Annotated in this window: 46 protein-coding genes and 3 pseudogenes; 15 read left to right on the top strand and 34 right to left on the bottom strand. The window is 26.2% G+C overall.

Translation table 11 applies throughout. The features are described from left to right. The 4 genes from KJR01_RS07240 to KJR01_RS07225 all read right to left on the bottom strand — a co-directional run. Positions 1-465: hypothetical protein (locus tag KJR01_RS07240; protein WP_214118052.1), on the bottom strand; the 465-nt coding region annotated here is incomplete at its 3' end. Between the two features lie 9 nt (positions 466-474). Then, entirely contained in the window at positions 475-1488 is a 1014-nt protein-coding gene (locus tag KJR01_RS07235; RefSeq protein WP_214118050.1) for a Cj0814 family flagellar-dependent secreted protein, read from the bottom strand. Positions 1489-1503: 15 nt separating this feature from the next. Further along, complete coding sequence (locus KJR01_RS07230; protein WP_214118048.1) at positions 1504-2439, bottom strand: hypothetical protein; 936 nt, start codon at positions 2437-2439, stop codon at positions 1504-1506. Between the two features lie 160 nt (positions 2440-2599). Then, entirely contained in the window at positions 2600-3316 is a 717-nt protein-coding gene (locus KJR01_RS07225; RefSeq protein ID WP_214118046.1) for a hypothetical protein, read from the bottom strand. 157 nt (positions 3317-3473) lie between these two features. Here KJR01_RS07225 and tatB point away from each other — a divergent pair, with 157 nt between their 5' ends. From tatB to KJR01_RS07205, 4 genes are read left to right on the top strand one after another with little or no spacing between them, the layout of a single operon-like run. Continuing rightward, entirely contained in the window at positions 3474-3917 is a 444-nt protein-coding gene (tatB, locus tag KJR01_RS07220; RefSeq protein ID WP_214118044.1) for a Sec-independent protein translocase protein TatB, read from the top strand. Continuing rightward, a complete protein-coding gene (gene tatC / locus KJR01_RS07215; RefSeq protein ID WP_214118042.1) occupies positions 3910-4674 on the top strand; it encodes a twin-arginine translocase subunit TatC in 765 nt (254 codons plus the stop codon). Before tatB ends, tatC begins: the two co-directional genes overlap by 8 nt. Continuing rightward, positions 4667-5680 carry a tRNA preQ1(34) S-adenosylmethionine ribosyltransferase-isomerase QueA gene (gene queA, locus KJR01_RS07210; protein WP_214118039.1) on the top strand — a complete coding sequence of 338 codons (1014 nt, stop codon included), beginning with the start codon at positions 4667-4669 and terminating at the stop codon, positions 5678-5680. Before tatC ends, queA begins: the two co-directional genes overlap by 8 nt. A 9-nt stretch (positions 5681-5689) precedes the next feature. Beyond that, a complete protein-coding gene (locus KJR01_RS07205; RefSeq protein WP_214118037.1) occupies positions 5690-6832 on the top strand; it encodes a hypothetical protein in 1143 nt (380 codons plus the stop codon). A gap of 8 nt (positions 6833-6840) precedes the next feature. On the opposite strand, the gene KJR01_RS07200 is transcribed toward KJR01_RS07205, so the two are convergent. The 3 genes from KJR01_RS07200 to KJR01_RS07190 are packed head-to-tail and all read right to left on the bottom strand — an operon-like array spanning position 6841 to position 8958. Further along, the gene (locus tag KJR01_RS07200) at positions 6841-7380 is read right to left on the bottom strand and encodes a DapH/DapD/GlmU-related protein (protein WP_214118035.1); all 540 of its coding nucleotides are present in this window, start codon (positions 7378-7380) and stop codon (positions 6841-6843) included. A 2-nt stretch (positions 7381-7382) separates the two neighbouring features. After that, entirely contained in the window at positions 7383-7829 is a 447-nt protein-coding gene (locus KJR01_RS07195) for a cyclophilin-like fold protein (protein WP_214118032.1), read from the bottom strand. Then, positions 7795-8958 (bottom strand): iron-containing alcohol dehydrogenase, encoded by a 1164-nt coding sequence (locus KJR01_RS07190; protein ID WP_214118030.1) that lies wholly within the window; start codon positions 8956-8958, stop codon positions 7795-7797. The genes KJR01_RS07195 and KJR01_RS07190 overlap by 35 nt, the downstream gene beginning before the upstream one ends. 111 nt (positions 8959-9069) lie before the next feature. On the opposite strand from KJR01_RS07190, the gene KJR01_RS07185 reads away from it, so the two are divergent. After that, positions 9070-9933 carry a LysR family transcriptional regulator gene (locus tag KJR01_RS07185; protein ID WP_214118028.1) on the top strand — a complete coding sequence of 288 codons (864 nt, stop codon included), beginning with the start codon at positions 9070-9072 and terminating at the stop codon, positions 9931-9933. Positions 9934-9963: 30 nt separating this feature from the next. On the opposite strand, the pseudogene cetZ reads toward KJR01_RS07185, so the two are convergent. From cetZ to KJR01_RS07080, 23 genes and pseudogenes are all read right to left on the bottom strand, one after another. Further along, positions 9964-10392: pseudogene (gene cetZ / locus KJR01_RS10575) on the bottom strand (energy taxis response protein CetZ); the annotation flags it as partial. Between the two features lie 105 nt (positions 10393-10497). Continuing rightward, a pseudogene (locus KJR01_RS10570) lies at positions 10498-11256 on the bottom strand (PAS domain-containing protein); the annotation flags it as partial. Positions 11257-11398: 142 nt separating this feature from the next. Beyond that, positions 11399-13345 (bottom strand): HD domain-containing phosphohydrolase, encoded by a 1947-nt coding sequence (locus tag KJR01_RS07175; RefSeq protein ID WP_214118019.1) that lies wholly within the window; start codon positions 13343-13345, stop codon positions 11399-11401. 1 nt (position 13346) lies between these two features. Further along, positions 13347-14078 (bottom strand): 3'(2'),5'-bisphosphate nucleotidase CysQ, encoded by a 732-nt coding sequence (locus tag KJR01_RS07170; protein ID WP_214118017.1) that lies wholly within the window; start codon positions 14076-14078, stop codon positions 13347-13349. Beyond that, on the bottom strand, positions 14078-14512 hold the full coding sequence (locus KJR01_RS07165; RefSeq protein WP_214118015.1) for a DUF2147 domain-containing protein: 435 nt from the start codon (positions 14510-14512) through the stop codon (positions 14078-14080). The genes KJR01_RS07170 and KJR01_RS07165 overlap by 1 nt, the downstream gene beginning before the upstream one ends. A 4-nt stretch (positions 14513-14516) precedes the next feature. Next, positions 14517-15527, bottom strand: a complete 1011-nt coding sequence (gene tsaD / locus KJR01_RS07160; protein WP_214118007.1) for a tRNA (adenosine(37)-N6)-threonylcarbamoyltransferase complex transferase subunit TsaD — start codon at positions 15525-15527, stop codon at positions 14517-14519. Beyond that, a complete protein-coding gene (fumC, locus tag KJR01_RS07155; protein WP_214118005.1) occupies positions 15524-16912 on the bottom strand; it encodes a class II fumarate hydratase in 1389 nt (462 codons plus the stop codon). Before fumC ends, tsaD begins: the two co-directional genes overlap by 4 nt. Positions 16913-16923: 11 nt before the next feature. Beyond that, a complete protein-coding gene (locus KJR01_RS07150) occupies positions 16924-18183 on the bottom strand; it encodes a zinc-binding metallopeptidase family protein (protein ID WP_214118002.1) in 1260 nt (419 codons plus the stop codon). A gap of 152 nt (positions 18184-18335) precedes the next feature. Beyond that, positions 18336-19448, bottom strand: a complete 1113-nt coding sequence (locus KJR01_RS07145) for an NAD(P)/FAD-dependent oxidoreductase (protein WP_214118000.1) — start codon at positions 19446-19448, stop codon at positions 18336-18338. Positions 19449-19459: 11 nt separating this feature from the next. Next, complete coding sequence (locus KJR01_RS10250) at positions 19460-20218, bottom strand: AMIN domain-containing protein (RefSeq protein WP_250325162.1); 759 nt, start codon at positions 20216-20218, stop codon at positions 19460-19462. Beyond that, positions 20218-21468 (bottom strand): coproporphyrinogen III oxidase family protein, encoded by a 1251-nt coding sequence (locus KJR01_RS07140; protein WP_239802643.1) that lies wholly within the window; start codon positions 21466-21468, stop codon positions 20218-20220. Before KJR01_RS07140 ends, KJR01_RS10250 begins: the two co-directional genes overlap by 1 nt. A 71-nt stretch (positions 21469-21539) precedes the next feature. Continuing rightward, complete coding sequence (locus tag KJR01_RS07135; protein WP_214117998.1) at positions 21540-22514, bottom strand: putative transporter; 975 nt, start codon at positions 22512-22514, stop codon at positions 21540-21542. A 67-nt stretch (positions 22515-22581) separates the two neighbouring features. Then, on the bottom strand, positions 22582-24393 hold the full coding sequence (mrdA, locus tag KJR01_RS07130) for a penicillin-binding protein 2 (protein ID WP_214117996.1): 1812 nt from the start codon (positions 24391-24393) through the stop codon (positions 22582-22584). Positions 24394-24844: 451 nt separating this feature from the next. Further along, positions 24845-25423: a ribosome biogenesis GTP-binding protein YihA/YsxC gene (gene yihA, locus KJR01_RS07125; RefSeq protein WP_214117994.1), complete on the bottom strand. Its 579-nt coding sequence runs from the start codon at positions 25421-25423 to the stop codon at positions 24845-24847. Beyond that, complete coding sequence (gene lptA, locus KJR01_RS07120; protein ID WP_214117992.1) at positions 25420-25872, bottom strand: lipopolysaccharide transport periplasmic protein LptA; 453 nt, start codon at positions 25870-25872, stop codon at positions 25420-25422. The genes yihA and lptA overlap by 4 nt, the downstream gene beginning before the upstream one ends. Next, positions 25857-26354, bottom strand: coding sequence for an LPS export ABC transporter periplasmic protein LptC (lptC, locus tag KJR01_RS07115; RefSeq protein WP_214117990.1), 498 nt, complete (start codon positions 26352-26354; stop codon positions 25857-25859). Before lptC ends, lptA begins: the two co-directional genes overlap by 16 nt. Further along, positions 26348-26824 carry a KdsC family phosphatase gene (locus tag KJR01_RS07110; RefSeq protein WP_214117989.1) on the bottom strand — a complete coding sequence of 159 codons (477 nt, stop codon included), beginning with the start codon at positions 26822-26824 and terminating at the stop codon, positions 26348-26350. The genes lptC and KJR01_RS07110 overlap by 7 nt, the downstream gene beginning before the upstream one ends. Before the next feature lie 2 nt (positions 26825-26826). Next, complete coding sequence (locus KJR01_RS10390) at positions 26827-27582, bottom strand: septal ring lytic transglycosylase RlpA family protein (protein ID WP_284444073.1); 756 nt, start codon at positions 27580-27582, stop codon at positions 26827-26829. After that, complete coding sequence (locus KJR01_RS07100) at positions 27579-28661, bottom strand: lytic transglycosylase domain-containing protein (protein ID WP_214117987.1); 1083 nt, start codon at positions 28659-28661, stop codon at positions 27579-27581. Before KJR01_RS07100 ends, KJR01_RS10390 begins: the two co-directional genes overlap by 4 nt. After that, a complete protein-coding gene (locus KJR01_RS07095) occupies positions 28658-29413 on the bottom strand; it encodes a TatD family hydrolase (RefSeq protein ID WP_214117984.1) in 756 nt (251 codons plus the stop codon). The genes KJR01_RS07100 and KJR01_RS07095 overlap by 4 nt, the downstream gene beginning before the upstream one ends. A gap of 2 nt (positions 29414-29415) precedes the next feature. Next, entirely contained in the window at positions 29416-30663 is a 1248-nt protein-coding gene (locus tag KJR01_RS07090; RefSeq protein ID WP_214117982.1) for a GGDEF domain-containing response regulator, read from the bottom strand. Beyond that, the gene (locus KJR01_RS07085; RefSeq protein ID WP_214117981.1) at positions 30660-32180 is read right to left on the bottom strand and encodes an AAA family ATPase; all 1521 of its coding nucleotides are present in this window, start codon (positions 32178-32180) and stop codon (positions 30660-30662) included. Before KJR01_RS07085 ends, KJR01_RS07090 begins: the two co-directional genes overlap by 4 nt. Beyond that, complete coding sequence (locus KJR01_RS07080; protein ID WP_214117979.1) at positions 32177-33013, bottom strand: NAD(+)/NADH kinase; 837 nt, start codon at positions 33011-33013, stop codon at positions 32177-32179. Before KJR01_RS07080 ends, KJR01_RS07085 begins: the two co-directional genes overlap by 4 nt. Positions 33014-33100: 87 nt before the next feature. On the opposite strand from KJR01_RS07080, the gene aspS reads away from it, so the two are divergent. After that, positions 33101-34858, top strand: a complete 1758-nt coding sequence (gene aspS, locus KJR01_RS07075) for an aspartate--tRNA ligase (RefSeq protein ID WP_214117977.1) — start codon at positions 33101-33103, stop codon at positions 34856-34858. A 13-nt stretch (positions 34859-34871) separates the two neighbouring features. Here the strand turns inward: aspS and KJR01_RS07070 are convergent, their stop codons facing one another. Next, positions 34872-35606 carry a hypothetical protein gene (locus tag KJR01_RS07070; protein WP_214117975.1) on the bottom strand — a complete coding sequence of 245 codons (735 nt, stop codon included), beginning with the start codon at positions 35604-35606 and terminating at the stop codon, positions 34872-34874. Between the two features lie 111 nt (positions 35607-35717). Between KJR01_RS07070 and KJR01_RS07065 the strand changes: the two are divergent. After that, a pseudogene (locus KJR01_RS07065) lies at positions 35718-37595 on the top strand (capsule polysaccharide biogenesis protein); the annotation flags it as partial. A gap of 42 nt (positions 37596-37637) precedes the next feature. Here the strand turns inward: KJR01_RS07065 and KJR01_RS07060 are convergent. From KJR01_RS07060 to KJR01_RS07050, 3 genes are read right to left on the bottom strand one after another with little or no spacing between them, the layout of a single operon-like run. Further along, the gene (locus tag KJR01_RS07060) at positions 37638-38843 is read right to left on the bottom strand and encodes a hypothetical protein (protein ID WP_214117971.1); all 1206 of its coding nucleotides are present in this window, start codon (positions 38841-38843) and stop codon (positions 37638-37640) included. Continuing rightward, positions 38840-41620, bottom strand: coding sequence for a glycosyltransferase family 2 protein (locus KJR01_RS07055; protein WP_214117970.1), 2781 nt, complete (start codon positions 41618-41620; stop codon positions 38840-38842). Before KJR01_RS07055 ends, KJR01_RS07060 begins: the two co-directional genes overlap by 4 nt. Then, on the bottom strand, positions 41617-42912 hold the full coding sequence (locus KJR01_RS07050; protein WP_214117969.1) for a UDP-glucose dehydrogenase family protein: 1296 nt from the start codon (positions 42910-42912) through the stop codon (positions 41617-41619). The genes KJR01_RS07055 and KJR01_RS07050 overlap by 4 nt, the downstream gene beginning before the upstream one ends. A gap of 244 nt (positions 42913-43156) precedes the next feature. Here KJR01_RS07050 and KJR01_RS07045 point away from each other — a divergent pair, with 244 nt between their 5' ends. From KJR01_RS07045 to KJR01_RS07010, 8 genes are all read left to right on the top strand, one after another. Further along, positions 43157-44509 carry a hypothetical protein gene (locus KJR01_RS07045; RefSeq protein ID WP_214117968.1) on the top strand — a complete coding sequence of 451 codons (1353 nt, stop codon included), beginning with the start codon at positions 43157-43159 and terminating at the stop codon, positions 44507-44509. Continuing rightward, on the top strand, positions 44506-45360 hold the full coding sequence (locus tag KJR01_RS07040; RefSeq protein WP_214117967.1) for a beta-1,4-N-acetylgalactosamyltransferase: 855 nt from the start codon (positions 44506-44508) through the stop codon (positions 45358-45360). The genes KJR01_RS07045 and KJR01_RS07040 overlap by 4 nt, the downstream gene beginning before the upstream one ends. Next, positions 45353-47839, top strand: a complete 2487-nt coding sequence (locus tag KJR01_RS07035) for a glycosyltransferase (RefSeq protein ID WP_214117966.1) — start codon at positions 45353-45355, stop codon at positions 47837-47839. The genes KJR01_RS07040 and KJR01_RS07035 overlap by 8 nt, the downstream gene beginning before the upstream one ends. A gap of 14 nt (positions 47840-47853) precedes the next feature. Further along, a complete protein-coding gene (gene cysD, locus KJR01_RS07030) occupies positions 47854-48753 on the top strand; it encodes a sulfate adenylyltransferase subunit CysD (protein ID WP_214117965.1) in 900 nt (299 codons plus the stop codon). Further along, on the top strand, positions 48753-50126 hold the full coding sequence (gene cysN / locus KJR01_RS07025) for a sulfate adenylyltransferase subunit CysN (protein ID WP_214117964.1): 1374 nt from the start codon (positions 48753-48755) through the stop codon (positions 50124-50126). The genes cysD and cysN overlap by 1 nt, the downstream gene beginning before the upstream one ends. Then, on the top strand, positions 50123-51838 hold the full coding sequence (locus KJR01_RS07020) for an SLC13 family permease (protein WP_214117963.1): 1716 nt from the start codon (positions 50123-50125) through the stop codon (positions 51836-51838). The genes cysN and KJR01_RS07020 overlap by 4 nt, the downstream gene beginning before the upstream one ends. A gap of 8 nt (positions 51839-51846) precedes the next feature. Then, on the top strand, positions 51847-52440 hold the full coding sequence (gene cysC / locus KJR01_RS07015) for an adenylyl-sulfate kinase (protein ID WP_214117962.1): 594 nt from the start codon (positions 51847-51849) through the stop codon (positions 52438-52440). Positions 52441-52442: 2 nt separating this feature from the next. Continuing rightward, positions 52443-53494: sulfotransferase family 2 domain-containing protein (locus KJR01_RS07010; protein ID WP_214117961.1), on the top strand; the 1052-nt coding region annotated here is incomplete at its 3' end.

The raw sequence follows: 53494 nt of genomic DNA, 5'->3' as shown, positions 1-53494 counted from the left end.
TTCTTTTTCTTCTTGTTTAATTTCTTCTTTTGTATTTATTGCATTATTTCTTAAATTTTCTTTTTCTTTAACTCTAGCTTGTAATTCTTCAACGCTTGGCATTTTCTTACTATCTATATAACCTAAAAGTAAATCTTTAGGCAAACCTAAAGATGGCATATTTAGTGAGTTTAGTGTTCTATCAAGCTCTTTTTTATCAATTTCTACCCAATTTTGTTTATATTCTTTGCAAATTTCTTCTACTAAATCAGGGTCTAATGCTCCAAACACACAATAACTTGCCTTTTCTCCAAGATTTAAATGTTTATCATTTAAAGGATTGTAAGTCGGATCATTTTCTAGCTTTTGCTGAGCAAGTTTTAGATATTCTAAACTAGCCTTTCCATCTTCATAATAAGGTTTATTAACTTTGCTTTGATTATTCATATAAGTATTTGAAAAATTATTTACTCCATTAACCATCATAACAAATCCTTATACTTTCATATCAAATAAACTTATATTTTTTTGGCTGTATTGTAAAGCCACTTGCAAAAACTCTTCAAATGTTTCGTAATTATCTATATCTTTAGGAGCTTTTAGATTTTTACCACTTAGCATTTCATATAATAATTTTTGATATCGCTTCATAATACTTTCAAATTCTTTACCATCAAACCCATCTACATTTTGTAATTTTAATGAACTAAGTTCTTTTGGCAAAGCTTCATAATTTAACCTATCCATAGGAGTAAATCTATCCTCTCCTATTTGCTTAGCATAATCAGTTCGCTCACCTTCTACCAAAAAATAATTACTACTAAGAGCTGCAATTAGTAAGCCACCTTTTGTATATTCGCTGTTTTCAGTTTTATAATGTTCTTCATGTGGATTCCAGCAAACTGAAGCAGAGTTTCTAAGCCATTTAGCGTAAATATTATCATCTCGTGTTTCATAATAATTAAAAACATTACCATCTGCACCAAAAATGGTTGATAATGAGTATGTGTCTTTGTGCTTTGAAAAAACATTAGAAAACTCTTTAGATTTAAAATAATTATTAAATTTGTCATCATTATCAAATATTTGAGTAACTTCTAAGGTGCTTTTTCTCATTTCATATAAATGTGGGGTGTTTGACAAAGTATCTTTAGAAAAACTATCGTTTAAGTTTAAAAATTCATCTCCTACAACTTGTCTTACAACATTATAAGCATTACCAACGCTTTTTGCTATATCAATTGATTTACAAATTTTATAAAGTGATATTGCATTTTCATTATGTTCTACTAAAGATTTTAAACTATCGCTATGTATTTTAAAATCTTCCGGAATACCTGCGGCTTTGTTAAAATCACTTGTAAAAAAGCCATCTTTATCAACTCCGTATCCTAATACAACTCCTACCTTTTTATCATCTGCTTTATTATCTACTTTTTTAATCTCGTTATTTGTTTCTTTTTTGCTTATATTAGTTATTTGATATGTTGAATAAGAATTTATTTTCATAATTATTCCTTTATTTTAAACTCTTTTATCATATAAATTCTCGCTATCTTTATATGCCATTAAAATAGCTAATAAATCTCTTTCATTTTTGATATTTTGAATATTAATTTTGCTAAGTATTTCTTCCATACTTTCACGAGTGCTTGTGCCTTTTACTTCTATGGGTTTTCTTTTTATATTCTCATCTTTTTCGGAATTTTCTTGTGAATATTTCTCTCCAAAATGTTTTTCATAACCATTTTGCTCTTTGTATAAATCAACTTCTAATTTTAAAGCCAAATAACCGATTTTAAACTCATCTAAATCATCAAGAGCAAATAAATCCATAAGCCTATCCATAAAGCCACCACTCCCACAAAAAACATCTCCTAGCTTTATATTGCCTTGAGAAAATCTGCTTAGATAAAACTCAGGCACGCTAGTATCTCCAAAATTTGTATCATTAGTAGCAAATCTAACGCCCACAATCTCGTTTTGCTTTAAAAACTCTAAAAGTTTTAAATCGTTTTTAATAAATGCTTGATTATAAATATTATTAGCTTTTGTATTTATTTGTAAAGCGTCTAGCTTAGAAAGAGCCTTTTTGTCATCGTTTTCGTTGAAAAATGCAGGGTGTAAAGAATTAATCACTTTTACCATTTCTTCAGCTCCGACACTCTTGCCCGTTTCTATCCAGTATTCTCGCTCTTTTTTACTCATTCCATAAAAAAGCATACCTTCCATAAACTCGCTTTCAAGCATAGCGTGAAGCTCTGGATGCTTAGATTTATTTACACCCAAAAGTATTCTTTGCGTATTATTTGGCTCATAAGTTCCACATTCATCTTGTGGAACATCTTTTAATAAATTCATAACTTGCTCTTTTATATTATCTTTAGGAGTTTGAGTGGTTGAAATTTGATTTTTAATATTTGTTTGATAATTTATATAATTGTTATTTGTTATTTGCATTTTAAACCCCCGTTATTTTTCTATATCGGTAGGTTTAAAAAAATATTAATAGATATTTAATTTATATCTGAACTCTTTTATAAAATTTTTAGCTTTAATTCTTATTTATATAAAATATTAATCTATATTCATTTTAACAATTTTATAACTTTCCTTTATTTTAAACTCTTTTATCATATAAATTCTTGCTATCTTTATATGCCATTAAAATAGCTAATAAATCTCTTTCATCTTTGATATTTTGAATATTAATTTTGCTAAGTATTTCTTCCATACTTTCACGAGTGCTTGTGCCTTTTACTTCTATAGCTTCGAATGGTTTTTTATCTTCAGATTTTTCATCATTTTTATTTATTGTTAATATTTCATCACTTGGTTTTGTATTTTCACTATTTTGGATACTTTCATGCTCTTTGCCTTGCTTTATCTCATCAATTCTTGCTAGATACCTTTGTTTGAACTCATCTTCGCTAATATTTCTTGCATTAAATAGCTTTGCTATTATTACATCTTGATCCCATTTATAATCTCCTAAGCTATCAGAATGCTCCTTTAAAAAATCTTTTAAATCTTTTTGCACATCTTGATTTGCTTCAGAACTAAAGGCTCTTTCATAAATTGTATTCGTATACATATCGCCATATAAAGCATCTTGATGTTCAAGTAACATATAAATAACCATACTTTGAATTTTTGCTTCATTGCTATTAGTTGGGTAATTAAAATCCAAGCTATCGTGAGTATCGGGGTAAAACATTTTAACAAAATCATCATATCTTTTTGCATTTTCTTTATTTTCAAGTCTTCCTTGAACTAATGCTTGATTATTATTTGGCTTTTGTAATGGTAAGTTATAATTATTTGAACTAATTTTCATATTTTACCCCTTTAAAATAATTTAATAATTAGTAAATATATTAATTAAATATAACTAAATATAACTTTAAAAAGATTAAGTAGCAAAACTTAATTTAAACTAACGATTAAAAAAAATTAGATAAATTCAGCAAAAAATTATCTAAAAGAGTTTTATTATGAGTTTTATGGAAATTGTTATTATTTTAATAGTTGCTGTTTTGGTTTTAGGACCTGAAAAACTACCTGGCACTATAGTTGAAATCGCAAAATTATTAAAGGCTGTTAAAAAACAAATTAACGAAGCTAAATCAAGTATAGAAAACGAAATCAATATTAGCGAATTAAAAGATGAAGCTAGAAAATATAAAGAAGAAATCACAAAAGCAAATGATAGTATCAGAAAAAAACTAAGCTTTGAAGAATTTGATGAGATTAAAAATACTTTAAGTGATTTTGAAAAAGACGCACAAAATGCTTTAAATAGCACTATTGATAGTGTAAAAAATACAGAAAACTCAAATCAAAATTCAAATTCTACAGAAGAAAAAAATATAAATACAGAAGAAAAGCAACTTAGCAAAAGAGAACAATTTTTAAAAGAAAAGAGCGAAAATGTTTGAAGAATTAAAACCACATTTAGTTGAACTTAGAAAAAGATTATTTATTAGTGTAGTTGCTTTGATTTTAGCTTTTTTTGTATGTTTTGTATTTTGGAAACCAATACTACATTTTATTTGTGTTCCACTTATGAATGTATTGCCTGAAGGCTCTGAAATTATATTTTATAAACCACAAGAGAATTTCTTCACTGCTATGCAAGTTTCTTTATTTGCAGCATTTCTTGTAGCATTGCCTATAATTTTGTGGCAAGCTTGGAAATTTGTTGAACCAGGTTTATATGAAAATGAAAAAAGATTTGTAGTGCCTTTTGTATTTAGTGCTACTATTATGTTTTTGATTGGTGCGGCGTTTTGCTATTATTTAGTAGTTCCTATTGCTTTTGATTTTTTAATCAATTTTAGCGGTGGAGAGTATAAGGCTATGCCTTCAATTTCTGAATATGTGAGCTTTTTTACAAAATTAGTAATTGCATTTGGACTAGGATATGAATTACCTGTTGCTATATTTTTCTTAGCAAAAATTGGTCTTGTAACTGAAAAAACTCTTATTAGAAATTTCAGAGTTGCTATATTAGTTATTTTTATATTCGCAGCAATTATGACCCCGCCTGATGTATTTTCACAATTTTTAATGGCAATTCCTTTAATTGGGCTTTATGCTATTTCAATTTATATTGCTAAAGTAGTAAATCCAGCTGACCCTGATATAGATAGCGAAGATGATGAAAAAGAATTATTAGAAGATAAAAATGCTTGATAATTTACTAAGTTCTTATGATTATGATTTGCCAGAAGAATTAATAGCAAAATACCCTGCAAATCCTGCTGATAGTGCAAAACTATTAGTGTATGAAAAAAATAGTGGAAAAATTACTCATAGTGTATTTTATGAATTAGCTAATTTTTTGCCTGAATGTGCTTTGATTTTTAATGATACTAAAGTATTTAAAGCTAGATTTTATGGCAATAAAATTAGTGGTGCAAAATGTGAATTATTTATAAATAAAATTCTAGCAAATGATGAGTTTTTAGTGCAAATTAGGGGTAAAGTTAAAGAAGATGATATTTTAATTTTTCAAGATAATTTAAACGCAAAAATATTAAAGCTAAACGCAGATGGCACCAGAATTGTGAAATTTTGCAAAAACAATGAAGTTTTAAAAACCGATGAAGTTTTAACAATTAGCGAAAAAATCGGACATATTCCACTACCACCATATCTTAAAAGAATGGATAATTTAGATGATGAGATAAATTATCAAAGTGTGTTTGCTAAAAATATTGGAGCTGTTGCAGCACCTACTGCGTCATTGCATTTTACGAATAGAGTTTTAGATAGTCTAAAAGATAAAAAAAGCGCTTATATTACTTTACATGTTGGTGCAGGAACTTTTGCTAGTGTAGAATGTGAAAACATACAAGAACATAAAATGCATAGCGAATACTTCAATCTAAGCGATGAAGCAATAAAATTAATTAATAGTGATATACCTATTTTAGGGGTTGGCACAACTGCTACAAGAACAATAGAGTATTATGCAAGGACAAAAAAAAGTAGTGGTGAATGTGATTTGTTTTTAAACCCATCTAATAGGCCAATTAGACAAAATTATTTATTAACAAATTTTCATTTGCCAAAATCAACTTTAATTATGTTAGTAGCTAGTTTTATAGGTAGGCAAAATACTTTAAAACTTTATGAAGAAGCTATTAAAAATAAATATAAATTTTACTCATACGGCGATGCAATGCTTATTATTTGAAAGGAAAATATGAAAAAATTATTACTAATTTTAATCTCAACCTATCTATTTGCAGATTCTAAAATAGATTTTTCTGATAAAGATACAATACTTTTATTTGTAGTTTTAGGTGGCTTAATAGTTTTATTATTAGCTTATATTTACAAGCTAAAAATGAAATTAAAAACTAAAAAAGTAAAAATGTTTAGTGTTAGCGATGAAGCAGAATTTGAAAGTGAAAGTTTTGAAAAATCATCTTTATATTTTGATTTACAAGAAGTGTTTTTATATTTTTTCAAAACGCTAAATTACGAAGCTAGTGTTAAAAATAATATATTTTTAGTTAGACAAGATATGTTATATCTAAACGATAACAATGAAAAATGTATGCCAAATAGGTATTTTTATGGAGATTATACAAATATTATCAATGCTATTTGGGCTGCTGCTGATTTGATTAATCAAAATGTAGAAAATGAAACCATATTTATTGATATTGGAATTATGAATAATATGCAAAATAGAACTCTTTTATGCGTTGATATTGGAGTTTGTGGGGTTGTTGATGATAAAAAAACTGAACTATTTAAAAGCTTTACTAATCCTAAAAAATTATCTATATCAGAACAATTACATAAATTTAGTGGATATATGAAAAAAATTGATGGTTCTAGCTATGCCTTTAAGGATACAAATGAAAGAATTAATCACGCAATCTGTCTTAGTATCCCAATACTAATCAATGATAAAGAAAATAATTTACCAGATGTAACTCCAAAAGATAGATTAAGTGTTTTAATAGTTCATAACAATATTGACATATCAAAAACAATCACTGCAAATCTTGAAAGCTATGAAATAAACTGCATTCAAAACCAATCAAGTAATGGTCTTTTAGAAAAAATTGAAGATGGGGTAAATTGCGCTTATAGAGCTGTTTTATTAGACGCAAATCTAATTAATACTTTTAATGAATATGATTTAAATCGTTTAGTAAAAGCACAAGATGAATATTGCTTTAAATTAATTCTTATACTAAATAATCATAAAATAACACCTAATATTGAAAAGATTATTCAAGAAGTAGATTTCCTACCATTACCATATACAATTGATAATATTCGCTCAATTGTAAATATCATAAAAACTCAACAAGAAAAATTATTAAGCTAATTTATTAATTAGCTTAATTTTATAGTTTTAATTAATTTAGCTGGAACCCCTGCTACTATTTGAAATTCCTCAACATCTTTAGTGACCACCGCACCAGCTGCTATTATTGAGCCTTTTTTAATTTTTACTCCGCTAAGTATTGTGGCATTTGAACCAATCCAAACATTATCTTCTATTGTTATTGGTTTTAATACCATATCAGAGCGTTTAAATGGATTTATATCATGATTTATGGTAGCTAATACTACATTATGCCCTATTAAAACATTATTTCCTATATAAATTCCTCCTTGGTCTTGAAATTTACAACCGCTATTTATAAATACATTTTTGCCTACTGAAATATTTTTACCGCAATCCGTATTAAAAGGCGGAAATAAAGTAAAACTTTCATCTACTTCTTTACCAATTAATTGAGAAAATAATTTATTTAATTCTTCTGGTTCATTATAAGTATTGTTAATTTTAAAAGTTATTTTCATAGCTTCTTTAGCTTGTTTAAGCATAAGTTTATGCTCAATAGAATTTGCTTTTACATACTTAATCATAATTAATCCTTATTTTTAACATAAAACCTAGCATTAATTTTGCCATTACCTAAAAGCTTTTTTAACTCATCTTTACTAATGCCATAAATTGTTCCTAATTTAGTAAAACTCCAAGAATTATTATCATAATAAATTACTATATTATTAGCATTATATAAAATCAAATCAAGTGCTTTAGCTTGAAAATATTTATCATTAGTAGGAAGATTTTTATCAATTCTTCCTACCTTTTCAAACCCACCATAATCATTCATTAAAACATTCAAATCAGACTTTTGTAATACTTCATAAAGAGCAGTTGATGATGAATTGCTTTCTAATTTTATTCTTAATTCTTGATTATTTATTTCAACATATATTTCATCATTGCTAAATCCATTTAACATACAAAAAGCTCCTAAACCAATAAAAATACTAAAAACTTTTCTTAAGTATATAAATAACTTCATCTTTACTAAGCTCCTTATAACCACCATTTAAGATGAATACATTATTAGCAATATCTTCAATCAAGCTTTCATCTACTAATAAATCTTTTATATTCATACAAAGACCTAGCTCACTCATCCAATCTTTCATAGCAAGTAGCCCTAATTTAGCTATTTCTTCATCGCTTTTATTGTCTTTTATACCCCAGACATTAATAGCAAACCTTTTAAATTTATCAATATTATAAGGCATTATATATTCATAATACGCCAAGCTAATAGCACTTAAAGTAGCTCCGTGCGTTGCATTAGTAAAGCCACCAATTGCCTGACCTATCATATGAACCATCCAATCTCCATTTTTACCACAATGAAGCATAGTATTTAATGCTAGAGTACTCGCCCACATAATATCACTTCTAGCCTTATAATCATTAGGATTTTTGTTTGCAATTTTGCTTGATGAGATTATTGAACGCATAAGCCCTTCTGCTAAATAATCGCTCACATTATCATCTTCTTTTGAAAAATATTGCTCTAAAATATGATTAAACGCATCATAAATTCCATTTATCATTTGATATTTGCTAAGACTTAAAGTGTATTTAGGATTTAATATAGAAAACTTAGGAAATACTCTTTTATCATTAAAAACTTTTCCTATTTTTTGATGAGTTTTTTCATTTGTAATTACGCTACCACCATTCATTTCAGAGCCTGTCCCACACATTGTCAAAATACAACCTAACGAAACTACATCACAAGTTGGCTCAAGTTGATTTATAAAATACCTATCCCAATAATCATCGCTTGAGTTTATACTAACTGCTAAAGCTTTTGTGTAATCACAAACAGAACCACCACCTAAAGCTAATAAAAAATCAGCTTTATGCTCTCTTGCTATCTTTACACCTGAGTTTAATTTTTCTAAAGTAGGATTTGGCATAACACCATCAATATATGCTACATTTTTGCCTAATTTATCTAGTATTTTTACAATTTGGTTAAAAATACCATTTTTATGCACCGAGCCGCAACCATAAACCAAAACAATGTTTTTACCATATTTACTTAATTCAAATTCTAAAGATTGCTCTACTTCATCAGTAAAATAAATCTTAGTTGGATTGTGAAAAATAAAATTATTCATAAAAAATCTCCTTGTTTTAAAAGTAAAATAATTTTATTTATTTTTAAAAGAAATATCAAATACTTATAATATATAATTAATTATAAAAATTAATTATTTCTAAGGAATATTATGGAAATTAGAGTTTTAAAATATTTTATAGAATCTGCAAAATTACAAAATATAACTAAAGCAGCTAATAAATTAAATCTTACTCAACCAAATCTATCAAGACAATTAAAAGATTTAGAAACAAAATTAGGGCAAAAACTTTTCATTAGAACAAATTATAAAATCATTCTCACAAAAGAAGGAGAAATGCTTTATAAAAGAGCTTGTGATATTTTAGATTTAGTTGATAAAACCGAGCAAGAATTTAAAAATTTAAAAGATTTTAATGGTGGAGATGTTTATATAGGCTGTGCTGAATCAATTGGAATAGCCAAAATAGCAAAAACTGCTAAAAAACTACAAAATAAAAATTTTAAGTTTCATATATTCAGTGGTAATTATGAAAATGTGGTAAATAAATTACAAAATTCTTTAATAGACTTTGCCGTTGTAGTTCAAGAATTTGATATTAGCAATTTTAGTTATTTAGATTTAAATCATAGTGATACTTGGGGGATTATTATGAAAAACACTTCAAAATACGCTAAGCAAAAAGATATAAGCATAAATGATTTATTTCAAATGCCACTTATAGTATCAAGACAAGGTTTTACGCAAGAAATGCCAAATGTTTTAAGGCAAAATCAAGATAAGCTAAATATAGTAGCTACTTATGATTTATTATACAATGCTGCAATTTTTGTTAAAGAAGATATTGGATACGCTTTATCTCTTGATAAATTAATTAACACTAATGATGATTTATGTTTTAAGCCTATAAACCCATTAATTACTTCTAATTTAAGGTTAATTTGGATTGATGATAAATTAAGTGATGTTGCGAGAATTTTTTTAAAAGAATTACAAAAAGACTTAAAAAACTAATTTGAAATTCCTAAGAATTTCAAATTATATTTATTTATTTTCTTCCATAGCTCTTGCTACTTCTTCTGAACTTTGTTTGATTTTATTCATACATTCATTTGCAGTATTTGCTAACACAACACTATCATTTACTTGAGCTATGCTTTTATTTATACTCTCAACAACATTAGCACTAACATTTCTAATAGAATTAATTGTTAAAGTAATTTCATTAATTGATGTTGCAGTCCTTTCAGCAAGTTTTCTAACCTCATCAGCAACCACAGCAAAACCACGACCATGCTCGCCAGCACGAGCAGCTTCAATAGCAGCATTTAATGCTAATAAATTAGTTTGCTCTGCAATATCTTTAATAGTTTGAATAACAGATACAATCTCATCTGATTGAGTATTTAACGAATTAACCAATTCACTACTTTCATTCATAATTTCTGCTATTTCTTGGACATTTTGCACGGTTTTAGCAATAACTTTACTACCTTCATTTGTGCTTTCATCATTTTTTTGTGCTAACTCGCTTACGATTTTATTTTTATTCAAATCTCTTATTACTTGCTCGCTAACATCACTTGCGAATTTAATTACCTTATAAACCTTACCTTCAACATTATAAACAGGATTGTAACTTGCTTCTAAATATACAGGATTATTATCTTTTGTATATCTTATAAATTGACCTGATTGAAAATGTCCGCTTCTTAAATCTTCCCAAAATTTTCTATAATCACTGCTTTTTACATATTCACTATCACAAAACATAGAATGATGTTTGCCTATAATTTCGCTTTTTCTGTAATTTAATGTATTTAAAAAATTATCATTTGCATCAAGTATTTCCCCGTTTGGAGTGAATTCAATTAAAGCCATAGACTTACTTGCCGCATTAATTGTATTTTTTAAATCCAACAATTCATTTTCGTGTTCTGTAACATCAGCAGCAAACTTAATTACTTTATAAACTTGATTTTGCTCATCTACTATTGGTAAATAATTTGCTTCTAAATAAACTACTTGACCATCTTTTGCAAATCTTTTAAACTGACCACTTTGTGGAATATTTCTTGATAATTCTTGCCAAAAGATTGAATAATCACTTGAATTAACATAATGTTTATCACAAAATATTCTATGATGCTTACCTTTTATCTCTGCTAGTGTATATTTTGTAGCTTTTAAAAAATGCTCATTTGCATCAACAATATTTCCTTTAGTATCAAATTCTATAATCGCCATTTCTTTATAAATAGCTTTTAAAATAGCTTCTTTATCTTTTAACTCGTTAATAATCTTGTCTTGTATTTCTTTATTATTTTTAAAAAACATTAAACTACTCCTAATTTTAAAAAAGGAGCGATTATAGATAATTTTATTTAAAAAAGTATTAATAGTTTAAATTAAAGCAAATAATTAATCCAAATCAATGAAAAATTAATTTGGATTAATCTAAAAAATCAACAAATTACAATCACATTAAATTATCATCAATATATTTATCAACATATTTTTCTTTTATTGCAAATATTTCTTCTTTACAAGCAAAAAATGCTTCAACCACTTTAGGGTCAAATTGAAAACCTGAATTATCACTAATATATTTGCAAACTTCATCAAGTGGCCAAGCTTTTTTATAACATCTATCACTTGCAAGCGCATCAAAAACATCAGCTAAAGAAACAATTCTTGCATAAATATGAATATCATCACCTTTTTTACCCATTGGATAGCCACCACCTGCATATTTTTCGTGGTGTTCGTGAGCGATGATTGCTGCTGCTTCCATAATTTTGCCTTTAAACCTATGCAACATTTCATATCCTATTTGTGCGTGTTTTTGCATAGTTTTAAATTCTTTTTCATCAAGTCTTCCAGGTTTATTTAAAATAGCATCGGGAATTCCAATCTTACCAATATCGTGAGTTGGAGCACCATAACTAATTAGCGTTACTTCTTCTTCGCTTAATCCCATTTGTCTTGCTATAGCTTCGCTTATTTTACCTACTCTTTTTACATGATTTCCTGTTTCTTCACTTTTGCTCTCAACCATTTCAGCTATTGAATAAATTAAATCTTTTTGAGCATTTAAAATATCTTCTTGGAATTTCATTCCTTCATAAATCTTACCTGAATAATCAGCTGCAATTCTTAGATAATCTAAATCATCTTTATCAAAATTGTTATTAATATCTGTAAGTTTATTTAAAGCTTGGAATACCCCAATAACTTCATGCTCACTATTTAAAATAGGCATAGCTAAAATTGATTTAGTGCTATATTTTGTTCTCTCATCATTTGAGCTATCAAAATACGGATTGCTTTTTGGATTATTTTCTAAAATAGCTTCTTTTGTCTCAATTGCACGACCTACTATTCCTTTACCAAAAGGAACTCTAATCTCACCTACTCCATCAGCGTGTAAGGTATAATATTCTTTTCTTTCATTATCAATAAACCATACACTACATCTATCAGCTTGAATGTTTTGTTTAACCATTTCGCCTAAGGTATTTAGGTTGGCTTTAGAATCAGAGTTTTTAGAAATTTGAGAAAAGCATTCAAGTATGGTTTCTAGTTTTTGTTCTTGGTCTAAATTATGTCTTTTCAATACATTTATCATATCACTTTGATAATTTGTATTAAATTGCATAAATGAACCATTTTTAATAATCATTCCATAATCTTTTAAGATATTAAATTCTCTTAATTCTTCTTCTATTTTATCTTTAAAGCAATATTTAATGTGATATACATGGAAAATCACATCATCTCTTACTTGCTCTTGTATTTTTTTTAATAATTTTGGAGTTAAGTGTTTTGAATCTTGTGCTAATTTTTCTAAACTTGAATCAAAACTAACATCAGCAATTACTTGTCTTATATCAGTTCTCTTATTGATTAATTCCACTATATCATCGTGATAATAAGTATCTGAAGTAAAATATATACTATCTTTATCATAGCTTAAAATAAAGCCAAAACTACCTTCAGTGTGATAGCTCTTAACTGGCTCTATTGTTATATCATCTATTAATAATTTATCTCCTACATTAATTTCTTTATAAACTATAGCAGGACTTCCATTTGGCAATTTTATCTTTGCAAAATCAGGCCAAATTTTATTGTTAAAAAAATGCTCTTTAAGATTATCTATACTTTCTTTACTAGCATATATACAAATACTATCTTGAAGTTTTAAAAAATAATTATCAACATACAATGCAATTGCACAAATATGGTCTAAATGAGTGTGAGAAATAAAAACATGCTTTATAAAATTATCATCAGTTGGTTTTGGTAAAAATCCAGCATCAATTACACCATTTAAACTAAATTGAATGCAAGTTAAATTATCACTTAAATATTTGCTAACCGAAGAACCTTCAAAAACTATTCTATGTGTGTTAAAAATATTCATATTAATCCTTATTAAATACACTTGAAAACGCTATAAAAGGTTTGCAAGAAAAATTGGGCGTATTATAATTCAATTTTTGTTTATCAAGCCCTAACATTAATCCACCACTTTGATTTATCAAAAAATCCCCAGCAGCTAAATCCCAAGAATTTAGCCTTTCGTATCTTAAATATACATCAGCATCACCTTCTAATAAAGCACAAAACTTTAATGCAGAGCCTATATTTAATGCCGAGTATCCGTAGCTAAATGGAATTTTACTATTATTTATATCTTGTTCTTTTCTTAAAGATACCAAAGCTTTATTTGATTCTTTTTTAACTTTATTTAGGATTTCTTGATTTTTATAAACTGGCATATTTTTAGCTGAATAATACAAATTCTTATTGCAAACATCATAAATTACACCTAAAATTGGTCTTGTATCTTCAATCAAACTAATACAAACGCAAAAATTTTTTCTATTTTTTAAATAGTTATTAGTGCCATCAAGTGGGTCAATTAGCCAAAATAAAGATTTTTTTCTTTTTTCATAATCTAAAATCTGTTCTTCAGAACATATATTAATTTTACTTTTTCCTAAAATATCAAATATGATTTCATTAGCTTTTAAATCAGCTGAACTAACTAAAGTTCCATCTGGTTTTGTATTAATTAAAGGGTATTTTATATCAATTATTTCATCTCCAGCAATTCTTGCTGCTTTTTTAGCAAGAGTTAATAACTCTTGCATTATTTTTCCTTAATCCAAGTCTGACTTCTTCCTATTAAAGAAAATCCAACATATCCTCTTAAAATTAATTTATCATCTTTAAAAGTTGCATTTGCTCTATATAATTTACCACTTTCTGGGTCAATTATGTAACCACTTTTATAAGAATTTTCACCATCTTTTTTTAATTTATAAAGCAATGGCGCACCTACTATTTTCATCTTTCTAGCATCTTCTGCATAAGTAAAATAATCATAAGTTTTTTCACAAGATTTACAAAGTTCATCATCACCATATTCAAACAATTTAACAACTTTGCCAAATAATTCATTATTTTCTTCATAAATATGCCATCTAGCAGTTTTTTTACCATTTTCATCAATACTTATATAATTACCATAATCCTTAGCTAATAAACTACCTAATAATCCTAAACATAAAAATATTTTTTTCATTAAATTAAAGCCTTTTAAAATTTTTTGATTTTGGGTTTATTATATCATCACTTATATTTACAAAATCTTTATTTTTGTATGCAATAACCCCTGCTCTTGCTATCATTAAAGCATTATCAGAACAATATTTAAGCGGAGCTAACAATAATTGCATATTATTTTTTTTACAAATTTCATCTAATTTAGACCTAAGCAATAAATTAGCACTTGCACCACCAACTACGCCTAATGCTTTATAATTTTTATTATGCAAAACTATGTTTAATTTATTAATTATATGCTTACAAGCAATTCTTTGAAATGCTGCTGCTATATTTGCTTTTTGAGTATCTAAAGTATTATTTGCTATACAATCATTAATAGCTAATCTAACTTGATTTTTAATACCCGAAAATGAATACTCAAGCCTACTTTTACTTGGGATTGGTAAAGAAAACTCATAAGTATTATTACTTTCATTTTTTGCTAATTCTTCAATAAATACCCCACCAGGATAACCAAGTCCTAGCATTTTTGCAACTTTATCAAAACTTTCTCCAAAACTATCATCGCTTGTAGTTGCTATTAAATTTATATCATATTCTTTAGTAATCTCAAGTATCATAGTATGACCGCCACTTACAAGCAAAACTAAAAAATCATTCATTATTTCTTTATCTAAAAATAAAGAACAAATATGACCTTTTAAATGATTTATCGCAATTAATGGTATATTTAAAGCCACACTTAAAGCCTTAGCCATTGCAACTCCGCTTTGAAGTGATACTGATAATCCTGGCTCATTAGTAACTGCAATTACTTTTAAATCATTAAAAAATGGCTTGGTTTTAGCTAATATTTTAGGTAAAGCTTCAGTATGTAGCCTTGATGCAAGTTCTGGCACAACTCCACCAAATTCATTATGCTCATCTTGAGATATTTTTTCATAAAATAAACATTCATAAGTATTTACATTAATAACTGCGATGCTTGAATCATCGCAGCTACTTTCTATTGCTAAAAGTAATTCTCTCATTTTGGCTTAATCATATTTGCAGGAACTACAAATTTATCAAAATCTTCTTCACTAACTAAGCCTAATTCTAAGCAAGATTCTTTTAGGCTAATTCCTTTTTTGTGAGCATTTTTTGCAACTTTTGCTGCATTTTCATAGCCAATATGTGGATTTAGTGCAGTTACTAGCATTAAAGAATTATTTAAATTATGAGTAATTTTATCAATATTTGGAGTAATTCCTATAGCACAATTATCATTAAAGCTAATCATACCATCAGCTAATAATCTTAAACTTTGTAAGAAATTATAAATAATCACAGGCTTAAATACATTTAGCTCAAAATTACCTTGAGAAGCTGCAAAACCAATTGCCGCATCATTTCCCATTACTTGAACGCTAAGCATTGTTAAAGCTTCACTTTGAGTAGGATTTACTTTACCTGGCATAATTGAGCTACCTGGCTCATTTTCAGGAATACTAAGCTCTCCTAAACCACATCTAGGACCACTTGCAAGCCATCTAATATCGTTTGCTATTTTCATTAAATTTGCTGCAAGAGCTTTAAATGCTCCGTGTAAAAATACTAAAGCATCGTGGCTTGTAAGTCCATGGAATTTGTTTGGGCTACTTATAAATTTAGTGCCTAAAAGTTCGCTTAATTTTGCTGATACTTTTTCACTAAGTTCTGGATGAGCATTAATTCCAGTTCCAACAGCTGTTCCGCCAATTGTTAGCTCTCTTACATCTTCAAGTGCTTTTAAAATATGTCTTTTTGAGCTTTGCAACATATATACATATCCACTGAATTCTTGACCTAAAGTAAGTGGGGTTGCATCTTGCAAGTGAGTTCTTCCGATTTTAATTATATTTTCAAATTCTTTTGCTTTTTTATCTAGTGTTTTTTCTAAAATTTCTAATGCAGGAATTAAAGTCCTTTCAGTTTCTAAAACTGCTACTATATGCATTGCAGTCGGGAATGTATCATTTGAGCTTTGGCTCATATTTACATGGTCGTTTGGATGGACTATTTTTTCTTTAGTAAAATCCATTCCACTAAGTTTAGTAGCAAGATTTGCTATAACTTCATTTAGGTTCATATTTGTTTGTGTTCCTGAACCTGTTTGCCATATAGCAAGTGGGAATTCATCATTATGTTTATTAGCTAAAATCTCATCACAAGCTTTAATAATTGCATCTTTTTTTACATTGTCTAATTTGCCTAAATCATTATTTACTAAAGCTAAAGACTTCTTAAGATGCGCAAAAGCGTGGATTAATTCTACAGGCATCTTTTCTGTGCCGATTTTGAAATTCTCTAAACTTCTTTGTGTTTGTGCTGCCCACAATTTATCTGCAGGAACTTTAACTTCACCCATTGTATCGTGTTCTATACGAAAACTCATTTTATCTCCTTTTATTTGTAGTTTTTAATTAAATCAAATGTTGTGTTTTTAATAATATCTATTGTGCTAATCTCACATCTTTCATAAATACTATGTGGGCTTAGGATATTTGGACCTATTGAAGCACATAATAATTCATTTTGCTTAGTTTTTAGCACTCCGCACTCAAGCCCTGCGTGAATACTACTCATACTAGCTTTTGGATTATATTTTTGTAAAGAATTAAGCACTGCATAAGTAAAATCATTTGGTATAGGCTCCCAAGGCTCATCTTTAGCAAGTAGTTTTGCTTCGTAATTATTAAAATGTGCTTTGGTTTTATAAAAGACTTCATCTAAATCTGCTGAATTATCGCTTCTTGCAAATAATTCAAGCTTTAATTCATCATTATTTTGACTAATAATTGCTAGATTTACGCTAGTTTTTACTATATTTAAATCCCTTGAATAAGACCAAACTCCGTGTTTATAACTAGCAATTAGACTTAAAATATCTTCTTGAATTACTTTTTCGCCTTTACTCTCAAGCTTGGTTATTTCAATATTTTCACTAGATTTAAGTTCAGTGTCGCTATAAAAAATAGCTTTAGCATTTACACTTATACTATTAGTTCTTTCCCCACCACTAAAGCTTACTAATTCAGCATCGTTTTTATATAAAAATAAAGCTAAATCACTAATAGCACTAGGAATATTTTTAATAATATCAATCCCACTATGACCGCCTTTATAGCCTTTAGTATGAGCTTCATATAAATATTTTTTACTAGGGTTTTTATAATTTAGCTTAATATTTACATTCATCATTAAACTCGCCGCACAACCAATTATTACTCTATCTACACACTCGCTATCAAGATTTAATAAGTGTTTTGAGCTAATTTTTAGCTCTAAATTATTTGCACCTATAAGCCCTACTTCTTCATTAGCAGTAAATAAACATTCAAGGTCGCCAAACTCATTCATAGCTTCCATCATAATGGCAATTCCTATACCATTATCAGCACCTAAGGTTGAATTATTTGCTTTAATAAACCCATCACTTTCTATTATATTTATATTAGGTGCATCTCCAACACAAACCATATCATAATGACTTTGCAAGCATATATTAGGATTTCCCTTTTTGCATAAAATATTTTCAGCCTTATCAACTAATACTTCAAAACCTTTTGATTTTGCATAATTAATTAAAAAATCTTTTAATTTAACTGCATCAAAACTACAATGCGGAATTGCTGCAATTTGTTTAAAGTTTTCTAAAACTCCCATTCTTTCTCCTTATTTTTAAGCAAACATTAGATTTTAAAGTTTAATAAAGAGTAAGATTTGTGTGTAATTTTGTAATTTATTTTAAAGTGTGTAAATTCGTAATATTTTTGTAGAATTTAATTCAAATTCTAAAAAGAATTTGAATTAAAAATTTATAGACCTTTAAATCCAAATAATTTATATTGCCATTTTAATTCTGTGATTTTTTTAAGAACTTTTGCTAAAAATCCACTAAAATCTTTGCCTTGAATACTTGCAACGGCATATTTTTCACTAAGAGAACAAACACTTCCTTGGTCTTTATAAATAAATGTTTCTTTAAATTCTTCATTATTTAACCTAGCACTTAAACTTCTTGCTAAATAATTACCTTGCTTGCAAGCTATTTGAGCTGTTGGAGCAAATGGTCTATCATTATTCATAATTAAAGAACAATCTCCTAAAATATAGCAATTTGAATAATTTGGCGCTTGTAAAAACTCATTAACTAATATTCTATTATTTTTGTTTTCAAATACACTATTTTTAATAACTTCATTTCCCTTAACGCCAGCTGTAAAGATTATATTTTTTGAATCTATATAAGTATCTTCATTGTTTAAATACAATCTATCCCCAACTTTTTTAATAATTTTATGAGATGTTAAAACTTTTACACCTAATTTTTCAAGATAATTTCTTGCTATTTTTGCCAAATCTTTATTATACATAGGCAAAATCTCATCCATAGCTTCAACTATGCTAATTTTTGCATCAATTCCTTTGCTTTTGCAAACTTGAGCTATAGAAGCACATAATTCAACACCACTAAATCCAGCTCCACAAATTACAATATTTTTATAAATACTTTCAGATTTTTCTAAATTAGAATAAATAATTTCTTTAGTTTTTAAAGCGTCTTCATAAGTTCCGATTTCATAAGCTTCATCAAGCCCTTCTATACCAAAAGTATTTTTATTAGCACCTAAACCTACATAAATCTCATCAAAATCATAATCAGTATTTTTGCAATATAATTTATTTCCTTCAATTTTAATAGCACTATCTTGAATAATTACAATTTCACTAGGAATTATATCTTTTAAAGGAATTTTGATATTTTTTTCACTCTCATTTGCTGCAATTTTATGTAATTCTGTAGTTTTATAATGATATGAATTATTATTAATTAGTAAAAATTCAGCCTTTGTTAAATCTTCCTTGCTTAGACTTTTAATTAAAGATAAATTTGCATATCCAGCACCTAAAAAAATTATTTTTTTCATAACACCCCTTTTTATTGTAATTTAATTAAATATTCTTTAGATTTTTTTTCAATATTATAATTATATATACCATCAAGTTTTATTACAAGACGATAAAAATTTCTATGAACTCCAGTATAAATTTCATCAAAATAATTAGCTTTTATTTCAAATGATTTATTTTTTAAACTTGGATTAATTTTAAAATCCATAACAATTCTATTTGGTTTTTTTAAACTAAATTCCCTAATTAATTCGCTATTTGTTTTAATTGAAATATTTTTTTTGTCTATAACTATTTTAAAATTATTTGATATGTCTAATGATAAAGGTGTATATTCTGTGGTTTTACTAATTTTATTTTCTTGATTTTCTTCTTTCTTAACTTCAGCAATTTTAGTAGTATTTTGCTCCACATTAGAATTGTCATCATTAGCATTTTCTTGATTTTTTAATGCAAGTTTTATTTTATCAACTTCTTTTAATTCAGTTTTTGCTTCTTCTTTATCTTGGTTTGTAAGCTCTTGGGCGTCAAGTAGCATATAAACTTTATGCCAATCAAGAGCTTCATTAATATCTAACTCAAATTCTTTCAATGTCCCATCTACATTTGTATAAATAAGTTTCATTTTATTTAAAATTCTAGCATCGCTTGGAACACTAAAAGCTGTTTTTTTAAATTCCTTTATCTCTTCAATAGGACTTGGATTATTGATTTTTACAATAGGCACAAATGGATTTTCTCTAGCAAAAAGCATTGAGCTTATTAGTAAAAATAAATATTTTTTCATTATAAATCCTTTCTAAAATAAGCCCTTACTAAATCCATATTTATATAAAATTCTTTCATCAAGGTAAGTGCTAGATATTTACCAAAAAAAGTATTATTAATAATACCATTATTTATGTTAATTGCTCCTATAGTCTGCATTGCTTTTAGTTTTAGCCCTAAGTGTTTTTCTAAATCACAATTATAATTAGAATTAAAATTATTAATATTCAAATTATCCTTAAAAAACTCTGTTAGAAAAATATAATTAATTCTATCTTCAGGACTAAAATCTATGTGAGCTAATTTTTGATTTTTACCAGCTAAAACCTTAGCTTTATAATCATCTAATTTAAAAGCATTTACTAAAAGCTTATTATTTGTAAAAGAAAAAGCCCCACTACCAGCACCAATGTATTCGTGATGTGTGCTTACATATTCATCATTAAAACTAGTTCTATCCTTAGAAAAACTCCAAGAGTTATTTTGCTCATAATCACTAAAGTATTCGCAAATTATCTTATAAAATTCATATTCATTATCTTGTTTATCTATGCCTAATTTAGCTGCAATTATTTCTTTAGTAAGATTAGATTTCATCAGTGGATATAAAGTAATTTGTGATGGAGCAATATTTTTAGCTAATTCAATATCTTTTATTAGCATTTGTTTTGTTTGTGATGGAAAATTAAAAATCAAATCAATACTAAAAGTTGGCAAAATACCATTAGCTAATTCTAATTTTTTTACTAATTCTTTTTGATTTCCAAACTTTTCTAAACGATTAACTTTTCTTAAAATTTCATCATCAAAACTCTGCACCCCACAACTAAGCCTATCAATAAGCCCTTTAAAGTCTTTTAAAGCTTCAGGCTTTATATGATTTGGGTCACTCTCACAAGAAATCTCTTCAATACTAAATAAATCCTTACATAAACTAAGTGTTTTTATAAGTTCTGCTTCATTGATTAAAGTAGTTCCACCACCAACATAAAGTGTATTAAAATCGTATCCTAAATCCTTAAATTGCTGTAATTCAATTCTTAAAGTTTTAAAATATTCTTTACATAATTCTTCATCATAAGCAAATTTGTGAAAGCTACAATAAGGACAAAAAGTATGGCAAAACGGAACATGAATATATAGCATTACCTTTTTACCATCTTTAGATTTTTCTAAATTAACTTCATTTTTAAAATTAAACTTAGACTTAAGCTCTTTGTTAAGAAAATTGCAAGTATATTTTAAAGCTTGATTTTGTAAAAAATTCATTAATAACCTTTATTAAAAATTAAAAAATGCCATTAGTTTATACAAATAAAATTAATTCAAAATAACATAAATTAAGAATTAATTTTAAAATTAATATGCTCTTCAAATTCTTTTAAACGCTTGTGAATACTTCTTAATTCTGTAATAGTTGTCCAATTTTTAGTAAGAACACTAAAACTTGAGCGAACACTACTAAAAGCATTATTGATTTGAACTAAAACACCTAGGGCAATTATTCCTAAGAATAAATTTTGCCCTACTATCAAATAAGCAAAAATCACCATAAATTGCTCATATAAATATAGCCAAACATCAAAATATCCATAGTGCAAAAACAATCTTTTGTAATTAAACTTAAGCCCTGTAAAAAGCTCAAACATTTGCTCTGGTAATGCGTGATTGGTTCTATCATTTTCTGCATAAACTAGTTCTTTTCTAAAAGCAGCTTCGGCTTTTTGATTGTTATATTCAAGATTAGGAAGTTTAATTCCAACAAACCAAGATATAATAAGACCACCAACACTTGTTAATAAAGCCCACATAATTAAACCTGATTGAAAATTAAAAATAGGCAAAACTAAATTAGCCCCTAAAGTATATAAAATAGGCAAAAAAGCAATCAAGGTCATAAAAGCCTTTATAATATCAACACCCAAGCTCTCAACGATTTTTGCAAATCTATATATATCTTCTTGAATACGCTGTGATGAGCCTTCTATATAATCATTATTCTTACGCCAAGCCTTAAGATAAGCAAATGTAATAGCTTCTCTCCAAGCAAAAGCAAAATGCCTAGAAAAAAACGCTGTTAATGTAGCTATTAAAATATAAGGTAAAGCTATAAATAAAAAATCACTCAAGCCACTTAAAAACTGCTCGTAAGTGCTATTTTGTGGTGCTGCTTGTAAGAGATTATAAAAATCTTTATACCAATTATTGATTTGTACATTAAGTAAGGTTTGAGAAAAAATTGCAAGTAAAATAAGCAAACTCCCGCCCCAAGACCATAAAAACCATTTTTTAGATAAATAAAATGCTCTAAACATATAAATCCTTGCAAAAAAATAGGCTAATCATAATAATTTATCTTTAATACATTTAGAATTTGAAATATCATTTATGTTTTTTAAATCCCTTTTGATATTGCTCATCAATATAGCCTAATTCTAATAATTTATTAAATATTTTTGCAACAATTGGCCCAGAAGTAGCACCTCCGTGCATTCCATGCTCAACTAGAACAACCACGGCATATTTTGGCTCTTCATAAGGTCCATAAGCATTCATCCAAGCGTGACTTCTTGTGTAATATTCCATATTTTCTTCTTTCATACGCTTTTTTTCACTTTGAGAAATCCCTACAACTTGCGCTGTGCCTGTTTTGGCTGCTAATGTGATTTTACTCTCTAATAAAGGTTTATATCCTGTGCCTTTAGGTGTATTTGCTACATCATACATAGCTGCTCTAATATATTTTAAATCTTGTTGTTCGCTTTGAGTAAAAATATCTTTTTTAACAATTTCAACTTTTTCTTTATTTATTTCATCTACGAAATGTGGCTTTATTTCATATCCACTAGCTAATTTTGCTGTATAGACTGCTACTTGCATTGGAGTTGCTAGGAAATTACCTTGCCCTATGCTAGTAATTAAAGTTTCACCTTGATACCAAGGCTGGTTATATCTTGAACTTTTCCATACTTTATTTGGTAATATACCAACACTCTCAAGTGGTAAATCAATATCTGTTTTTCTACCAAATCCAAGCTTATATAAACTTGCACTTATATCAGCTATTCCAACTTTTAAGCTGCCTTTATAAAAATAATCATCACAACTTGACCTAATAGCAGTTCTTAAATCCATAACCCCATGCCCATATACATTATGGCATCTAAATTTTCTACCACCAAAATCAAAAGAACCAGAACAAGTAAAAGTAGTATTAGTATCTATTTTACCACTTTGCAAAAACGATAAGCCTACGCCCATTTTGACAACCGAACCTGGTGGATAACGACCATTTATAATCTTATTTGTAAATGGGTGGTCTAAATCTTGTATCATCATATCCCATTCGTTTTGTGAAATTCCAGTAACAAAAGGATTTAAATCATACTCTGGATAAGAACCTGCTGCAATAATTGAGCCATCTTCAATATTTAAAACAACTGCTGAACCACTAATATTTTTAAACAATTCATCTAAGTATTGCTGCATTCTTATATCAATAGTGAGTTTTATGTCATTTTCCATAATTGGTTTTTTAAACTCAATTTCTTCTACTTCTTGATTGATGGAATTTACTTTTGTAACTTTTTTACCAGGCGTGCCTTGTAATATATCATCATAATATTTTTCTATGCCTGTTTTTCCAATTTTTTTTGTAACTTTTACAACATCATTATTTACCATATCTTCAGCATTTGCCCTTGCCACATAGCCTATTATATGACTTGCTAAAGAATTAAATGGATATAGTCTTTTAACACTTGGTTTTATTAATATATTATCATCTAAATTCAGCTCAAAATAACAAGGATTTATCTTCTCATACTCTATAAAATCTATAATTTCTATTTCATCTTGATTGTAATAGCTATTTTCTCTTTTATATATTTTAATAATTTTATCAATATCTAAATCACTAAAGCATTTTAGAATTTTATTAGTTGTTACATCTAATAAATTACTACTTAAATGTGGTTTTAAAGATATTGAAAATCCGAGCTGATTAACAGCTAATGGGGTATTATTTCTATCTAATATTATCCCTCTAATAGGCGGAATTAATTCTTCTTTGGTTGAATTCTTTTGTGCTAGTTCTTCATAATAATCATTGCTATAAATACTAAGCCAATATACCCTAGAAAGTAGCATTATAAAAAATGACAATATTACAAAAATTACAAATTTTAATCTCACACAATACCTCTAAACAAAATAATTGATAATAAAGATTCAAGGCATATATAATAAATAAAAATATTGCTTAATTTAAGCACTTCTAGTTCAAATAAATAAGAAAATAATAAATTTAAAAATATATCTATAAAATATACAAATATTATAAAAATAATTATCAAAATATCCCTATTTTTAAGTTTGTAAATCAACTTATCATAAAAATAATAAAAAAATATTAAAAACGCTATTGTAGTGCTAAACAACACTAATCCGTGGGTTATTTCAATAAGACATAGATATAAAATAATAAGCAAGCTAGTTTTATCAAAACCACTTTTTTTAAAATGTATAATCAAAAATACAAAAAAAACTCCGAGTAAAGGTGGTAAAAAAAATGTAATAGAGCATAGCAATTGGTAAAAAAATAAAACAAATATTGTTATATAATAGCTTAACCCAACTCGTTCTTTCATTTAATAAACTCATATATTTTTTCCTGCAATTTATCTATACCTTTTTTACTAGCACTTGATACATAAATTGCATCTTTATATTTTGATTTTAGTTTTGAAAATTCACTCTGATTTAATTTATCAATTTTTGTAAAAACCTTTATATAAATTTGATTTTCATTCATAAAATCTTGTAAATATTCATAAACACCTTCATCTATATCTAAATCATCGTGTCTTGAGTCTATTAAATGAATAAAGCATTTTATTTCTTTTCTTTTTTGTAAAAATTCATTTAAATTCTTGTTCCAAGCAGCTTTTTTATCCTTAGAAACCCTTGCATATCCAAAACCTGGTAAATCTATTAAAATCAATTTGTTTTTATCCGCAAATGTAACTTCAAAAAAATTAATTAATTGAGTTTTGCCTGGAGTTGAAGATGATTTTGCAAGACCTTTGTGATTTGCTAAAGCATTTATTAAAGAGCTTTTACCTACATTAGAACGACCTAAAAAAGCAATTTCACCCAAATTATATTCTTGTGTTTGAAAATATTTTTCACAAGATATTAAAAATTTTGCACTTACTATATTCATTTTGCTATCTCAAAAATTAATTTAACTGGTTTATTAGCTTTATCGCTTTTTACTTTATATGTTCCATCATTTTGGTTTATATAAATATAATCTGCTGATAATTCTTTGTTATTTTCTGTAATTTTAACATTCCCTATAAGCTCATAAGTATTTTTATTTACATCATAAACAATCTTATCTGCTTTACCTTTGAAATTATCTTTATTTAAACTTATAGAAAAACTTGTTACATATTGTGCTTCATAGCTAGCAATTTTATTATCCTTATTTGTTCTTATTGTCAATATTTGACAATTTAAATAATCTTTACCTTGCCTTATACTAACATCTTTGCTAAATACCCCAGTTTGATTATCTTTATTACCTTCAAAAATTTTTGCATTAATCTCAATTTTTTCAGCATATAAACTACATAAAGATAATAATAAAATAACTATTTTTCTATACATAAATCAACCTCTTTTAATAATAAATCTGAAGAATTTAAATTATAACTAAAAGAATTAGCATTAATTAAACTATTATTATAGGTTACTTTAGTTTTACTCAAAGAGCTTAAGATTTTTTCATTTATTGAATAATTTAATACATCGCTTTCAAGCTTAATTAGATTATCTTTATATTTGACATCGCCATTTAATACTATAATATTATTTTCTTTAGTTGCCTTATTACTACTTAAATGCTTTTCTAAATCATTTATACTCAAATCTATCAAATTATCTTGATTATTTATTTTGTAATATTGCTTAGCATAAGCTATTTTTTCAAGCTTATTACTAAGCTCATAACCAATAATATCATTAGCTTCAAGGCTTTTAAAATCAAGTTGATAATTCATCTTATCAATATCATAAGGCTTTTGTATTATTATAAAAAAAAGCATAGATAGCATAGAAACTAAAATAATATTAAAAGTTTTTATTAACACTTAATCCACTGCTTTAATTGATTATTTTCTTTTACAATAATTTCAAGCATTTCATGCACACAACCATATCCACCTTTTGTATTTAAAATTCTTCCAAAAATTTTTGCCCCATCTTTAGGAATAAAAGGTAGCTTAACAGATTTTAAAAGGTCTAAATCGTTATAATAGTCCCCTATTGCAGCAACTTCATCAAAAGTAATATTTAAATCTTTCAGTAATGTTTTAGCACAACTTAGCTTATCTTTAATACCACAATATACATATTCAATACCTAAATCTCTTGCCCTATTTAAAACAACTTCAGAACTTCTTCCTGTAATAATTGCAAATTTTATACCCAATTCTTTAGCTTTTAAAATAGCAGCTCCATCTTTTACATTAAATTCTTTAATCAAATCAGCATTAGGAGAATAAATAATTTTACCATCACTTAAACATCCATCAATATCTAAAATAACTAATTTAATCATTCTTACTCCCTAAATATAAATGAACCTAGAAAATTAGCTAAGTTTATAAAATCCTTTGCTTCTTCTTCACTTCTAAAGCCTTTTAAAAACACTCTATAAAATCCATCGCTAGAATTTAATACTTTGCTTGTATAACCTTTATAATTTGCATATCTTTTTGCTAAATTATAAGCATTTGCAGAGCTTTTAAACGCTCCTATTTGTATCATAAAATCTCCACCCATAATACTATTTACACTATTTTGAATGTTGGAATTTGTATTAGATATTTGAGGTTTAATATTGTCTTGATTAAAACCTAATATAGTTAATTTTACCCTTGCAGTGCCTTTTTTGGTCATATCTATTTCATGCGCTGCACGATTTGATAAATCAATAATTCTTCCAGCAACAAATGGCCCTCTATCATTAACTCTTACTACAACACTTTTTCCATTTTCTAAATTATCAACTCTAACCATTGTATTCATAGGTAAAGTTTTATGAGCTGCTGTCATAGAATTTGTATTAAAAGTTTCTCCATTTGAAGTCTTTTTACCATGAAAACCTGGACCATACCAACTAGCAATGCCAGTTTCAGTATCTCCAATATCAACCTTACTTGGATAATAAGTCTTACCATTTATTGTATAAGGTCTCATTGTAGCTGGAGTATTTGGTTTAGCTACTCCATAATTATAATTTTGGTTTAAGCTACTTGTAGTTGAACAAGCAGCAAATAAAAATAAAAAACTAGCGAAAACTAAATATTTTTTCAATTTTTAGCCTCCTTACTATCATCATATACTAATACAGGAATTAATAAGGTTTGATTAATTCCAATTCTATCATCTTTTAAATTATTATAAGCTCTTAAAGCATTTGTAGAAACACCATTTTTCTTAGCTATTGCATATATTGTATCACCTTGTTTTACCCTATAGCTTATTACATTTTTTACATTATTTTTAGCATACTTAATAGGATTTGAGTTATCTTTATAAGCTGCTATCTTTTCTATTGGTAAATAAGCATAATAATTATAAGGTGGTGCAAAATCGCCTTTAAATTGTGGGTTTAAATCTTTAAATTCACTTAAACTAATCCCAGCTTTTCTAGCAATTGACGATAAACTCTCTTTTGGTTTTACATCAACTTTACCTATATTAAGTGCCATAACTTGATTTAATAAATAAATATCACCATACTTAGCAATATCATTTTCTGCTATTAAACTAGTGCTTAAAATCTTTTTGAAAAATCTTCTTGTTTCTTTAGGCAAATATTTTTGGTCTTCATCTAATAATACACTTAATTCATCACTACCTGCATTTTTAATAGCTTTTCTAACACAGCCATTTCCACAATTGTAAGCAAAAATAGCTAAATACCATTTACCAAATTCATCTTTTAGCCTATGTAAATATTTTGCAGCAGCAACGCTAGCAGCTACAACATCTTTTCTTTCATCAATAAATTTGTCAATTTTTAGACCAAAATTCTTAGCAGTAGGTTCCATAAATTGCCAAACACCTGTAGCTTTTACTCCAGATTTAGCATCTGTTTTAAAATTACTCTCAACCATAGCAAGATATAAAAAAACATCAGGAACACCTTCTTTTTTTAAAATTGCTTTAATAATTGGAATATTCATATTAGCTTCATTCAATACTTTTGTAAAATAAAGCACTTCTCTTTCACTCATATCGTAAAAAATTTCCATAAAAGATTGGTCTTGTAAATATCTTAAATCTACATCAATACTTTTTAAGATTTTTTCTTGTTTATCGTATTTATCTACTGAAAAATTCGCATATAAACAAATACTTGTAACTATTAATAATATAAATTTTTTCAAATTAATCCTTTAAATAATTTTTTTGCGTTATTTGTTGTAAGTTCTTCTATCTCCTCAATTGATTTATTTAGTATTTCTGCCATTTTTTGTGCAACCAATTTGCAATATTTTGGCTCATTTAAAGTCCCCCTGTGTGGATGCGGGGTAAGATAAGGTGAATCAGTTTCTATAAGTAATCTATCTGTTTTGATTTTAGGTAAGATTTCAACTAAGTTTTTTGCATTTTTAAATGTAAGCACTCCTCCAATTCCATAATAAAATCTATCGCTTAATTCCAATAGAATTGGACTTGCATTAAAACAATGCAATACTCCAAAAGCTTCTTTATAAGCCTTTAATATTTCTAAAGAATCAGCATTTGCATCTCTTATATGTATTATTAATGGTAGTTTTCTTTCAATTGATAGTTCAATCTGTTTTTTGAATACTTCTTTTTGTAGATTTTTTTCTTCTTCGCTAGGATTTTTATAATAATCTAAACCACATTCTCCTATTGCAACACATTTACTATCTTCTAAAAAACTCTTTAAGTAGTCTAAATCAAAATCTTGTATATCATAAGGATGAACTCCGGCAGCAAAATATACATTATCATATTTATGTGAAATATCACGAGCTTTTTGTAATGTTTTTATATCAGCACCTGGAATAATATGAAGTTTTACTTCTTCATTGCTAGCATTAAGCAAAACTTCATCTAAGATATCATCATATCTTTCATCATCTAAATGCGTATGAGTATCAATTATCACTATTATTCGCCTTCATAAACTTCAACTCTATCACGACCATTTCTTTTAGCGTCATATAAAGCTTCATCAGCTTTTTTAATCATTTCTTCTATTTCTGATTTTTTAGAGCCTACTGCAACTCCTATTGAAGCTGTGAAATTAATTGGTTTATCAAGATACATAGCAGGAGTTGATTTAATTGCACTTCTAATCTTCACTGCCATTTTAATAGCGTCTTCTTTCTTAATATTTTTAATTAATAAACAAAATTCTTCGCCACCAAATCTAGCAACCATATCCCCGCCCTTAACTTGTTCAAGTAGAGTTTGACCACATTGAACAATAACGCTATCTCCTGCAGCATGACCTAGTGTATCGTTAATGTTTTTAAATTTATCTATATCTATCATTAATACAGCAAAATCAACATCATCATTGATTTTTGAATAATATTCTTTGCTAGCCTCAAAAAAGCTTTTTCTATTATTTAATTTTGTTAAAAAGTCCTTTTCAGCACTTTCTTTTAGTTGTTCTGAATAATAAATTAAATCTATACTATTATTAATCCTACAAATAATATTCTCTCTTGAAAATGGCTTTTGAATAAAATCATTTGCTCCGGTTTTTAGCATTCTAGCACCAACATCATCACTTCCGTGAGCTGTTAAAACTATTATTCCTAATTGATTTTTATTATAAGATTTTCTAACTTCTTTTATAAGTTCTTCACCAGAAACTGCTGGCATTTCTTTATCTGTTAAAATAAGTTTTACATCAGGGTGTTGTTCTAAATATCCTAATGCTTCAGCTCCATGAGCTGCTGGGAAAACTTGGAATTTGTAAGCTTGCAAAATATTTTTAATAATATTTCTCATAGCCATTGAATCTTCAGCCACTATAATTTTTGTATTTTCGTTTCTTTGTAAGCGTTCAATAATATCTATTATATAATCAACACATTCGCTACCTTCTTTTAGCACATAATCAACAATGTCTTTATCCATAAAACTTTTTCTTGTAGCGTCATCATCAAGTCCAGTTAGAATAATACTTGGAATTTTCTTAGATAGAGCATAATCAACAACTTGACCATGCATAGCATCAGGCAAACATAAATCAAGTAATGCAGCAAAATACTGATTATTATCTAGCAACTCTTTAGCCTCTGCAAAATCATAAGCTACATCAAATTCGCAATTTAATGCGCCACTAACTTTTTTTGCTATTGCTTTAGCTAACATCTTATTGTCATCTACTAATAGTAATTTCATTCTTTTCCTTCTAATATGGTTTTTGCAAAATCTAAGGCTGATTGACTGATATTCTCATCACTAATCATTCTTGCAAGTTCATTTGCTACTTCATCTTTTCTAAGCTCTCTTGCAAAGCTTTTATTGTTTTCTTTACTTACTAAAAAATGCTGATTTGCTTTTGCACAAATCCAAGGCATATGAGTTATTACAAATATTTGATAATGCTTACTTAATTTACTAATTACATTTGCAATACTAATAGCCTCTTTTCCGCTTAAATTAGCATCTATCTCATCTAAAAATATATAACCATTCGCATAATCAATAAAATCAGCAAAACTAGCCAAAAATGCAAGTCTTAATCTATTTAACTCGCCCGAGCTAATCTCTTTAAAACCCGCTTTATTTAGACTGATTTCAAATCTATCTATGCCGTTAATTCCTAGTTCAAATTCCACTAACCTAAGAGCAATTTTGTCTAAGTATAACAAATTTAGATAATCATTAATTTTACACTCAAGTTCATTAAGGTAAATTAATCTTATTTTTGATATAGCTTTCGCATCGCTTATAAGCTTATTTTTTAGAGTTTTAAGCTCTTTTTCAATATTGTCTTTTTCGTAATCAATATTTTCATAAATATTTAATTCTTTTTCTTTATCTTTTAGTATATTTAACGCATCTTCAACGCTTCCATAACGCTTTACTAGATAATGAAGCTTTTCTAATCTATTTAAAATCTCTTCAATATCTAACTCACTACTATCATTACTTAAATCATTATAAATATCATTTAATTCATTCATAGCACTTACAAAAAATTCACTATCAATATTAGCTAATCTTAAAAGCTCTAAAACACTGCTCTCATAGGCAAAAATGCCTTCTGATTTTCTTAAAGCTTGTTCTATTTTATCTCTTTTTGAAAGCTTGGTTTTAATATCTAATAATTTTTCATATTCGCCTATTTTTGGATTTATATCTTTAATTTTTTTAATTTCTAAGCTTAATAATTCTTTTAAATCATTGATTTTATTTTCATCTTCACATAATTTTTTGTATTCTTTTTCTAATTCATCTAATTTTTTAAAATTATTTTTATATTCATTTAAAGTATTTTCATAATTTTGTTCTTTTTTAACTATGATTAAATCTAGCATTTTTAATAAATAATTTGGCTCAAAATCATCATAATTTTTAGCCGATAAATAGCGAATATTACTAGCATTTAGCTCACTCATAATCTTTTTTGAAACTGCTTGATTGTTTATAAAATATCTAGTAACTTTATCCTTTTTAACCCTAAAAACATTTGGATTAGAATTTTCTATACTTTCATCATTTATCTTATCATCTATGCTAATTTCTAAAAGACTTGCACTGCTTTCAAAAATTCCAAAAGCTGCTAATATGCTTTTAAAAATCACTGATTTTCCAGCTCCACTAGAACCTGTAAAAACTATAAGACCATTTTTAAATTCTAAGTTAAGTTCATCAAAAGTTATATTATTTGTAAAATATAATCTTTCTATCATCTTACTTCTCCCCAATTAAGCTTTTCATTTAAAACCCTAAAATAAGAGCTATTTTTACGCCTAATGATATTTGCTCTTACATTACTAAGCCCTATTCTAACGCTTTTAAATTCATCTTTATTAAATACTTCTTGCCCATCTATACTTAAAGTGCAATTTGCACTTATAATATCAATAAAAAAACTTTTAGGTAATACTATTGGTCTTTGAGTAAGCGAATGAGAACAAATTGGAGTTAGCATAAAAACACGGCTTAATGGATAAATAATTGAGCCGCCTGCACTAAGATTATAAGCAGTTGAGCCTGAAGGAGTGGAGATTATAAGCCCATCGGCATTATAGTTATTAAAAATATCTCCTTTAAAACTCGTTTTTATATCCGCTAATAATAAATGATTTGCTCTATTAAATACTGCGTCATTAAAAGCATATTTTTGTAAGATTTTGCCATTATTTAGCTTTATTTGAACACTTAGTAAAAATGGTCGCTCAAGTTTATATGAACCATTTAAAAACTCATTCATACCAGTTTCAAATTCTGTAGTTTTAAACTCTGTTAAAAAGCCTAAATTACCGGCATTTACTCCAAACACAGGAATATTAGAATTTGCTAAATATCTACAAGCTGAAATTATATTTCCATCTCCACCTAAGGATATTAATAATCCCACATTTTCTAAATCAAATTCTATTTCATTTTTTCTATCATTTATATATATTAAATATGCAATATTTTTACTATTAAGATAATTTTTTATATTATTTAATTCCAAACTATCTTCTAAACCTAATTTGCAAAATATAATTATTTTTTTAATTTCTTTATTTTTCATAATCTTTTCTTATTCTTTTTATTATAAATTTACAATTTTTGAGTAAAAATCAATTAATTTAATAAAAATTCATGTTAAGGAAAGAAATTGAGAACACATTATAGCACTGAGCTTAGCATTAAAAACATTGATGAAGAAGTAGTTGTAGCTGGATTTGTAAATAGCTACCGCGACCATGGTGGAGTTGTATTTTTAGATTTAAGAGATAAAGAAGGTATTATTCAATTAGTATGTGACCCTGAAATAAACAAAAATGCTCACGAAATAGCAAGTAGCTTAAGAGATGAGTATGTAATAAGTGCTAAAGGTAAGATTAGAGCTAGAGGCGAAGGTTTAGTAAATCCAAGACTAAAAACCGGAGAAATTGAAATAGTATGTAGCGAAATTGAACTAATTAATAGTGCAAAAGCGCTACCTTTTGATATAAATGATTTAAATGTTAATGAAGAATTAAGACTAAAATATAGATTTTTAAGTCTTAGAAATCCTAAATTATTAGATAATTTTAAAAAGCGTTCAATCATTACAACAGCAGCTAGAAATGCTTTAACAAAATTAGGCTTTATGGAAGTAGAAACTCCGATTTTAACAAAAGCTACACCTGAAGGTGCAAGAGATTATTTAGTTCCATCTCGTGTGCATGAAGGCGAATTTTATGCGTTACCACAAAGCCCACAATTATTCAAACAACTTTTAATGGTTGCTGGGTTTGATAAATACTTTCAAATTGCAAAATGCTTTAGAGATGAAGATTTAAGAGCTGATAGACAACCTGAATTTACTCAAATAGATGTTGAGATGAGTTTTTGCGACCAAGAAATGGTTATGCAAAATGCTGAAACTTTCTTAAGAGAAACATTTGCAAGTGTTGGCATTACAATGCCTCTTAAAGTAAAAAGAATGACCTATAATGAAGCAATGGAGCTTTATGGAAGTGATAAACCTGATTTAAGATTTGATATGCCGATGATTGATGTTGCACACATTTTTGCAAAGTCAAATAACGCTATTTTTAGCGAACCTGCAAAAGATACTAAGAAAAATCGTGTAAAAGCAATTGTTGTTAAAAATGGAGATAATATTTTTTCAAAACGCCAAATGCAAGGATTTGAAGAATATGTTAGAAAATTTGGTGCTAAAGGACTTGCATTTATTCAAATGAAAGAAGATGGACCAAAAGGACCATTGACTAAATTTTTTGATGATGATGGAGCTGAGCTTATAAATTTCTTAAAAGAAAAAGCTGATTTTAGTGTAGGAGATGTAGTATTCTTTGGCGTTGGTGCTAAAAAAACCGTTTTAGATTATATGGGAAGATTTAGATTATTCTTAGCAAATGAATTAAAGATTATTGATGAAAATAAATTTGAGTTTTTATGGGTTGTTGACTTTCCTATGTTTGAACAAAATGATGATGGAAGCTATTCGGCAATGCACCATCCATTCACAATGCCAAAAAATATTGATGCACCAATTGATGAGATAAATTCTATTGCTTATGATATAGTATTAAACGGAGTTGAGCTTGGTGGTGGAAGTATAAGAATTCATAGAAGCGATATTCAACAAAAAGTATTTAAATTACTTGGAATTAGCGAAGATGAACAAAAAGAAAAATTTGGCTTTTTATTAGATGCCTTAAGCTATGGAGCACCTAGCCATGGTGGATTTGCAATAGGGCTTGATAGATTATTAATGCTAGTTACAAAATCTAGCTCAATTAGAGATGTAATAGCATTCCCTAAAACTCAAAGAGCACAATGTCTAATGACTGATGCACCAAGCAAAGTTGCTTATGCTCAGCTAAATGAATTACACATTGCACTAAAAGAAAGTAAAAAATAATTTTTACCCCTTTTTAAGGGGTATATTTATATTGTAGACTAATGCCATCTGCTATATTGCCAATATTTATAGCATCTTTTAGGTTAAATTCCATTCTAAGCATTAATATTTCTAAATCTTTTTGAAACCTAATTTTTGTAGGTTTATTGTGAAAGATTTCGTTTCTTACCTTTCTAATTTGACCTATTTTTGTATATAAATGGTTTTTATCATATGGTGGCAATTCTTGATTTTTATATTCTTTATATTCAGCAAAAATTATTGAATATAAATTCCAATTTTCATTTATTATCTCTTGTAAATCCATCATCCTAAAACAATCAAAAATCTCAAATGTGTTTGTATTGTTTAAATCTAGTTCTTTACATTGCCTATTTATTCTCTTTGCCATATTAATATCAATTATGTTACAAAACCAATTATCTTCGTTTTTATTATAATGGTTTGCATAATTTATTGCTACAGTGCTTCTTAAAGTGTTTTCAAAACAGTGCAATAATAGTGATTTGGTCTGATGATTTCTCCTGCGTTTATTATAAATAACCATTATAAGTTCAAATAAATTATATTCCTTATTATATTTTTCTAATAATTTTTTAGCTTCTTTGCAAGAGCCTAGCAAATATTCAAAGTGCAATGTTTTTATAGCTTTTATCATTCTGTCTTTAAAATCATCTACTAAAAGGAATTGATAATTTGCAAATAAATCTTCAATTTTTTTATAAAATTCTTCTTCTATCTTATACATTTAGCTGCCTTTTATGTTTACATAATTATATTAGAATAATTTTAACTTAGAGATGTTCCAACGATAGATTGGGTCTTAACTACTCTAAGTTCTTTTTATTTTAGGTAAAGAATGCTGATTAGATATTTTAAACAATACAAACTTCGTAAAAATGTTAAAAACTTTTTAAATCTTTCTTGGCGTGATGCAAGTTGCAATGGTGTTTATTATGGCTGGGGAAGAAAGGAAAGTGGCAAAATAGCTAAGAAATTAGCTAAAAAAAATAATGCTAAATTTTGCTTACTTGAAGATGGGCTTATTCGCTCTTTAGGGCTTGGCATTAATGATAAAAATAGCTTTTCACTAGTATTTGATGATATTGGGATTTATTACGATGCAACCGCTGCTAGTAGATTAGAAAATATTTTAAATACTTACGAGTTTAGCGAAGATGAATTAGAACAAGCAAAAAAAGCTATCAAATATCTGGTAGATAACAATATAAGCAAATACAATAATGCTTACAAAGAATTTGAATTAGGAAATAAAGATAATGTTTTAGTGATTTTGCAGAGTGCAAATGATCTATCACTTAAATATGGTTTAGCTAATAATATTAATTCACTTGATATGATTAAAGACGCAATCAAGGAAAACCCTAATTCTAAAATTTATGTAAAAATTCATCCAGATACACTAAATGGCAAAAAACAAAGCGATATAAACATAAATGAAATTCCACAAGAATGTGAGATTATAAGCGATAGTTATAATCCAATAATCTTACTTCAAAACTTTAAAAAGGTTTATACAAAAACTTCAACAATGGGGTTTGAAGCTTTACTTTGCGGGTGTGAATGTGTGTGCTATGGAATGCCTTTTTATGCAGGATGGGGAATTACAAAAGATAAACAAAAATGTGAGCGTAGAATAAAAATAAGAAATATTGAAGAAATATTTTATGCTATGTATTTTTTATATACGAAATATTATAATCCCTACTCTGAAGATATTTCAGATATTTTTGATACTATGAAAACCATAGTGCAATTTAGAGAAATTTATAAGGCTAATTCAGGGAGATTATTTTTCTTTGGGTTTTCCTTATGGAAAAGAGCTCATACAAAGCATTTTTTTAAATCATTTGATAATAAAATAATTTTCATGAACTCTTTAAGTACTTTAAAGCGGTATAAGGTTACAGAAAACGATAAAGCATTCATATGGGGTAAAAAGTATGATAAAAATGAACTCGAAAAGTATTTTAAGAATGTTAGCATAGTAGAAGATGGTTTTATACGCTCAATTGGACTTGGCTCAAACCTTACTAAAGCATACTCATTAGTAGTTGATGATATGGGAATTTATTTTGATCCTCAACTTCCAAGTAGATTAGAATATATCCTAAAAAATACCAAGTTTAGCGATGAGTTAATAGAAGAAGCAAAAGAGATTAGAAAACTAATTTTAGATAATTCATTTTCTAAATACAATTGCTTAAAACATCAAGAATTGCCAAAAAGAAAACAAAAAACAATACTAATTCCAGCACAAGTTGAAGATGATGCATCTATCAAATGTGGTGGTTTAGGATATGATACTTTAAAACTTATAAAGCAAGTTAGAGCTGAAAATCCGGAGGCTTATATAATATATAAAGTTCATCCTGATGTAGTAGCTGGTAATCGTAAAGGACTTAAGGATGAGAAAATTATCTTAAAATATTGCGATGAAATTATAACTGATATTAGTATAGATAGTTGTATAAAAGCTTGTGATGAGGTTCATACTATCACATCAACAGCAGGATATGATGCACTTATCCGAGATAAAGTAGTAGTAACTTATGGGGCTCCATTTTATGCCGGCTGGGGTCTAACCATTGATAAAAACATAACTCCAGAAATCTTATCTCGCCGTAGTAGAAACCTAAGCATCAACGAACTAATAGCTGGAGTTATTATTTTATATCCTAGATATTTAAATCCTTTATCTAATAAATTTTGTGATTGTATAAAACTAATTAAAATTTTACAAACTATCCATAGAGTCTCAAATCCACATTAATTTAGTATAAAGGTTGTGCAATACATTGCATTTTTTTAAATTTTCTTCATTACTTTTTAACAACCTAGAAGAATATTTCCAACCATTTGTAATCCCTTTAAAATGTCTAATTTCATAATTATTGTTTAACTTATTTTTAAGAGATTTTTTAGTTTTTAAATTTAAATGATCATGTACTCTATATTGAATATCATTCAAATCTATATTTTTTATATTACTAGGGCAAATACACCATTTTGTAGCAGTTCTAGGAGAATTAATATTTATATATAACAAATCTTTATAAGAGTAATTACAATTTATAGCGGTATTTTCTACCCATTGTCCATCAAAATATATAGGCTCTTTAGACAATTCAGCTTCTTCAAATATAGATCTATTATTATAAGAAATAACTAACTCATCTATATCTACATTTAAAATTGATTTTGCGTATTTTAAAAAACTATATTTTGCATGCTCAAACATACAATATTGAGAATAATCAGAATCCCAAGGAGATTTATTAAAGCTTCCAGGACCATATGGTACAGGCCATCTAACAACCACAACCGACATATCAATATTTTGTTCTAAATATTCTAATAATTCTTGAGAAGAATAATCATCACTACAATTATCATATATAACAATAGCATCAGCTTTATGTATAATTTTATAAAAATTACAAAAATCTTTTATCCATGTAAGCCTATTGTCTTTACTCATTGTAATTATAACTCTTTTATCTTTTAAATAATTGACTACCCCCCCCCATTTATATATATCATTAATTTTATTATAAACAAAACTACCATAGTTACAAAATTCCAGTACTCTAGGTTTAAAAAAAGAAGTATATAATAATTCATAATGACTAGCTCTATCTAAATATTTTGTTGATATATTTACTGAAGAAAAATTAAAATTTATTTTCATTATACTTATATTTTTTGAATTAATATTATGTTTTAAAGTTATATTTTTATATAACAAATCTTTCTTTTGTGTAAATGGAGCACCTATAGCGTGTATTTTATGCTCAAATTCATCATAAAATATATCGCAAAAGATAACACCATAATCATATAAATCTTTAAAATTATCTTGTCTATTCTCTAAAGGTCTTGTTGGTACTCTTTTATCTACCAAATAACTATTAAAGCATAAAACTGAAGGTATATATAATTTTGCTATCTTTTTTAGATTCATTTTTTACTCCTAAAAATAAACTTAATTAGTTTAATAATTAAAAACCAATAATAAGAATAATTCTTTTTAATATTAAATTTTAATTCTTCTATAACTAAATTGAAATCATAAAAATCAGCATGTGTAATATTAGGAACAATTTTGCAAATATCTTTAATATCATATAAGTAATGTCCTCTATCAATATCAACACTAATTATTTGTTTATCTTTTACACTAATTTTATATATGTATGCATCATCATGCCAAGATAATAGTGGATTTTGTAAAAGTTCAGTACCATTGATTTTAATTGAATTATATAATACATACACTGGAACCCTAATATCATTAAGTCTTTTGTCAATACCCAAGAATTTTAACATTAAAATACCATCCCCGACTATTTTAATTTTAAAATTAGTTTTTAAATTATTATCTATAACAACACTACCAATACCATCTTGATTAGTGAACCAAATTGGATTGGTAGATTTAAAACTATGTTCCAATAATTCAATTCTATTAGTTGCTGTTCTATAGTTTCTAATTTTTATATTAAATTTTCCATTACCACTATAATAATCTAAATTTAAAAATAAAATTTCTTCCTTTAAAAGAAATTGTTTAATTTTTACAGAACTATTTGCATTAACTTTGATTGGATTTTTTAATATATTTTTTCCATTTAAATATACTTTATTGTATATAACCTCAATATTATCAATATTAAAAAGCTCAATTATTAAATAACCAATACCTTTATTCTTAAATATTATTTTATTACAATTACCTATTATATTATAACCATTGCTTTTATTTGTTGATATCGGTAGTATTAAATCCACTTCCTCTATTAATTCAATTTGATTGTGAAAACCAAAATTTTTAATATCAAATCTTGCAGAATTTATTTCTTGATAATATATACCAAAATTATCTTTAATAAACAACTCCAATTCTCTAGATACTTGTAGTTTATAGGTATTTATAATTTTTGTAATTACTCTAATTAAATACTCTTTATAATGTTTTTTATACTGAGCATTAAAACTCTTATAATTGGCATATAAAATGTTAACATAAAATAACATATAAATATTTATAAATTCATCACTTGTTATTCTAGGCAACATTTGGGATAATAATTCAACTATTATAATTTTATCTAAAAATTTTTTTTCTAAATTTTGAGTGATAGAATCATCATGAACTCTTCTAAAATATATCTTATCTCTTAAAATACTTATTTTTTTTGCTTTAAACAAAGATTCTATAAAAAATAAATTATCTTCAAAACATATTTTTTTATTTACCCATAATATTTTATTTTTTACTAAAAAATCTCTATTGTATATAGTAAGACAAGAAGATACAGCTATTTTTGTAATAAATTCTCGACAATCTTTGTAGTTAAAAATATCTTTAAAATCATTTGGTATATATCTAAAACTATAATAATCATTGCAAGAGATATTGTTATTATTATCAAAATTCATACCACCTATCATCAACATATCTAATTTATTACGAAAAGCTTTAGTAAAAATTTTTTCACAAGCAAAACTATCAATGTAATCATCAGCATCAATATATTGAATATAAAATCCTTTAGCTACAAGAAAAGCGTTATTTCTAGATATAGATAGACCTTGGTTTGTTTGATTTATAATAGTTATTCTATTATCTATACAAGAATATTTCTCCAATATAGATAAAGTTGAATCGCAAGAACCATCGTTAACACATATAATCTCTATATCCCTTATTGTTTGCCCAATAACACTTTTTAAACATTGTTCAATATAATCTTCACCATTATAAACACATATAATAATAGAAATTTTTGGTCTCAGTAAACTAGATAAAAAATTATATATTTTATCATTTACAATAAATTTTAATTTTGCTTTTATAACCTCATAACTATCATTACAATAACTTAATTCATATATAAATGATGAATTAACTCTATCCAAAAAACTTTGATTGTACTTATTGTAAATATTATGTTTACATAGACTATCATATAAAAATTGTATAGCTCTTGCAAAACATTCAATTTTATCTCCTCTATTAGCAGTCAAATTTGAACACTGATTTGTTCTATATATAACATAAGAATTATTTAATAATTTAATTTTATTAGTCAAGGCGATGCAAATATATGTAAAAGCCAAATCATTAACAACTTGTAAAGCTTGAAAATAAATTTTATATTTATTTATCAATTGCGAATTGAATATCTTAGTCCAAGCATTTGGATTTGTGATATTAAAAATATTTTTAATTTTTTTATCAACACTATAATTAGGCAAGTAAGTTCTACCTATTATTTTTTTAGTAATATCATCGTAAATATCATTAGCAAAAATAACAATATCAGTCTCAAAAATATTAGTCAATAATTGTTCATAAATATTGCATTTAACCCAATCGTCACTATCTAAAAAATGATAATACTCTCCACTAGCTACCATCATACCAGCATTTCTTGCAACTCCAGCATATAGATTTTCTTGAGTAAGTACTGTAATACGATTATCTTTAGCTGCATATTCTTTTAAAATTTCTAGTGAATTATCAGTTGAGCCATCATCTACACATATTATTTCTATTTCTTTTAGGCTTTGGTTTATTACACTATCTAAACACTCTCCTAAATATTTTTCAGTGTTATATACCGGGATTATTACCGATACTTTTGGAGTATAGTCAATCTTATTTTTAATTAAAATAGTAGCTTTTGTATCAGGATCACCTTCAGCGTTTTTAACTACGATAACTGTTTGGCTCAATTCTTAACCCCAATATTTATCACATCAAAACCATATTTTTTAGCTTCATTGAAATTTATTATATTTCTAGTATCATAGATTTTTTTAACCTTTATATAATCTTTAAGCTTTAAAAAATCAATATCCTTAAATTCATCCCATTCTGTCAAAATTACTAATAAATCACATTCATTGGCACATTCATAAATTGAATTTGTATAATTAACGTTATCATTTAAAATACCTTTAGCATTATTTATAGCCCTCGGATCATAAACATTTATATTTTGATAATTTTTAATAAATTCTTTTATAATTTCAATCGCTGGACTTTGTCTACAATCATCAGTGCCATTTTTAAAAGCAAGTCCTAAAATACCTATTTTTGGATTATCAATATCTTTTAACATATCCTTAATGTTATTTGCAATTTTTTTAAATCTATCATTATTACCCTTAATGATAGTTTCTATTAAAGATACTCCTACCCCAAGCTCCTTAGCCATTCCAAGCATTGCTAAAGTATCTTTAGGAAAACAACTTCCACCATATCCTGGTCCTGGATTTAAAAACTTATCACCTATACGACTATCAAACCCAATACCCAATGCAACTTCATTTATATTTGCACCACTTTTTTCACAAAAATCAGCCATTTCATTTATAAAATGTATTTTCATTGCTAAAAAAGAATTTGATGCATATTTTATAAGTTCAGCTGACTTTCTAGAAGTTATTAAAATTTTACTGCTATCAATATGAGAATATAATTCTTTTAATACTTTACTTGCCTTATCAGAATTACTTCCTATTATAACCCTATCTGGATTATAAAAATCTACTAAAGCATACCCTTCTCTCAAAAATTCAGGTAAAGATACTATATTTACATTTAAATTAAAAGTATTAAATTTGTGCTCTATTTGATCACTAGTACCTACTGGAACAGTAGATTTAATAGCTAAAACTAAATTTTTATCTTTACATAAATTTTTAGCTATTTCTATAATTGCATCATCGATATATCTCAAATCAACACTGCCACTATTATTCAATTGAGGCGTTCCAACAGCCAAAATTACTATATCTGCATTATTAATACAAGAATAAGAGGTTGTAAAAAATAACCTACTATTAACAACTTCCCTAAAAGCTATTTCCAAATCATTTTCAAATATAGGTATATTACCTTGTCTTAAAATATTTATCTTATCCACATCAATATCTACACAAGTTACATTATGACCTAATTGTGCAAAACCAACACCACTAGGCAATCCAACATAACCAGTTCCAATAATAACAATATTCACAAAAACTCCAATTTTGAAAAACTCTTATTTTCAATACAAAAAATGCTAGAATTAAGTGAGTATATAGCTATCAATAATAATTTAATTTGTTCAAATTTATAATCAAATAATTTAGAATATTTTCTATATTATTAATAATAATATGTTTTAATACCGAATAATATGCTTATTTGATATATAACATAAATTGTATTGAAAATAAGAGTATTTCAATATATTAATGTATACAAAAAAGGGCAAACTAATGAAAGCATATTTGCATATAGGTACTGAAAAAACTGGCTCTACAACAATACAAGATTTTATCAATAACAATCATAAAATACTGCAAGAACAGGTATATATTCCACATTCATTAGGATATAATCACTGGCCTTTAGCGGTATTGGCATATGATGATAATAAAATAGATTCTTTTAAAATAACCAATAATCTATTAGATAAAGAGGAATTTAACAAATATAAAACTACGCTATTTAATAATTTAAAACTAGAGTTGGAGGGCAAAACAAATATACTTTTTACGTCAGAATTAATACACTCTAGGTTAAATACTAAGGAAGAAATTCAAAAGTTAAAAAAAATTTTAATTCAACTAGGTATTAATAAATTTAAAATTATTGTTTATCTTAGAGAGCAAGGAGATTTAATAAATTCTTTATTTTCAGAAGCTATAAAATGGAGTGAGATAAATGAAGATTTTGACTTTACTCTAAAAGATAATTATAAACTAGAATATGAAGAAGGATATAAAAAAAATATTACACACTTTCAATTTATTTGTGACCATAAGAATACTATTCAAAATTGGCAAGATGTATTCGGACAAGAGAATATAGCAGCAACAATTTTTGATAAAAAATATTTTAAAGATAATGATTTAATAACAGATTTTCTAGATAAAATAAATATAAAAAACAACAATGCTTTTATTAAAAATAAAAATAGCAATAAATCACTTGATATATACGGAGTTGACCTACTATTATATATCAATAAACAAATTCCATTATTTACCAATTTTAAACAAAACCACTTAAGAGGTGATATACTAAAATTTATTAATAAGTATTTTACAAATAAAAATCATAGTTATAAACTTAGCAACCAAATAATAAACAATGTAAGAGAATATTATAAAAAAGATAATGAATATTTAGAAAACATCTATTTTAATAATAATCAGAAATTTATATATAAAAACATAACAAGTACTGAAAACAAAACCTTAGATACAAACATAAAAGAATGTATATTTGATATTATTTCTTCAAAAAATAAAGTTATTTTAGATTTAAAAAAAGATATAAAATGGTTAAAAAACTATAAACAAAATAATTTAATGAATGATATAGATTTAATTATAGATAGCACAAAAGCTTATAAACTAGGTAAGTATATGAAAGATTTAAAAAATAATAAATTAAATATAATAGCTATACTTAAATTTATATTCTGCTTTATATTTTATAAAGAACAAAAAATAACTATAAAATTAATAAAAGAAATAAGTCAAGATAATTTAAAACTATCTACTAAATATAAAGACTATATTCAGGGTATGAAAATAATTAAAAAACAAGGACAAAACTTATGAATTCAAATGATATATATTATTATCATCATAAAAGTAGTAATACACATAAAGGTTATTTCGAGCTAGACCAAAGAAGTAAAAATACCAAATCTCCATTAAACCCTTGGGCTTTTATTAGGGTATGCAATGAAAAAAATACATTGGAAGAAAGTTTGTATTCAATTTTACCTGCTATACAAAGAGGTGTAATAGGATATAATGACTGCACAGATGGAAGTGAAGAAATTATAATAAATTTCTGTAAAAAATTTCCAACTTTTCAAGCGTATAAATATCCTTATCAAATATCAACCAGTATGAACCCCCCCCCTAAACATAATAATAAATTATCTACTTATTATAATTGGGTTAAAAGTTATATACCAAAAGGGGAATGGATGATAAAAATTGATTGTGATCATATATATGATGGTAAAAAACTATTTAACATGTTTTATTTGATAAAACATGATAACGATGTTGTATCTATACCAAGAATTAATTTTGTAATCAAAGATGACATTGTATTTGTAGAGACATATAATACCAATATTATTTTTAGAGATGTTGTTGATCATTGGTTAATAAAAAATGATAATTTAATTTTTGAAGACTTTGTAGGCAATAAACTTATTGAAATTCTTAGGTTGAATAAGCATCACAATATAATAAGAACAGAATTGAATAATTATCATTTTCCTTATATAAAAAATCAAAGAAAAAATCAATATGGAAATCTTATTAGACTAGATGATTTTATTAATAGTATAGATATAAATAATACATTACTAAATAGAATAGATATATCAATGCTAAATCAAGATTTTATTTTAAAAATATACTATAAATTTTTAAAGGATGACAATGGATAATAATGATATTAAAGTCGGTGTAATTATCCCAATATATAATGTAGAAAAATACTTAAAAGAATGTATAAACTCAGTTATAAATCAAACACATAAAAATTTAAGCATTATATTAGTTAATGATGGAAGCACTGATAATAACTCATTAAATATAGCCAAAGAATTTGTAAAACTTGATGATAGAATAGTACTAATAAATAAAGAAAATGGTGGATTAGGAAATGCTAGAAATGTTGGTGTTAATTGGTTGTTACAAAAATATTATTTAAAAAATTATATATATGATGATAAGTTATATATATATGAAACTAAAAATCAAGATGAACATAATATAAAACAAATTTTTTATAAAAATAATAAGTTAAAGTATGAAAATGTAGATTATTTAATATTTCTAGACTCTGATGATTATATAAAATTAAATACTATAGAAGAATGTGTAAAAGTTGCTAATAATAATGATATTGTGTGGTTTGATTTTGAATTTTTATATGATGGAATAGAAACACAAAATAAAAAAACACATCATGAATTGTATAATATAAATAAGAGTTATAAAATTACTGCTAATGAATGGCTAGATCTATTACAAGACAATAATAAAAATATGTTTTGGTTTGGAAGACATGGAATGGTATCATTAGAATATATAAAAAATATCAAATTGGAGTTTATAAACAATATAATACATGAAGACCATTACTACGGAAAAATGCTATATGTTCAATCAAATAATATATATATTTTAAATCAAAAATTATATATTTACAGAATCAGACCAAATAGTATTATGGCCTATAATGAAAATATTGATGTGAGCAATTTATCAAAATCAGTAGCATATCTATATAATATCTTTAATAATAACATATTAACAGCAAAGCAATATTATAAAGATTCTTCATTGGCAATTACAGCAATTGAGGTACATAAAGAAATAGACAAACTTAATATAGATGAAAATATTAAACATAAATTTATTAAAATATTTTACAAACCTTTAATAAAATGGGCTAATGAAATAAACAATTACCAAATTGATCCATTATCTATAAAAGATAAAGTATTTGAAGTACTACCACACATGGAAAAATTATATAACGAAGTAAATAAGACATATAATAAGACTATTAATAATACAAAAAAACAAATCAGCGTAATAATACCAATATATAATATTCAAGAATTTTTACCTGAGTGTATAGACTCTATATTAAATCAAACTTATCCTTATTTTAATTTAATTTTAATTAACGACGGCAGTATGGATGATACACTAAACATAGCCAAACATTATGCCTATAAAGATAATAGAATTATAGTGGTTGATAAAAATAATGAAGGTCAAAGCAAAAGTAGGAATTTAGGTCTTGACTTGTTATATGAAGCAAAAAAAGTAAAAAAAATCAGTGATAAATACTTCAAAGTATTAAACAAGTCTGCAATTAAAAATATTTATACAAATGAAAATAATATTACAAATGAATATTTAAATATAAAAACAGATTATATTATGTTTATTGATGGTGATGATACTATAGAAAATAACTGTTTTAAAGAATGTATTGATAATATAGGTAATTGTGAAATAATATGGTTTAATTTTAAAATGTTTGCAGATAAAAACTATCACGGAGAATTACCAAATTGGAATAGAATGAAAAGATTTAATATAACCCAAAATCAAACCATAAGTTCTATGAATTTCGCTAAATTAATGATCGATAATAAAATATGTCAGTTTGCATTTATGGTAGATGGTATGATTGATTTTAAGCTAATGCAAGCAATAAAACTTAAATTTCCTACTAATGGTTATGCGGAAGATCACTATTTTGGTCTTGTTCTTTTTTTAGAATCTAATAATATTCAAATTTACAACAAAATTTTTTACAATTATAGAGTAAGAAATGGAAGTTCATGTAATTTTAATAATCAGGCAGTAAAAATAAGCGAACATATAAAGCAGTATTATCATTTCTTATTTAAAGATAAAGCTTTGGCAAAAGATTATTATAATTTTAGTGGGTATTGTGATACGACATATAAGCTAGTGCAATTTTTTCAACAAAGAAAACAATATAAAGAGTTGGCAAAAATTATGTTACCTTATTATATAAATCAAACCATATTATTAATGAAATTTTTTAAATACAAAAATGAAGATATTGAAAAATTAATTTTTATTAATAACTATTTAAAAAATATCTTTAATATAAATAAAACTATAGAGTTAAAAATTAGACTACATTTATCTTACAGGCTAGGGGTTTATTTGTATTGGCTAAACAACCATAAGCTTAGTTTTATATTTATCCCAAAATATCTTACTAGTATCTATAGAAATTATAAACGACAAAAAAAATATTTCTTAAACCTAAAAACTTTAAATATAATACCAAATAATAAACTACCAAAACAATATGTATTAGGAAATAAAATTATAACAAAAATTAAAAAAATATTTTTATTTAAACTTTAGAAAGGTAATAAATTATGCAAAATAACTATTTAAAAATGTTGGAAGCTGAATCTATATTTATTATAAGGGAAGCAATAGCTGAATTTCAAAACCCTGCTATGCTATATAGCGTAGGTAAAGATAGTTCTGTAATGTTGCATTTGTTAAAAAAGGCATTTTATCCAGCAATACCACCGATACCTTTGGTTCATGTTGATACAAAATGGAAATTTAAAGAAATGATAGAATTTAGAGATAAAAAAGCCAAAGAATTAGGTATGCAGATGATAGTATATCAAAATCCAAAAATAGATGAATTAAATTTATCCCCATTTATACATGGTTCATCAATGCATACAGATATTGCTAAAACAGAAGCTCTTAGACAAATGCTAAATATTTATAAATTTGATGCAGTATTTGGGGGAGCCAGAAGAGATGAAGAAAAATCTCGTGCTAAAGAAAGAGTATATTCTTTTAGAGATAACAACCATCGTTGGGATCCAAAAAATCAAAGACCAGAATTATGGAATATATATAATGCTAAGCATAAAAATAATGAATCTTTTAGAATTTTTCCTCTAAGCAACTGGACAGAGCTAGATATATGGAATTATATATTATTAGAAAATATAGAAATTCCTAGTTTATATTTTGCTAAACCTAGACTAGTTACTCAATATATGGGTACTAAAATTCTAGTTGATGATGATAGAATGCCCATTGATTTAGTCAAAAACGCAAAAGAAGAAATAGTAAGATTTAGAACGCTAGGATGCTATCCACTAACAGGTGCTATTAATTCAACAGCCGATAATGTGGAAAAAATAATACAAGAACTATTGTTATCAAATGCAAGTGAAAGACAAGGAAGATTGATAGATGTTGATGAAAAAGCAAGTATGGAAAAGAAAAAGCAAGAAGGGTATTTTTAATGACAAATGAAAACAATTTAATTCAAGATAAAGAATTATGCAGGTTTATTACTTGCGGTAGTGTTGATGATGGAAAATCAACATTAATAGGTAGGATGCTATATGATTCTCAAATGATTTTAGAAGATCAACTAAATTCTTTAATTAAAGATAGTAAAAAAATTGGTACACAAAATGGTAATATAGATTTTGCACTACTAGTAGATGGACTTGAAAGCGAAAGAGAACAAGGTATTACAATTGATGTTGCATATAGATATTTTAACACAATAAAAAGAAAATTTATAATTGCAGATACTCCTGGACATGAACAATATACAAAAAATATGGCTACTGGAGCTAGTAATGCAGATATTGCTATAATATTAATAGATGCACGCAAAGGTGTACTTCCACAAACCAAAAGGCATTCTTATATAGCTTCTTTATTGGGTATAAAACAATTTATAATAGCTGTTAACAAAATGGATTTAGTAAACTATAGTCAAGAAATATTTAAAAAAATATACAATGATTATCAACTAATAATACCTTATTTAAACAACGATATTAATATAAATTTCATACCAATATCAGCTTTAAATGGAGATAATATTGTTACAAGTAGTAGTAATATACAATGGTACTCTGGCGATACGTTATTTAAATTATTAGATAACTTAGAAATATATAAGACAAATAATGATGAATTTTTATTTCCTGTTCAATATGTAAATAGACCAAACTTGAATTTTAGAGGATTTTGTGGAAATATAATAAGCGGAAACATTAATGAAGGTGATAATGTTGTTATACTACCTTCTAATAAAAAAACTACTATAAAAAAAATAATTAAAGCTAACACTATGCTTGAAGAAAAACAAGCAAGATGTTTTGATAGTGTAACAGTTGTTACTGGTGATGAAATAGACATTTCTAGAGGCAACCTAATCGCAAGTCTAAATAATAAAACAATAATAACCAACAACTTTCAAGCGACAATCATATGGATGAGTGATAAAAAGCTAGAGCTAGATCAAAGATATTATATAAAAATTGCAAATAATATAACAACTATACAAGTGCAAGAAATTTTATATAAAAAAGATATAAATACATTGCAAAATATACAAAATGATCAAATTATGCTAAACGATATAGCACTATGCCAAATTAATCTAGAAGAAAAGTTAGCGCTTAAAATTTATAGAGAAAATAAATTTTTAGGTTCTTTTATATTAATCGATAAATATACAAATCAAACTATAGCAGCTGGTATGATTGAAAAAATACTAAATACTACAAACAATTGTAAACAATATACTAAAGCAGAAATAGAATTAAACAAATACATTAGAACTCAATATCCTGAGTGGGAGTGTAAAGAAATATGAAAATTATTGTAGGTTGCAGTATTTTAGTACTGATATTATCACTAATATTTAGTAAGATAAAACCTTCTATATTATTTGGTATTCTTGCTATATTTTATTATATTATTGGATACTTAGATTTAAATTCTTGGCTAGTATCTTATACTAGCAATTCTTTAATTGTACTAATTATTCTTTTATTAGTATCAATAGCTATAGAAAAAAGTATAATAATAGATTATATGTCAAAGCTTATAATAAATAAAAACTATCTATTTTCGCTATTAAAGCTTGGGATAATAAGTATGGGGATTTCAGCTTTTTTAAACAATACAGCTGTAGTTGCCAGTTTTATGGGTGCTATTAAAAATAATAAATTCCAACCTCCTTCTAAACTACTAATACCATTATCATACTTTTCAATTTTAGGTGGTACTATGACCTTGGTAGGTACATCAACAAATTTAGTAGTCAACTCATTTGTTATGCAAAATAATCTACCAAGCTTAAAAATTTTTGATTTTTTCTATGTTGGATTTTTAATTTCTATATTTTGCTTAATAGGAATTATAATTTTTAACAAACTATTACCAAAATATGAAATGGAAAATACTAAAGAAGAAAAACATCTAATTAGCGCTAAGGTGTTAAGCAATAGTGACTTAATTGGGAAAAGCATTGCAGATAATGGTTTAAGAAAACTTGAATATTTATTTTTATTTGAAATTCAAAGAAACGACTATGTAATAAATCCAGTTAGTAGAGATGAAATAATACAAGAAAATGATATTTTAATTTTTAGTGGTGATATTAGACATATTAATATGTTACATAAATTTAAAGGTATTAATATAGGTAAAGAAGCAGTGCAATCAAATGAGTTAGAGCTTGTTGATGTGCTTATTAGCCAAGAATCTAGTCTTATTGGTCAAAGTGTTAAAGAAAGTAATTTTAGGACAAAATTTAATGCAAGCATTATATCCTTCAAACGAGGAAATCAAAATATATCAAAAATAGGAAATACTAGATTAGAAGTTGGCGATAGGCTTATTTTAAGTGTTGGAAAAGATTTCAAAAGTAGAGATAATATAGCAAAAAATTTTCATATACTTTCAAGTATTAATCAAAATAAAAAATTAAGTAAAGCAAAAAGTATTTTAGTATTTTTAGGTTTTGTACTTTCAATTGCATTGTCTGCTTTGGAGTTGGTATCATTATTAAAAGCAATGCTAATATTATTATGCTTACTTGTATTTTTTAAAATAATTACTATAAACGAAATTAAACGTCAATTTCCTTTTGATATTTTTATAATTATAGGTTCATCATTAGCTATTACAAAAGTATTAGTAAATAGTGGATTAGCAGATGATTTAGGTGTATTAATAACTCATATATTTGGGGCTTATGGAGTATATGGAAGCTTTATAGGTATTTATTTATTTACACTACTACTAACAGAAATTATGACAAATAATGCTGCGGCTGCTTTATCATTTCCTATAGCGTATAGCTCTGCAATAGCTCTTGATGCCAATCCGACTCCATTTATATTTGCAGTTGCATATGGTGCGAGTGCTGCATTTTTATTTCCACATAGTTATCAAACACACTTAATGGTCAGCTCTATTTGCGGATATAAACTACAAGATTTTCTTAAAATAGGTTGGATTATTTCTATAATATATTCTAGTGTAGTAATAATAGCTACTCCTATATTTTTTAATTTTTAGGATAATAAATGAATAATAATCATATAATTTGGCATAACCAAAGTTTAACAAAACAAAAACGAGCATTTTTAAAAAACCAAAAATCTTGCATAGTATGGTTAACAGGGCTTAGTGGTAGTGGAAAATCTACATTAGCTAATGCTCTAGAGGTAAAATTGCATACATTAGGGTACCATACTTATTTACTTGACGGAGATAATATAAGACATGGTTTGAATAAAGATTTAGGATTTGATGAACAATCTAGAGTTGAAAACATAAGACGAATAGCTGAAGTGTGTAAGCTATTTGTTGATAGTGGAATTATAGTTATAAGTGCGTTCATATCCCCTTTTAAATCAGATAGAGATTTTGCTAGAAGTCTAGTTGATGATAATGAATTTATAGAAATATTCATAGATACCCCATTAGATATTTGTGAAAAAAGAGACCCAAAAGGGTTATATAAAAAAGCAAGAAACGGAGAACTTCAAAACTTTACCGGTATAACAAGTCCTTATGAAAAACCAGAAAGACCGGAAATTATAATTGGTGTTAATCAAATTGATTATAATGTTAATATTATAGTAAAATATTTAGAAGATAATATTTTAAGGAAATAGAATTGTTTAAAGATTTTCAAGACAAATACAAATGTATATTTGTGCATGTACCAAAAGTCGCAGGTACTAGTATAGAAAGGGCTATATTTGAAACAGATAAATGGCTTGTAGGACATAAAAAAGCGATACAATATGTAAAATACAACAAAGAAAAATTTTATCAATACTTTTCATTTGGGTTTGTAAGAAATCCGTATGATAGAATATGTTCAGCATATCATTATTTAAAAAATGGTGGAGCAGGAGGCAATGATTTAGAATGGTCTAAATTACATTTAAGTAAATACAATAACTTTAAAGAATTTATAAAAGATTTAGAAAATGAAAATATAAAACAAGAAATATTGAAATATTATCACTTTATTCCACAATGTGAATTTTTATGCAATGAACATGATGAAATAATAGTTAATTTTGTTGGATATTATGAAAATTTAAATAATGATTTTGAAAAAATACTAAATATTCTAAATATTTCTAGAAATATAATATGGGTCAATAAAAGTGAACATAAAGACTTTAGAAATTACTATGATGCTGAAACATACAATATTGTAAAAAAAGTTTATGAAAAAGATTTTTATATATTTGATTATGATATAGAGTCTAATAATTATATTATAAAACATAATGACAATAATGATTATTTTTATAAAAAAATTCACTATAAAAATAAATATTTAAATAAACTGCGATTAGAACAATACTATCAGTATAAACAAATAGAGGAAAAAAATAATATTATTTTGACAAGCACAAATATTATAAATAAACTTGAACAAAATATTGCAGATAAAAACTTACTTATAAATAATCAAAATGATGTGATAAAAAATAAAGAGAGTATAATTGTAAATCAAGAGAATGCAATAACAAAGCAAGAAGAAGTTTTACAATCAAAAGAACAAGAAATTATAGCTCTTCATCAACAAATAGAGGAAAAAAATAATATTATTTTGACAAGCACAAATATTATAAATAAACTTGAACAAAATATTGCAGATAAAAACTTACTTATAAATAATCAAAATGATGTGATAAAAAATAAAGAGAG

This window comes from Campylobacter sp. 2018MI10 (assembly GCF_018501175.1).
In the GTDB taxonomy this organism is placed as follows: domain Bacteria; phylum Campylobacterota; class Campylobacteria; order Campylobacterales; family Campylobacteraceae; genus Campylobacter_E.
This window is presented reverse-complemented; position numbering and strand designations above follow the sequence as displayed.

Excerpts from the sequence above, each read along its gene's own strand:
- KJR01_RS07235 (WP_214118050.1), bottom strand. The coding sequence starts at position 1,488 with ATGAAAATAAATTCTTATTCAACATATCAAATAACTAATATAAGCAAA.
- KJR01_RS07230 (WP_214118048.1), bottom strand. The coding sequence starts at position 2,439 with ATGCAAATAACAAATAACAATTATATAAATTATCAAACAAATATTAAA.
- KJR01_RS07225 (WP_214118046.1), bottom strand. The coding sequence starts at position 3,316 with ATGAAAATTAGTTCAAATAATTATAACTTACCATTACAAAAGCCAAAT.
- tatB (WP_214118044.1), top strand. The coding sequence starts at position 3,474 with ATGAGTTTTATGGAAATTGTTATTATTTTAATAGTTGCTGTTTTGGTT.
- tatC (WP_214118042.1), top strand. The coding sequence starts at position 3,910 with ATGTTTGAAGAATTAAAACCACATTTAGTTGAACTTAGAAAAAGATTA.
- queA (WP_214118039.1), top strand. The coding sequence starts at position 4,667 with ATGCTTGATAATTTACTAAGTTCTTATGATTATGATTTGCCAGAAGAA.
- KJR01_RS07205 (WP_214118037.1), top strand. The coding sequence starts at position 5,690 with ATGAAAAAATTATTACTAATTTTAATCTCAACCTATCTATTTGCAGAT.
- KJR01_RS07200 (WP_214118035.1), bottom strand. The coding sequence starts at position 7,380 with ATGATTAAGTATGTAAAAGCAAATTCTATTGAGCATAAACTTATGCTT.
- KJR01_RS07195 (WP_214118032.1), bottom strand. The coding sequence starts at position 7,829 with ATGAAGTTATTTATATACTTAAGAAAAGTTTTTAGTATTTTTATTGGT.
- KJR01_RS07190 (WP_214118030.1), bottom strand. The coding sequence starts at position 8,958 with ATGAATAATTTTATTTTTCACAATCCAACTAAGATTTATTTTACTGAT.
- KJR01_RS07185 (WP_214118028.1), top strand. The coding sequence starts at position 9,070 with ATGGAAATTAGAGTTTTAAAATATTTTATAGAATCTGCAAAATTACAA.
- KJR01_RS07175 (WP_214118019.1), bottom strand. The coding sequence starts at position 13,345 with ATGAATATTTTTAACACACATAGAATAGTTTTTGAAGGTTCTTCGGTT.
- KJR01_RS07170 (WP_214118017.1), bottom strand. The coding sequence starts at position 14,078 with ATGCAAGAGTTATTAACTCTTGCTAAAAAAGCAGCAAGAATTGCTGGA.
- KJR01_RS07165 (WP_214118015.1), bottom strand. The coding sequence starts at position 14,512 with ATGAAAAAAATATTTTTATGTTTAGGATTATTAGGTAGTTTATTAGCT.
- tsaD (WP_214118007.1), bottom strand. The coding sequence starts at position 15,527 with ATGAGAGAATTACTTTTAGCAATAGAAAGTAGCTGCGATGATTCAAGC.
- fumC (WP_214118005.1), bottom strand. The coding sequence starts at position 16,912 with ATGAGTTTTCGTATAGAACACGATACAATGGGTGAAGTTAAAGTTCCT.
- KJR01_RS07150 (WP_214118002.1), bottom strand. The coding sequence starts at position 18,183 with ATGGGAGTTTTAGAAAACTTTAAACAAATTGCAGCAATTCCGCATTGT.
- KJR01_RS07145 (WP_214118000.1), bottom strand. The coding sequence starts at position 19,448 with ATGAAAAAAATAATTTTTTTAGGTGCTGGATATGCAAATTTATCTTTA.
- KJR01_RS10250 (WP_250325162.1), bottom strand. The coding sequence starts at position 20,218 with ATGAAAAAATATTTATTTTTACTAATAAGCTCAATGCTTTTTGCTAGA.
- KJR01_RS07140 (WP_239802643.1), bottom strand. The coding sequence starts at position 21,468 with ATGAATTTTTTACAAAATCAAGCTTTAAAATATACTTGCAATTTTCTT.
- KJR01_RS07135 (WP_214117998.1), bottom strand. The coding sequence starts at position 22,514 with ATGTTTAGAGCATTTTATTTATCTAAAAAATGGTTTTTATGGTCTTGG.
- yihA (WP_214117994.1), bottom strand. The coding sequence starts at position 25,423 with ATGAATATAGTAAGTGCAAAATTTTTAATATCTTGTGAAAAATATTTT.
- lptA (WP_214117992.1), bottom strand. The coding sequence starts at position 25,872 with ATGTATAGAAAAATAGTTATTTTATTATTATCTTTATGTAGTTTATAT.
- KJR01_RS07110 (WP_214117989.1), bottom strand. The coding sequence starts at position 26,824 with ATGATTAAATTAGTTATTTTAGATATTGATGGATGTTTAAGTGATGGT.
- KJR01_RS07090 (WP_214117982.1), bottom strand. The coding sequence starts at position 30,663 with ATGAAATTACTATTAGTAGATGACAATAAGATGTTAGCTAAAGCAATA.
- KJR01_RS07085 (WP_214117981.1), bottom strand. The coding sequence starts at position 32,180 with ATGATAGAAAGATTATATTTTACAAATAATATAACTTTTGATGAACTT.
- KJR01_RS07080 (WP_214117979.1), bottom strand. The coding sequence starts at position 33,013 with ATGAAAAATAAAGAAATTAAAAAAATAATTATATTTTGCAAATTAGGT.
- KJR01_RS07070 (WP_214117975.1), bottom strand. The coding sequence starts at position 35,606 with ATGTATAAGATAGAAGAAGAATTTTATAAAAAAATTGAAGATTTATTT.
- KJR01_RS07060 (WP_214117971.1), bottom strand. The coding sequence starts at position 38,843 with ATGAATCTAAAAAAGATAGCAAAATTATATATACCTTCAGTTTTATGC.
- KJR01_RS07045 (WP_214117968.1), top strand. The coding sequence starts at position 43,157 with ATGAAAGCATATTTGCATATAGGTACTGAAAAAACTGGCTCTACAACA.
- KJR01_RS07040 (WP_214117967.1), top strand. The coding sequence starts at position 44,506 with ATGAATTCAAATGATATATATTATTATCATCATAAAAGTAGTAATACA.
- KJR01_RS07035 (WP_214117966.1), top strand. The coding sequence starts at position 45,353 with ATGGATAATAATGATATTAAAGTCGGTGTAATTATCCCAATATATAAT.
- cysD (WP_214117965.1), top strand. The coding sequence starts at position 47,854 with ATGCAAAATAACTATTTAAAAATGTTGGAAGCTGAATCTATATTTATT.
- cysN (WP_214117964.1), top strand. The coding sequence starts at position 48,753 with ATGACAAATGAAAACAATTTAATTCAAGATAAAGAATTATGCAGGTTT.
- KJR01_RS07020 (WP_214117963.1), top strand. The coding sequence starts at position 50,123 with ATGAAAATTATTGTAGGTTGCAGTATTTTAGTACTGATATTATCACTA.
- cysC (WP_214117962.1), top strand. The coding sequence starts at position 51,847 with ATGAATAATAATCATATAATTTGGCATAACCAAAGTTTAACAAAACAA.